The sequence below is a fragment of the Marinovum sp. genome, from assembly GCF_048263515.1.
Taxonomy (GTDB): Bacteria; Pseudomonadota; Alphaproteobacteria; order Rhodobacterales; family Rhodobacteraceae; genus Marinovum.
The window spans coordinates 1-56,573 of record NZ_JBLXEC010000014.1 but is presented as its reverse complement, the minus strand read 5'-3'; the positions used below and the strand labels follow the sequence as shown (position 1 = coordinate 56,573).

49 protein-coding genes (1 of these 49 running past the window's edge) are annotated in these 56,573 nt (G+C 66.0%); 21 read left to right on the top strand and 28 right to left on the bottom strand.

The window, feature by feature from the left end; all coding sequences use genetic code 11:
- Positions 1-200, bottom strand: the 5' end (the start) of a protein-coding gene (locus tag ACN0SE_RS13655; protein WP_417525083.1) for a TetR/AcrR family transcriptional regulator. 412 nt of this gene lie to the left of the window's left edge; 200 of the gene's 612 nt are visible here — the first part of the coding sequence; the start codon lies at positions 198-200; its stop codon lies off the left edge, out of view.
- Positions 201-327: 127 nt separating this feature from the next.
- Here ACN0SE_RS13655 and ACN0SE_RS13650 point away from each other — a divergent pair, with 127 nt between their 5' ends.
- Complete coding sequence (locus ACN0SE_RS13650) at positions 328-1,590, top strand: glycosyltransferase (protein ID WP_417525082.1); 1,263 nt, start codon at positions 328-330, stop codon at positions 1,588-1,590.
- A 468-nt stretch (positions 1,591-2,058) separates the two neighbouring features.
- On the opposite strand, the gene ACN0SE_RS13645 is transcribed toward ACN0SE_RS13650, so the two are convergent.
- From ACN0SE_RS13645 to ACN0SE_RS13635, 3 genes are all read right to left on the bottom strand, one after another.
- Positions 2,059-2,394, bottom strand: coding sequence for a DUF2794 domain-containing protein (locus tag ACN0SE_RS13645; protein ID WP_417525081.1), 336 nt, complete (start codon positions 2,392-2,394; stop codon positions 2,059-2,061).
- A gap of 82 nt (positions 2,395-2,476) precedes the next feature.
- A complete protein-coding gene (locus ACN0SE_RS13640) occupies positions 2,477-4,138 on the bottom strand; it encodes a Y-family DNA polymerase (protein WP_417525080.1) in 1,662 nt (553 codons plus the stop codon).
- Positions 4,139-4,215: 77 nt separating this feature from the next.
- Positions 4,216-4,512, bottom strand: coding sequence for an I78 family peptidase inhibitor (locus ACN0SE_RS13635; RefSeq protein ID WP_417525079.1), 297 nt, complete (start codon positions 4,510-4,512; stop codon positions 4,216-4,218).
- A gap of 183 nt (positions 4,513-4,695) precedes the next feature.
- On the opposite strand from ACN0SE_RS13635, the gene ACN0SE_RS13630 reads away from it, so the two are divergent.
- The gene (locus ACN0SE_RS13630; protein ID WP_417525078.1) at positions 4,696-5,808 is read left to right on the top strand and encodes an S-(hydroxymethyl)glutathione dehydrogenase/class III alcohol dehydrogenase; all 1,113 of its coding nucleotides are present in this window, start codon (positions 4,696-4,698) and stop codon (positions 5,806-5,808) included.
- A gap of 742 nt (positions 5,809-6,550) precedes the next feature.
- Positions 6,551-7,255: an NYN domain-containing protein gene (locus ACN0SE_RS13625; protein WP_417525077.1), complete on the top strand. Its 705-nt coding sequence runs from the start codon at positions 6,551-6,553 to the stop codon at positions 7,253-7,255.
- A 182-nt stretch (positions 7,256-7,437) separates the two neighbouring features.
- Here the strand turns inward: ACN0SE_RS13625 and ACN0SE_RS13620 are convergent, their stop codons facing one another.
- Positions 7,438-8,085, bottom strand: coding sequence for a TetR/AcrR family transcriptional regulator (locus ACN0SE_RS13620; RefSeq protein ID WP_417525076.1), 648 nt, complete (start codon positions 8,083-8,085; stop codon positions 7,438-7,440).
- 115 nt (positions 8,086-8,200) lie between these two features.
- On the opposite strand from ACN0SE_RS13620, the gene ACN0SE_RS13615 reads away from it, so the two are divergent.
- The 5 genes from ACN0SE_RS13615 (at position 8,201) to ACN0SE_RS13595 (ending at position 12,798) form a co-directional block, all read left to right on the top strand.
- Positions 8,201-9,043, top strand: a complete 843-nt coding sequence (locus tag ACN0SE_RS13615) for an isocitrate lyase/PEP mutase family protein (protein ID WP_417525075.1) — start codon at positions 8,201-8,203, stop codon at positions 9,041-9,043.
- Positions 9,044-9,125: 82 nt separating this feature from the next.
- Positions 9,126-10,100, top strand: a complete 975-nt coding sequence (gene mbfA, locus ACN0SE_RS13610) for an iron exporter MbfA (RefSeq protein WP_417525074.1) — start codon at positions 9,126-9,128, stop codon at positions 10,098-10,100.
- A gap of 406 nt (positions 10,101-10,506) precedes the next feature.
- Entirely contained in the window at positions 10,507-11,436 is a 930-nt protein-coding gene (locus ACN0SE_RS13605; protein WP_417525073.1) for an AEC family transporter, read from the top strand.
- Between the two features lie 81 nt (positions 11,437-11,517).
- On the top strand, positions 11,518-12,345 hold the full coding sequence (gene fghA / locus ACN0SE_RS13600; RefSeq protein WP_417525072.1) for an S-formylglutathione hydrolase: 828 nt from the start codon (positions 11,518-11,520) through the stop codon (positions 12,343-12,345).
- Between the two features lie 3 nt (positions 12,346-12,348).
- The gene (locus ACN0SE_RS13595) at positions 12,349-12,798 is read left to right on the top strand and encodes a YaiI/YqxD family protein (protein WP_417525071.1); all 450 of its coding nucleotides are present in this window, start codon (positions 12,349-12,351) and stop codon (positions 12,796-12,798) included.
- Between the two features lie 593 nt (positions 12,799-13,391).
- Here the strand turns inward: ACN0SE_RS13595 and pheS are convergent.
- The 6 genes from pheS to pyk form a co-directional block, all read right to left on the bottom strand.
- Positions 13,392-14,465, bottom strand: coding sequence for a phenylalanine--tRNA ligase subunit alpha (gene pheS / locus ACN0SE_RS13590; RefSeq protein ID WP_417525070.1), 1,074 nt, complete (start codon positions 14,463-14,465; stop codon positions 13,392-13,394).
- A gap of 68 nt (positions 14,466-14,533) precedes the next feature.
- Positions 14,534-15,079: a hypothetical protein gene (locus ACN0SE_RS13585; RefSeq protein WP_417525069.1), complete on the bottom strand. Its 546-nt coding sequence runs from the start codon at positions 15,077-15,079 to the stop codon at positions 14,534-14,536.
- 143 nt (positions 15,080-15,222) lie between these two features.
- On the bottom strand, positions 15,223-15,588 hold the full coding sequence (gene rplT, locus ACN0SE_RS13580) for a 50S ribosomal protein L20 (RefSeq protein WP_417525068.1): 366 nt from the start codon (positions 15,586-15,588) through the stop codon (positions 15,223-15,225).
- Positions 15,589-15,601: 13 nt separating this feature from the next.
- Positions 15,602-15,802 carry a 50S ribosomal protein L35 gene (rpmI, locus tag ACN0SE_RS13575; protein ID WP_417525067.1) on the bottom strand — a complete coding sequence of 67 codons (201 nt, stop codon included), beginning with the start codon at positions 15,800-15,802 and terminating at the stop codon, positions 15,602-15,604.
- Between the two features lie 141 nt (positions 15,803-15,943).
- A complete protein-coding gene (locus tag ACN0SE_RS13570; protein WP_417525066.1) occupies positions 15,944-16,165 on the bottom strand; it encodes a hypothetical protein in 222 nt (73 codons plus the stop codon).
- A 31-nt stretch (positions 16,166-16,196) separates the two neighbouring features.
- The gene (pyk, locus tag ACN0SE_RS13565; RefSeq protein WP_417525065.1) at positions 16,197-17,642 is read right to left on the bottom strand and encodes a pyruvate kinase; all 1,446 of its coding nucleotides are present in this window, start codon (positions 17,640-17,642) and stop codon (positions 16,197-16,199) included.
- Positions 17,643-17,796: 154 nt separating this feature from the next.
- On the opposite strand from pyk, the gene ACN0SE_RS13560 reads away from it, so the two are divergent.
- Positions 17,797-18,537: an N-formylglutamate amidohydrolase gene (locus ACN0SE_RS13560; protein ID WP_417525064.1), complete on the top strand. Its 741-nt coding sequence runs from the start codon at positions 17,797-17,799 to the stop codon at positions 18,535-18,537.
- A gap of 225 nt (positions 18,538-18,762) precedes the next feature.
- On the opposite strand, the gene ACN0SE_RS13555 is transcribed toward ACN0SE_RS13560, so the two are convergent.
- From ACN0SE_RS13555 to ACN0SE_RS13535, 5 genes are all read right to left on the bottom strand, one after another.
- The gene (locus ACN0SE_RS13555) at positions 18,763-19,362 is read right to left on the bottom strand and encodes a LolA family protein (RefSeq protein WP_417525063.1); all 600 of its coding nucleotides are present in this window, start codon (positions 19,360-19,362) and stop codon (positions 18,763-18,765) included.
- Between the two features lie 207 nt (positions 19,363-19,569).
- Positions 19,570-19,791, bottom strand: coding sequence for a hypothetical protein (locus ACN0SE_RS13550; protein ID WP_417525062.1), 222 nt, complete (start codon positions 19,789-19,791; stop codon positions 19,570-19,572).
- A 24-nt stretch (positions 19,792-19,815) separates the two neighbouring features.
- Positions 19,816-23,124, bottom strand: coding sequence for a DNA translocase FtsK 4TM domain-containing protein (locus ACN0SE_RS13545; RefSeq protein ID WP_417525061.1), 3,309 nt, complete (start codon positions 23,122-23,124; stop codon positions 19,816-19,818).
- 2 nt (positions 23,125-23,126) lie between these two features.
- Positions 23,127-24,323, bottom strand: a complete 1,197-nt coding sequence (locus ACN0SE_RS13540; RefSeq protein WP_417525060.1) for an aminotransferase class I/II-fold pyridoxal phosphate-dependent enzyme — start codon at positions 24,321-24,323, stop codon at positions 23,127-23,129.
- 346 nt (positions 24,324-24,669) lie between these two features.
- Positions 24,670-25,998 carry an amidase gene (locus ACN0SE_RS13535; RefSeq protein ID WP_417525059.1) on the bottom strand — a complete coding sequence of 443 codons (1,329 nt, stop codon included), beginning with the start codon at positions 25,996-25,998 and terminating at the stop codon, positions 24,670-24,672.
- A 76-nt stretch (positions 25,999-26,074) separates the two neighbouring features.
- On the opposite strand from ACN0SE_RS13535, the gene ACN0SE_RS13530 reads away from it, so the two are divergent.
- Entirely contained in the window at positions 26,075-27,301 is a 1,227-nt protein-coding gene (locus tag ACN0SE_RS13530; RefSeq protein WP_417525058.1) for an FAD-dependent monooxygenase, read from the top strand.
- Between the two features lie 315 nt (positions 27,302-27,616).
- Here ACN0SE_RS13530 and zapE read toward each other — a convergent pair whose 3' ends face one another.
- Positions 27,617-28,687 carry a cell division protein ZapE gene (gene zapE / locus ACN0SE_RS13525; protein WP_417525057.1) on the bottom strand — a complete coding sequence of 357 codons (1,071 nt, stop codon included), beginning with the start codon at positions 28,685-28,687 and terminating at the stop codon, positions 27,617-27,619.
- A 346-nt stretch (positions 28,688-29,033) separates the two neighbouring features.
- Between zapE and ACN0SE_RS13520 the strand changes: the two genes are divergently transcribed.
- Positions 29,034-30,272, top strand: coding sequence for an MFS transporter (locus tag ACN0SE_RS13520; protein WP_417525056.1), 1,239 nt, complete (start codon positions 29,034-29,036; stop codon positions 30,270-30,272).
- A gap of 28 nt (positions 30,273-30,300) precedes the next feature.
- Here ACN0SE_RS13520 and ACN0SE_RS13515 read toward each other — a convergent pair whose 3' ends face one another.
- The 4 genes from ACN0SE_RS13515 to ACN0SE_RS13500 form a co-directional block, all read right to left on the bottom strand.
- Positions 30,301-31,305, bottom strand: coding sequence for a hypothetical protein (locus ACN0SE_RS13515; RefSeq protein WP_417525055.1), 1,005 nt, complete (start codon positions 31,303-31,305; stop codon positions 30,301-30,303).
- A gap of 185 nt (positions 31,306-31,490) precedes the next feature.
- On the bottom strand, positions 31,491-32,405 hold the full coding sequence (locus ACN0SE_RS13510) for an ornithine cyclodeaminase family protein (protein WP_417525054.1): 915 nt from the start codon (positions 32,403-32,405) through the stop codon (positions 31,491-31,493).
- Positions 32,402-33,022, bottom strand: coding sequence for an HAD-IA family hydrolase (locus ACN0SE_RS13505; protein WP_417525053.1), 621 nt, complete (start codon positions 33,020-33,022; stop codon positions 32,402-32,404). The genes ACN0SE_RS13510 and ACN0SE_RS13505 overlap by 4 nt, the downstream gene beginning before the upstream one ends.
- Complete coding sequence (locus ACN0SE_RS13500; RefSeq protein WP_417525052.1) at positions 33,022-34,020, bottom strand: asparaginase; 999 nt, start codon at positions 34,018-34,020, stop codon at positions 33,022-33,024. Before ACN0SE_RS13500 ends, ACN0SE_RS13505 begins: the two co-directional genes overlap by 1 nt.
- 203 nt (positions 34,021-34,223) lie before the next feature.
- Between ACN0SE_RS13500 and ACN0SE_RS13495 the strand changes: the two genes are divergently transcribed.
- Both ACN0SE_RS13495 and rlmN read left to right on the top strand, forming a co-directional pair.
- Positions 34,224-34,733 (top strand): invasion associated locus B family protein, encoded by a 510-nt coding sequence (locus tag ACN0SE_RS13495; RefSeq protein ID WP_417525051.1) that lies wholly within the window; start codon positions 34,224-34,226, stop codon positions 34,731-34,733.
- A 151-nt stretch (positions 34,734-34,884) separates the two neighbouring features.
- Entirely contained in the window at positions 34,885-36,057 is a 1,173-nt protein-coding gene (gene rlmN / locus ACN0SE_RS13490) for a 23S rRNA (adenine(2503)-C(2))-methyltransferase RlmN (RefSeq protein ID WP_417525050.1), read from the top strand.
- A gap of 344 nt (positions 36,058-36,401) precedes the next feature.
- Here the strand turns inward: rlmN and ACN0SE_RS13485 are convergent, their stop codons facing one another.
- Positions 36,402-37,037, bottom strand: a complete 636-nt coding sequence (locus tag ACN0SE_RS13485; RefSeq protein ID WP_417525049.1) for a ribonuclease T2 family protein — start codon at positions 37,035-37,037, stop codon at positions 36,402-36,404.
- Positions 37,038-37,166: 129 nt separating this feature from the next.
- Here ACN0SE_RS13485 and ACN0SE_RS13480 point away from each other — a divergent pair, with 129 nt between their 5' ends.
- A complete protein-coding gene (locus ACN0SE_RS13480; protein ID WP_417525048.1) occupies positions 37,167-37,922 on the top strand; it encodes a DUF1013 domain-containing protein in 756 nt (251 codons plus the stop codon).
- 151 nt (positions 37,923-38,073) lie between these two features.
- The gene (locus ACN0SE_RS13475; protein ID WP_417525047.1) at positions 38,074-38,433 is read left to right on the top strand and encodes a hypothetical protein; all 360 of its coding nucleotides are present in this window, start codon (positions 38,074-38,076) and stop codon (positions 38,431-38,433) included.
- A 22-nt stretch (positions 38,434-38,455) separates the two neighbouring features.
- On the opposite strand, the gene ACN0SE_RS13470 is transcribed toward ACN0SE_RS13475, so the two are convergent.
- Complete coding sequence (locus ACN0SE_RS13470) at positions 38,456-39,052, bottom strand: 2-hydroxychromene-2-carboxylate isomerase (protein WP_417525046.1); 597 nt, start codon at positions 39,050-39,052, stop codon at positions 38,456-38,458.
- Positions 39,053-39,156: 104 nt separating this feature from the next.
- On the opposite strand from ACN0SE_RS13470, the gene ACN0SE_RS13465 reads away from it, so the two are divergent.
- The 4 genes from ACN0SE_RS13465 to ACN0SE_RS13450 all read left to right on the top strand — a co-directional run bounded on the left by ACN0SE_RS13465 (position 39,157) and on the right by ACN0SE_RS13450 (position 45,027).
- Complete coding sequence (locus tag ACN0SE_RS13465) at positions 39,157-40,167, top strand: ribose-phosphate pyrophosphokinase (RefSeq protein ID WP_417525045.1); 1,011 nt, start codon at positions 39,157-39,159, stop codon at positions 40,165-40,167.
- A gap of 55 nt (positions 40,168-40,222) precedes the next feature.
- Positions 40,223-41,197, top strand: a complete 975-nt coding sequence (locus ACN0SE_RS13460; protein ID WP_417525044.1) for an amidoligase family protein — start codon at positions 40,223-40,225, stop codon at positions 41,195-41,197.
- Positions 41,194-41,919, top strand: a complete 726-nt coding sequence (locus tag ACN0SE_RS13455; RefSeq protein WP_417525043.1) for a gamma-glutamyl-gamma-aminobutyrate hydrolase family protein — start codon at positions 41,194-41,196, stop codon at positions 41,917-41,919. Before ACN0SE_RS13460 ends, ACN0SE_RS13455 begins: the two co-directional genes overlap by 4 nt.
- Before the next feature lie 81 nt (positions 41,920-42,000).
- The gene (locus ACN0SE_RS13450; protein WP_417525042.1) at positions 42,001-45,027 is read left to right on the top strand and encodes a valine--tRNA ligase; all 3,027 of its coding nucleotides are present in this window, start codon (positions 42,001-42,003) and stop codon (positions 45,025-45,027) included.
- Positions 45,028-45,252: 225 nt separating this feature from the next.
- Here the strand turns inward: ACN0SE_RS13450 and ACN0SE_RS13445 are convergent, their stop codons facing one another.
- The 5 genes from ACN0SE_RS13445 to ACN0SE_RS13425 form a co-directional block, all read right to left on the bottom strand.
- Positions 45,253-46,797 (bottom strand): Ppx/GppA family phosphatase, encoded by a 1,545-nt coding sequence (locus tag ACN0SE_RS13445; RefSeq protein WP_417525041.1) that lies wholly within the window; start codon positions 46,795-46,797, stop codon positions 45,253-45,255.
- 47 nt (positions 46,798-46,844) lie between these two features.
- The gene (locus ACN0SE_RS13440; protein ID WP_417525040.1) at positions 46,845-47,300 is read right to left on the bottom strand and encodes a hypothetical protein; all 456 of its coding nucleotides are present in this window, start codon (positions 47,298-47,300) and stop codon (positions 46,845-46,847) included.
- Positions 47,297-47,593, bottom strand: a complete 297-nt coding sequence (locus ACN0SE_RS13435; RefSeq protein WP_417525039.1) for a DUF883 family protein — start codon at positions 47,591-47,593, stop codon at positions 47,297-47,299. Before ACN0SE_RS13435 ends, ACN0SE_RS13440 begins: the two co-directional genes overlap by 4 nt.
- 95 nt (positions 47,594-47,688) lie before the next feature.
- Entirely contained in the window at positions 47,689-47,862 is a 174-nt protein-coding gene (locus ACN0SE_RS13430; protein ID WP_417525038.1) for a DUF1328 domain-containing protein, read from the bottom strand.
- Positions 47,863-48,502: 640 nt separating this feature from the next.
- A complete protein-coding gene (locus tag ACN0SE_RS13425; protein ID WP_417525037.1) occupies positions 48,503-50,677 on the bottom strand; it encodes an RNA degradosome polyphosphate kinase in 2,175 nt (724 codons plus the stop codon).
- A 478-nt stretch (positions 50,678-51,155) separates the two neighbouring features.
- Here ACN0SE_RS13425 and ACN0SE_RS13420 point away from each other — a divergent pair.
- A protein-coding gene (locus tag ACN0SE_RS13420) for an IS5 family transposase (protein ID WP_417525036.1) occupies positions 51,156-51,913 on the top strand; the annotation gives its coding sequence in 2 pieces (ribosomal slippage) (positions 51,156-51,480 and positions 51,480-51,913; 759 coding nt in all).
- Between the two features lie 296 nt (positions 51,914-52,209).
- Entirely contained in the window at positions 52,210-56,178 is a 3,969-nt protein-coding gene (locus ACN0SE_RS13415; RefSeq protein WP_417525035.1) for a calcium-binding protein, read from the top strand.
- The last annotated feature ends 395 nt before the right edge of the window (positions 56,179-56,573 follow it).

The following is a 56,573-nucleotide window of genomic DNA, read 5'->3' as shown; positions in this document are numbered from 1 at the left end:
TTTGTCACTTCCTCCGCCACCAGCCCGTCAAGCACCGCGTGCTTGTTGCCGAAGTGATGGTACAGCCCGCCGCGCGAGATGCCGCAGGCGAGGCGGATATCCTCCATCTCGGTGCCGTCAAACCCGCGCTCGGCGATGAGCCTGGCGGCTTGCGCCAGAATGCGGGCGCGGCGGTCGGTCGGGGTGAGTCGTTGGCGCATGGTCGAAGTATACCGACATGTGTCGGTAATTTGAAGGCTGGCGTCGGAGCGCGGGCCTTCTGCGGGTTTGCAACGCTCGGCGATCTGCTCCTATAGTCATGACAAAAGCCCAGAGCAGTGATCCCCCGTGACCAAGTACCTTTTGATTCACCAGAATTTTCCCGGACAATACAAACACCTCGCCCCGGCGCTGGCGGCGCGTGGCGATCAGGTGGTGGCGCTGACGCCCAAGGTCGACAAGGTCACCAAGTGGAAGGGCGTCACCATCCTGCCCTACAAGTATCGGGGCAAGCCAGCGCAGGGCCTGCACCCCTGGCTGGGGGATTTCGAGACCAAGTTCATTCGCGGTCATTCCTGCTACCGCGCGGCTTTGGCGCTCAAGGCCCGGGGCTTCACCCCTGACGTCATCCTCGCCCATCACGGCTGGGGCGAGAGCCTGTTTCTCAAGGATGTCTGGCCAGAGGCGCGGCTGGGGCTCTATTGCGAGCTCTATCACACCGCCGAGTATCCCTTCGTCGGCTTCGATCCCGAATTCACCGGCACCGGACCCGAGACCGACGCCCTGCGGCTGCGGATGAAGAACCTCAACAACCGGCTGCACTTCGAGGTGGGTGATGCCGGGATCAGCCCGACGGCCTTTCAGGCCGACACCTTTCCGCAGGAGATGCGCCAGCGGATCACCGTGGTACATGACGGGATCGACACCGCCCATGTCACCGCCGACGGCACCGCCCGGCTGGCCCTGCCCGGCGGCGGCGAGTTGACCCGCGAGGATGAGGTGATCACCTTCATCAACCGCAACCTCGAGCCCTATCGCGGCTATCACATCTTCATGCGCGCCCTGCCCGACCTGCTGCGGCGGCGGCCCGAGGCGCAGGTGGTGCTGATCGGCGGCGACCAGGTGAGCTATGGCGCCAAGGCACCTGATGGCAAGAGCTGGAAGCAGGTCTTCATCGACGAGGTGCGCGGTCAGATATCCGATGCCGATTGGGCGCGGGTGCATTTCCTCGGCCGGGTGCCCTATGACGTGTTCCTGTCGTTCATGCGGGTGAGCCGGGCGCATGTCTACCTGACCTACCCCTTCGTGCTCAGCTGGTCCCTGCTCGAGGCGATGAGCGCCGGCGCCCCGATCGTCGCCAGCGATACCGAGCCGGTGCGCGAGGTGCTGAGCAATGGCGAGACCGGGCTGCTGGTGGATTTCTTCGACAAGGAAGCGCTGGTGGAGCAGGTCTGCACCCTGCTCGACGATCCCAAGCTGCGCGCGCATCTGCGGGCCAGGGCGCGGGCCAAGGTGGTGGCGGAGTATGATCTGCGCACGGTCTGCCTGCCGAAACAGCTGACTTGGGTCGATGGGCTGATGTCACTCGAGCCGCGTCCGCCGGTGGTGTGACGCCTAGATCAAGCCGGGCCAGCGGCTGCCCGCGGGATGCCGCAGCAACCTCAGTTCGGCAGCGCTTTATATCCGCCGGATCCGGAAGACCTCAGAGCGATGCGCTTTCGTCCACCAAAGCGGCAGCCCGGTGGGGCGGGCAGCCGCTGGCCCGGCGGCCTGCGGCCTTGATTCCGGGCCTCTCACCGCTTCACCGTCGCGCATGTCGGGCCAGGGGCTGCCCGCGGGGTTCCGCTACAACTTCAGTTCGGCAGCGCTTTATCCCCGCCGAATTCGGACGACTTTCGAGCGATGCGCCTACGTCAGCCAAAGCGGCAGCCCGTCACGCCAGAGGCGTGCTAAAAGCCTAGAGGCGCACCTTTGGTGCGACGGGGCGTGCAGCCGCTGGCCCGGCGGCCTGCGGCCTTGTTCCGGGCCTCTCACCGCTCTACCGTCGGGCAAGTCAGCCACTTCAAGACCAACGCCTTACTACTCCACCGCCCGGATCAGCTTGCGTTCCAGCACCCGCAGCACCGCCTGCAGATCCTGGCCGCGCTTGAGCACTTGGCCTTCCATGCCGATCACCGCATACATTCCTTGCCTGTTGCGCAGCTTCGGGCGCTTCTCGATCCGATAGAGCGGGTTCTCCGCTGTCCGGCGAAACACCGAGAACACCGCCACGTCGCGCAGATGGGAAATGCCGTAGTCGCGCCATTCGCCGGCGGCGACCATGCGGCCATAGAGCGACAGGATCACGCCCAACTCGGTGCGTTGAAAGGCCACCACTTCCGAACCGGCGCCGGGCAAGGGGGAAAAGCTGTTCATACCCCGAGAGTTGCGCGCTTTGCGGCGCAAATCAAGCGCCGGCGCACCGGCGTGCCGCAACTGTGACGCAGACGCCCGATCCTCATGCGAAACTGCCCTGGCAGAACCAGCCCGAGGACATCGCCGCGCCATGGGCATAAAACAGCCAGAGTGCGTCGCCCTCTTCGCAGGTCACCCGCCAGTAATCGCGCTGGCCAGAGCGCCAGTCGGGATCGTCGAGCCACCATTCCGGCGCGATGCGCTCGGGCCCCTGGGCCGCCGCCAGCCGCAGGTCGCGGCCGCGCCAGCGAAACCGCGCCGGCGGGCGCGGCACATCCGGGGCCTGCACCGGCTCTGGCCGCCACAGGAGCAAGGGCCGCGGCCGCGCCGGCGGTGCCCAGGCGGCAGCGGGCTCTGACCAGGCGGCGGCCAGCACCAGCTCGGTCTTTTCCGGGATGTGGCTGTCACCGGGATGGCGGCGGGTGATCGCCTCCATCCCCACCCGCGCGCCGATCCGGCCGATCAGGTCATCCAGCGCCGTGTTCGCCGCCAGCCGCGCGTTCACCGCCGCCCCGGCACCGATATGGCCGACGGGCGTGCGCTGGGACAGCGGCTCGACCTGCACCGCCTCGAGCCGCAACATGTCGATGCCGAAGCCGGCGTCGAGATCGCTCAGCTTCATCGCCAGCAGCGGCCGCAACCGCTCGGGATCATCCGAGGCCCGCGCCAGCCGCACCTCGAGCGCCTGCATGGTGTGATCGCTGCGAAAGGCCTGCAGCCGGAGCATCCGCGCCCCCTGCCCCTTGGCGCGCAACAGCTCTGAAAGCCGCGGCAACAGCCGGTCGAGCCCGGCCGCCACGTCTTCCTCGAGCCCGATCGGCTCTGGCAGGGTCATCCGCACGGCAAACCGCTGCGGCGGGGCGGCGGGTGACAGCGGTTCCGGTACTGCGCCCAGCGCCTGATCGAGCCGCAGCACCAGCCCCTTGCCGAAGCGCCGCGCCAGCGCCGCGCGCGGCTGCCCGGCCAGTTCGTCGATCCGGCGCAGGCCCAGCCGCGCCAGCTGCGCCGTGGTCTCGGGATCGAGCCGCAGCGCCGCCACCGGCAGCGCCGCCAGCGCGCTGCGGGTCTGGCCCGGCGGGGCGATGCTGCCGGTCTCGACCCTGGCCTGCCGACCGGCGGGCGCGGTGCCGCCGCGCTCCCAGTGCCGCCGCCGCGCGGCGCGCGACCGGGTGGCCCGGGCCTCCTGGTCGATGTCATCGCCGGACCGCGCCGAACCGCCGCTCTGACCGGCATAACGCGCCAGCGCCCAGGCGCCGCCGCGGCTGTCGGCCAGGCCGATGCGCGCCGTCAGCCCCATGTCGCCGGTCTCTTCGAGGATGCGCGCACAGAGCGGCGCCTCGCCGCCGAACAGATGCGTGCAGCCGGTGACATCGAGCATCAGCCCGTCCACGCCGTCTTCGGCCACCCAGGGGCTGAACTTGCCGGCCCAACGCAACAGCGCCTCGAGAAAGCCGGCCTCGGCATGGCGGTTGCGCCGCGCGGTGCGCAGATCGGCGCTGACCGCATGGGCATCGCGCAGCGGCTGGCCCTTGTAGATCCCCGCCGCCGTGGCCAGCGCCGAGACCGACGACAGCACCTGACTGTTGCCCAAATCCTCGACCACCGCAAAGGGCACCTCGTGCAGCGCAGCTTCGCCGCGCGCCTGTCGCAACAGGCGTTCAGCCCCGAGACGGGGAAACCAGAGAGAGAGCAATCGGCGGGGCATGGCAGAACAGGCAGCTTTGTTCGCTATATGTTCTCATGCCTACCACCTGCGCCCGCCGGAGTCGAGCCGCCCGCACCTCAGCCGCAGAACACCCGGGTGATCTTGCCCTTGGCATCGACCTCGATATTGGTCCGCGCGGGGATGTAATCCATCGTCCGCGCCTGCCCCGGCCCGAGAATGCGCTTGGGCGACGGCACCTCGTCGGCCGCTGCCACCGGTTCGCCGACGATCCCGGCATAGACGCCCGGCGCGCAATGCGGCGCCTCGCTGGCCCGCGGCGGCGCCTTCATCAGCCCCTGCCCCTCTGGCAGGCAGCCCGCCAGCCCCAACAGCACAACCGACAGCCCGCCGGCACGACACAAGACATCTTGCATGAAATTCCCCCACTCTACCCGCGCCACCCTACACCGGATCGCCCCTGACGCGCCGGGGAAAAGCCGCGCCCGTCTCACCCTGCCCGGCAAAACCGCCTGGCTGCTCTGCGAATCGCCGCGGCCGCCCTTGATCCCGGCAGGGCTTTGCCACAGGGTCTGGGCACACAGTCAGGGAGAGCGAAGATGCGCACCAAAGCCGCCGTGGCCCTAGAGGCCGGCAAACCGCTGGAGATCATGGAAGTGAACCTCGACGGCCCCAAGGAGGGCGAGGTTCTTGTCGAGATCAAGGCCACCGGCATCTGCCACACCGACGAATTCACCCGCTCCGGAGCCGATCCCGAAGGTCTGTTCCCGGCAATCCTCGGGCATGAAGGCGCCGGCGTGGTGGTCGAGGTCGGCCCCGGGGTCAAGGACCTCAAGGTCGGCGATCACGTGATCCCGCTTTACACCGCCGAGTGCCGCGAGTGCGAATACTGCCTGCACCCCAAGACCAACCTCTGCCAGAAGGTCCGTGCAACCCAAGGCCGCGGCGTGATGCCCGACGGCACCTCGCGGTTTTCCATGCTCGATGGCACGCCGATCCTGCATTACATGGGCTGCTCGACCTTTTCGAACTACACCGTGTTGCCCGAGATCTCGCTGGCCAAGATCCGCAAGGACGCGCCCTTCGACAAGGTCTGCTACATCGGCTGCGGCGTCACCACCGGCATCGGCGCGGTGATCTATACCGCCAAGGTCGAGATCGGCAGCCGCGCGATCGTCTTTGGCTTGGGCGGCATCGGGCTGAACGTGCTGCAGGGTCTGCGGCTGGCGGGCGCCGACCAGATCGTCGGTGTCGATCTGAATGACGACAAGAAGGAGATGGCGACGCGCTTTGGCATGACCGATTTCGTCAACCCGTCGAAGGTGGACGGGGACCTCGTGGGCCATCTGGTCGAACTGACCGGCGGCGGCGCGGATTACACATTCGACGCCACCGGCAACGTGCAGGTGATGCGCACGGCGCTGGAATCGGCGCACAAGGGCTGGGGCGAGTCGATCATCATCGGCGTGGCACCGGCGGGCGCCGAGATCTCGACCCGGCCGTTCCAGCTGGTCACCGGGCGGGTCTGGCGCGGCACCGCCTTTGGCGGGGCGCGCGGGCGGACCGATGTGCCGAAGATCGTCGACTGGTACATGGACGGCAAGATCGACATCGACCCGATGATCACCCACACGCTGTCGCTGGAAGAGATCAACAAGGGCTTCGACCTGATGCATGCCGGTGAATCGATCCGGTCGGTCGTGGTGTATTGAGCTTTCGGGCGGGCTTCAGCCCGCCCATTCTGCGCAAGCCGCGCATTCTTCGCAAGCCGCGCACCGCCGGGCCGCGGTGCGGCGAGCTGCAGAGGTTCAGCAGCGCTTTTTCCCAGCCATATCCGGAATAGACCAGAGCGACGCGCTTGGGTCAGCCAAATCGCCGTGCCGGTGGGCGGCCCGCGTGCGGAAGGCATGTCAGAGGCGCAAGCCGCGCATCGCCGGGCCGCGGTGCGGCGATCTGCAGAGGTTCGGCAGCGCTTTATCCCAGCCACATCCGGAATAGATCAGAGCGACGCGCTTGGGTCAGCCAAATCGCCGTGCCGGTGGGCGGCCCGGCGATGCGCGGCGGCCTTTGGCCGCTGTTAACGCGCTTGGGGCTTTGCTCAGAGGAATTGATTGCATCCGACCTGCCCCGTTTTTGCGCCAAGGCGCTAACCTGAGCGCGTATCGCCGGGCCGCAGTGCGGCGATACGCAGTTATTCGGCAGCGCTTTATCTCAGCAAAATCCGGAAAAGTCCTGATCAACGCGCTTGTGTCACCCAAATCGCCGTGCCGTGGAGGCAGCCCGTCATGCCGAAGGCATGCCTCTGGCATGACGCGCGGCGGCCTTTGGCCGCTGTCAACGCGCTGGTGCCATATTCACAGGCCCTGCCACCCCCGACGCGAAATCACCCGACAACCCGCCAAATCCCCACCGGATTGATTTGACGCCGCCCCCGCTTGGCCCCATGTTCCGCCCATGTCAGATAACACAAACACATCCAATCTGCTCGCCGTCCTGATCGACGCCGACAACACCTCGCCCAAGTACACCAAGGCGATCTTCGACGAGATCGCCACCTTGGGCGAAGCCAGCGTCCGGCGCTGCTACGGGGATTTCTCCTCGCAGCAGATGGCCGGCTGGAGCCGCGTCCAGGCCGAATTCGGCCTTGTCCCGCATCACCAGCCCGCCAATACCGTGGGCAAGAACGCCAGCGACATCGCCCTGGTGATCGACGCCATGGACCTGCTGCATTCGGGCCGCTTCGACGGCTTTGTCCTGGTCTCTTCGGACAGCGATTTCACCCGGCTCGCCAGCCGCATCCGCGAACAGGGCCTCGCGGTCTACGGCATGGGCCAGCGCAAGACGCCCGATGCCTTCCGCAAGGCCTGCAAACGCTTCATCTTCCTCGAAAACCTCGGCGAAGAAGAGCCGCGCGAGACCCCCTCCAGCCGGCCACTCGACGAAGCCCGCAACCTGATCTTCAAGGCGATGGAAGGCATCGAACAGGGCGACGAATGGTACACCCTGGGCCAGATCGGCCAGTTCATCATCGCCGCCAACCCGGATTTCGACACCCGCTCCTACGGCCACCGCAAGCTCAGCGACCTTGTGGCCCGGCTCAAGGTCTTCGAGACCCGCAAGGGTGCCGGCAATCAACTGATGGTGCGCCGCGTCGACTGAGGCGCGCCGCCGCGCGACGGCCATTACAGGCTCGCCGCGTCCACTGAAGGACACCGCCGTCCCGGACTTGATCCGGGACCTCTGGGCCCACAGGTTGAGGCCCCGGATCATGTCCGGGGCGCGCGGCGCGGGATGTCTTGGCCAACCGCCTGAGGCCCCGGATCACGTCCGGGGCACGCGGCTCACCCCTTGGCGCCGTAGCGTGCCATGAAGGTCTCGACCGCGCCCAGGATCACCCGGTCGATCGCTTCCGGTTCGAACTCCGTGCTGACGTTGAAGATCATCCGCGGCCAGAGATCGGCCTTGCAGAGCTCGGCGAACTGGTCGGCCGCCAGGTCGAAATCCTCGATCTCCAGCTCGCCGCGGCCCACGGCTTCCTGCAGGTAATCGCGCACCGCCGCATGCATCACCGCTGGGCCGGAGTTGTAGAACTGCCGGCCGAGGTCCGGGAACCGGTCCGCCTCGGCCACGCAGATGCGAAAGATCGACTGGCCAAATTTCGACAGGATGAAGCTCAGGAACTGCCGGCCGCAATGCTCCAGCACCTCGCGCGGCGGGGCCGAGGCGTCGATCACCGTCATCGCATGGTCCGCCTGCCGGCAGCATTCACAGGAGGCTACCTCGGAAAACAGCAACCGCTTGTCAGGGAAATAGCTGTAGAGCGTCGCCTTCGACACCCCGGCCGCCCTGGCGATGTCATCCACCGAGGCGCCCTCGAACCCATGCGCGAGAAAGACGTCGCGCGCGCCGGCCAGCACCTGATCGAATTTGCGGCCTCGGCGCACCTGCGGCGTCTCGCCACCCGCGGCCAGCCTGGCATCTGAGCTCATCTCTGCGTTCCCCATTTTCCCTTAGGTATAGACCGGGCAGTTCAGTTTCAAGCTGCGCCGCATTGGCTGTCGCGCGGTCAGCCGCCCGCTGCTAGGCTTGGCCGAGGAGGAACTCATGACAGACCAACGCGCGAAATATCAGGCCTTTGCCGCCCTGCACCAAGGTCCCGGCGCCTTTGTCATCCCCAATCCCTGGGATGCCGGATCAGCGCGCATCCTTGCGTCGCTGGGCTTTGCCGCGCTGGCCACCACCAGCGCCGGCTATGCCTTTTCCACGGGCAAGCGCGACAGCGCCGCCTGCCTGACCCGCGCCGAAATCCTCGCCAATGCGGCCGCCATCGTCGCGGCGACCGAACTGCCGGTCTCGGCCGATCTCGAGGACGGCTTCGGCGCCGCGCCTGCGGCCTGCGCCACCACCATTACCGAGGCCATCGCCACCGGCCTCGTCGGCGGCTCGATCGAGGATGCCACCGGCGATCCCGGCCAGCCAATCCACGATCTCTCCCTCGCCCGCGATCGCATCACCGCCGCCGCCGAGGCCGCGCGTGGTCAGCCCTTCCTGCTGACCGCGCGGGCCGAGAATTACCTCTGGGGTCGCCCCGACCTCGCCGACACCATCACCCGGCTGCAGGCCTTTTCCGAGGCCGGCGCGGATGTGCTCTATGCCCCCGGCCTGCCCGATCTGGATGCGATCCGGACGGTCTGCGCCGAGGTCGACAAGCCGGTCAACGTGGTCATGGGCCTCAGCGGGCCGTCTTATACCGTGAGCGAGCTGGCCGAAGCCGGGGTGCGCCGGATCAGCGTCGGCGGCAGCTTTGCCCGCGCCGCGCTGGGTGCGCTGAAACGCGCGGCGGAAGAGGTCATGACCCAAGGCACCTTCCACTACGCCGAGCAGGCGATGGCAGACGGCAGTGTTGCCGCGCTGATGGCACAGGGTCGCCCGGTCACACGCGGCTGACCGCGGCATTTCGCCGGCAGGACCCCCTTGCCAAGCCGCCCTGCCCGGATATGTTTAGAACAATTCTAAACGGGAAGACCCCATGCGATTTCTCACCCAAAGACGCCGTTTCTCAGATCTCTCCGAACAGGAGATTCTCGCCCTCGCGATCTCTTCCGAGGAAGACGACGCCCGCATCTACCGGATGTATGCCGAGCGGCTGCGCGAGGATTTCCCCGACACCGCCCGCGTCTTCGACGGCATGGCTGCCGAGGAAGACGAGCACCGACAGCAGCTGATCGACGCCCATCGCGCGCGCTTTGGCGAGGTCATTCCGCTGATCCGCCGCGAACATGTCGCGGGCTTCTATGCCCGTCGCCCGGTCTGGCTGGTCGAGAACCTCGGGCTCGAGCGCATCCGCGAAGAGGCGGCAGCGATGGAGCAGGAGGCCGAGCGTTTCTACAGCGCCGCCGCACAGCGCGCCAGCGATGCCGCCACCCGCAAACTGCTGGGCGATCTTGCCGCGGCCGAGGCCGGCCACCAGCACAGCGCCGAACGGCTGGAGCAGGAGCACCTCGACAGTGCCAGTGCCGAGAGCGAGGATGCCACCGCGCGGCGCCGCTTCGTGCTGACCTGGGTGCAGCCGGGGTTGGCCGGGCTGATGGACGGCTCGGTCTCGACCCTTGCGCCGATCTTCGCCACCGCCTTTGCCACCCAGGACACCTGGACGACCTTCCTCGTCGGTCTCGCGGCTTCGGTGGGCGCAGGGATCTCCATGGGCTTCACCGAGGCGGCCTCGGATGATGGCCAGCTCTCCGGCCGCGGCTCACCGGTCAAGCGCGGCATCGCCTCCGGCGTGATGACCACTCTGGGCGGGCTCGGCCATGCCCTGCCCTATCTGATCCCGGATTTCTGGACCGCCACCAGCGTCGCCATCCTCGTGGTCTTTGTCGAGCTCTGGGCGATCGCCTGGATTCAGAACCGCTTCATGGACACGCCCATGTTGCGGGCGACCTTCCAGGTGGTGCTTGGCGGCGCGCTGGTCTTTGCCGCCGGGGTGTTGATCGGCTCGGGGTGAGACAAGCGGCGCCCGCCTCTACGCGCGCGCCTCGCCGGGCCGCGGTACGGCGATCCGACGACAGGTCGAGAGCACTTTATCCCCGCCAAATCCGAAGAAGCGCCGAGCGACGCGCCTATGTCTACCAAATCGCCGTGCCGAGGGGCGGCCCGGCGATGCGCGGCGGACCTCTGGCCCGCTGTTAACGCGCTGGAGCGGTGAAAGAGCGGGTCGCGGCTGTCCGTGGCAGCAAGGGCGCAGGCCCCATCATTTCGCACACCGCGCCCCGGCCCCCGCGCCGGGGCCTCACCGCCAACCATCAAGCTCCAAACCGACGAGGTCCCGGGTCGAGCCCGGGACGGGCCGCCGCGGAAGCGGCGGGCCGCTTTCAAATTGACCTCGCCCGCCGACGTGATACCCCTTCCCCATGCTGGCCATCTTCCTCAAGACTCTCCCCTTTTTCGCGATCATCGCGCTCGGCTACGGCGCCGCGAGGACGCGGTTCTTTACCGAGGAAGCCAGCGCCTATCTCACCAAGTTCATCTTCTACTTCGCCCTCTCGGCGATGCTCTTCCGCTTCTCCGCCAACCTCTCGCTGGCCGAGATCTGGGACAGCCGCCTGGTGCTGGGCTACCTCGCCGGCAGCCTCGCGGTCTATCTGCTGGCCACCGCCATCGGCCTGGCGCGCGGCATCGGGCTCGAGCAGACCGCGGTCGAGGCGCAATGCGCGGTGATCGGCAACACCGGCTTTCTCGGCGTGCCGATGTTCGTGCTGCTCTTTGGCGAGGCGGCCATCGGTCCGCTGATGATGGTGCTGGCAGTCGACCTGATCTTCTTTTCCTCGCTGATCGTGATCCTGATCACCGGCGCGCGCGACGGGCGAATGTCGCTGGCGGTGCTGGGCACCGTCGGCATGGGACTTCTGAAGAACCCGATGATCGTCTCGATGGTGCTGGGGCTGGGCTGGGCCTCGCTCGGCACGCCGCTGCCGGACCCGGTGAACGAGTTCGTTGTCATCCTCGGCGGCGCCGCCACGCCCGGCGCGCTCTTTGCCATCGGCGCCTCGCTGGCCTCGAAATCGGCCGAGCGGGTCACCGTGGCGGGCTATCTCAGTGTCTGCAAGCTGGTGCTGCACCCGGCGGCGGTGGCCTTTGCGGTGCTGGTGGTCTTTCCGCTCGATCCCTTCACCGCCACCATCGTCGTGTCCGCCTCGGCGCTGCCGGTGGCGGGCAACGTCTACATCCTCGCCCAGCACTACCGCGTGGCGCCGCACCGGGTCTCGGCGGCGATCCTGTTCTCCACCGCCGCCTCGATCCTCACCCTGCCCTACGTCATCGCCTGGGTCTCCGGCGCTTGACTTGCACAGGCCGCGCACTTCTTCTGTTTGAAAATATCTCCGCCGGAGGCATGAAACTCTTCCCACGCGAAAGGCCCTGCCATGGACATCACCGCTGAAAACCGCGCCTTTGACGGCCGCCAGATTGTTGCCACCCATGCTTCCGAGATCTGTGGCTGCGACATGACCTTTGGTCTCTACCTGCCCCCCCAGGCCGAGGACGCGCCGGTGCCGCTGATCTGGTATCTCTCGGGGCTCACCTGCACGCACGAGAACGCCATGACCAAGGCCGGCGCCCAGGCCTGGTGCGCCGAACAGGGCGTCGCCATGGTCTTTCCCGACACCTCGCCACGCGGCGAAGGCGTGGCCGATGACAGCGCCTACGACCTGGGCCAGGGCGCGGGGTTCTACATCGACGCCACCCAGGACCCCTGGGCCGGCCATTACCGGATGGAGAGCTACATCACCGACGAGCTGCCGCGCCTGCTGGCCTCGAAGTTCGACGTCGACGAGGAGCGCCAGTCGATCATGGGCCATTCCATGGGCGGCCATGGCGCGCTGACGCTGGCGATGAAGACCCCCGGCCGCTACACCAGCGTCTCGGCCTTTTCGCCGATCTGCAACCCGTCGGACAGCGACTGGGGCCGCAAGCAGTTCACCGCATATCTCGGCGAGGATGCCGACTGGGAGGCGCATGACGCCGCGCGCCTGATGCGCCAGGACGGCATCGACGCGCCGGTGCTTATCGACACCGGCACCGCCGACCAGTTCGGCGACCTGCTGAAGACCGAGGCCCTGGCCCAGGCGATGGCCGAGAAGCGCGTGCCGCATACACTGCGGATGCAGAAGGGCTATGACCACAGCTATTTCTTTGTGTCGAGCTTCATGGAAGAGCATGTCGCCTTCCACGCCGACGCGCTCTGGGCCTGAGCCTTGGCGATCTACGTCGACGCCGATGCCTGCCCGGTGAAAGCCGAGGTGGAAAAGGTCGCCACCCGGCACCGGATGCAGATGTACCTTGTGTCGAACGGCGGGCTGCGGTTGTCGCAGAACCCGCTGGTCGAGGTGGTGATCGTGCCGGACGGGCCTGACGTGGCCGACATGTGGATCGCCGACCGCGCCGGTCCCGGCGACGTGGTGGTGACCGGCGACATTCCCCTGGCGGCGAAATGCGTCGAGGCCGGCGCCCAGGTGCTGCGCCACAACGGCGAGGCCTTTACCCCGGCCAACATCGGTCAGCAACTGGCGATGCGCGACCTGATGACCGACCTACGCGCCGCCGATCCGTTTCGCCAGGGCGGCGGCCGCGCGTTCTCCAAGGCCGACAGGTCGCGGTTCCTCGACAGCCTGGAGCGGGCCGTCCGGGCAAGCCAGCGGTCGTAAGGTATGGGACGTTAAGTGGGCAGTCTGCCCACCTTCCTCCCCCCGCGCGCGCCTACGCCCGACATAAGCCGCGCATCGTCGGGCCGCGGCGCGGCGATCAACCCTGGTTCTGCAGCGCTTTTTCTCAGCCACTTCCGCAAAAGACCTTTTCGACGCGCTCACGTACACCAATCGCCGCGCCGAGGGGCGGCCTAGCGATGCGCGGCGGCTTTCGGCCGCTGTTAACGCGCAGGGTTCTGGAACGAGACGGTCGCGCAATTGGCGAAGTGGTCGAGGCAAGCCGCGCATTGTCGGGCCGCGGTGCGGCGATCAACCCTGGTTCTGCAGCGCTTTATCCCGGCCACTTCCGCAAAAGTCCTGATCGACGCGCTCACGCCAACCAAATCGCCGTGCCGGGGGGCGGCCCGGCGATGCGCGGCGGCTTTCAGCCGCTGTTAACGCGCAGGGTTCCGGAATGGCTGAGCACGCAAGGTCAGCAACGATCCCCGCGCCGAACGACCTTCAGCAGAGGCCAAAGCGCGAGAGCCTCACCCAAGGGCGCACCCCGCCCCGGACCTGATCCGGGGCCTCCCCCTCAGCCAAAAGCCAAGCGTTCAGCCGCTCAGCCCGCCATGCAGGTTCGGCTGCTGCAAAGCGCCGAAGCCGTAGTGGCGCAGCCAGCGCAGGTCGCTGTCGAAGAAAGCGCGCAGGTCGGGGATGCCGTATTTCAGCATGGCTATCCGGTCGATCCCGATGCCGAAGGCGAAGCCCTGCCACTGGTCGGGATCGATGCCGCCGGCCTGCAACACCTTGGGGTGCACCATGCCGGAGCCGAGGATCTCGAGCCAGTCGTCGCCCTCGCCCACCTTCAGCTGACCGCCCTCCCAGGAGCAGCGGATGTCAACCTCGGCTGAGGGCTCGGTGAAGGGGAAATGCGAGGCGCGGAAGCGCAGTTCCACCCCTTCGACCTCGAAGAAGGCCCGCAGGAATTCCTCCAGCGTCCACTTCAGCTGCGCCATCGAGATGTCGCGGTCGATCGCCAGGCCTTCGACCTGGTGGAACATCGGCGTGTGGGTCTGGTCATAGTCGGCGCGGTACACCCGGCCCGGAGCGATGATGCGAATGGGCGCGCCCTGCTTCTCCATCGAGCGGATCTGCACCGGCGAGGTATGGGTGCGCAGCACATGCGGCGGGCGATTGTCGCCCTCGGCCCGGTGCATGTAGAAGGTGTCCATCTCGGCCCGCGCCGGGTGGTGCGAGGGGATGTTCAGCGCATCGAAGTTGTACCAGTCGCTGTCGATCTGCGGGCCTTCCGCCACCGAGAACCCCATCTCGCCAAAGATCGCCGTCACCTCTTCGCGGACCTGGCTGATCGGGTGGATGCTGCCCTGGCGACGGCCATTGGCCGGCAGCGTCACGTCGAGCCATTCACCGCGCAGCCGCTCTTCGAGCGCCGCATCGGCGAGCGAGGCCTTGCGCGCCGACAGCGCCGAGTTGATCTCGTCCTTAAGCGCGTTCAGCTTCGGGCCCATGACCTGGCGCTCTTCCGGGGTCATCTTGCCCAGTTCGCGCATTTTCAGGCTGATTTCGCCCTTCTTGCCGACGGCCTGCACCCGCAGCGTTTCGATCGCGGCTTCGTCGCCCGCATCGGCGATCAGCTGAATGTACTTGTCGCGCAGGTCGTCCATCTTCGGGCCCTCGAGGTCAGTGTCGGCGTTCCGCCTCACCTACCCCCATGAACCCAGCTGTGCAAGGCTCAGTCGAGCCGCAGCATGTCGCGCAGCGCCGCCCGGTCGTAGACGTAGAACTCGGCGCTGATCCGGTCGCGGTCATTGTCAATGCCGTCGCGGTGGCCGTCGATGCCGCCGAGGATGGTGCCGACCTTGATCACCTTGCCGCGCTCGGCGACATAGTCCAGCTCCCAGGCGGTGCCACCCTGGCTTCCATCGCGGCACTCGAAGCGGTCGGCAGCCGAGATATGCTTGCGTCCGTTTTCCCGCCCGACCCCCATGGTGCCGGTGCCTTGGCAGACGCCATGCTTGTCGGTGCGCAGCACGATCTGATAGCGCGTCCGGCTGAGAAACCGGATGTAGCCCCACATCTTCAGCGGCTTGTAGTCGAAGTGATGGCAGGTGAAGAGATCGGGCTCGCGTTCGAACCGGGTGCGCGCCACCGCGACCTCGAAGGCCCGGCAATCGCGCCAGCCGCGCTCCAGCAGGCTCTCGGGCCGCGCCTGCGACAGCGCCTGCGTGGCGAGGAGACCGGCACAACCGGCCAGGGTAAAAGCTGCAAGTATCCGCATGAGAGACCTCCGCGTCAGCGCCCATCATAGCGCAAGACGGCGCTTCGGCCTATTGCGCCCTTCCTCACCCTGCCCGGCGCACATGCAAAAGGGGCTGCCCGGTCTCCCGGACAGCCCCTCGAATGTCTGCAGCTTGCTGCGGCTTATGCCGGCAGGGCGCCTTTGGCCTGAGCGGCAATGGCGTTGAACGCCTCGGGCTCGTGCACGGCCAGATCGGCCAGAACCTTGCGGTCGACTTCGATGCCGGCCAGGGTCAGGCCGTTGATGAAGCGCGAATAGGTCAGCGTTTCGTCATAGGCGCGGACAGCGGCGTTGATCCGCTGGATCCACAGGGCGCGGAACGAACGCTTGCGCGCCTTGCGGTCGCGCGTGGCGTATTGGTTGGCCTTGTCGACGGCCTGGCGTGCCACCTTGAAGGTGTTCTTGCGACGGCCGTAATAGCCTTTCGCTGCCTTGGTGACTTTCTTGTGACGGGCGTGGGTAACGGTCCCACCTTTAACGCGTGCCATGTGTCAGGTCTCCTCAGCGTGCGTAGGGCATCATCGGCTTGATGATCTGCTCATCAGCCTTCGACAGAACGGTCGTACCGCGCGCATCACGGATGAACTTGGTGCTGCGTTTGATCATGCCGTGGCGCTTGCCCGCCTGGCCGGCTTTGATCTTGCCTTTCGCCGTCACTTTGAACCGCTTCTTGCAGCTCGACTTTGTCTTCATCTTGGGCATTTCGGTCTCCTTCAAATCGGAACTATGCGCACGACTCGGCATGCCACTCAGGCCGGCCGCGCGATGGAATGCGCCGTATAGGCCGGCTGCCCGGGAATGCCAAGAGAAAATGCGCCTGAAATGGCGCGGATCAGGGCAGGATCAGATGAAGCGGCCCATGACGTTGTAGAAGACCTCGGGCAGCTCATCCATGCTGTAGCCGCCGGGATGGCTGGTGACCGCAAAGACGATCAATCCGCCGCCGATCAGAATGGCAATGGCCGCGGCCCTGGGGGCGCGGCCATCACTGAGAGCCGAAACGATGGACGGGAGCGCCAGAACCGACACGATAATCCCGATGACCAGAGCCAGGTCCGTATCCATGACGTCTCCCCTGAATTACCTTGGGGAAAGGTTACTCCGGATCGGTGCTGTAAATCAAACGTTCATCACAGGGCGCAACACGCAGAATGTTGGTTGTTCCCGGCACGTTGAAGGGCACACCGGCGGTGACGACGATCTGGTCGCCCTCGTTGGCGATGCCGCTGGCGCGGGCGGCGCGGGCGGCGTTGACCACGGCCTGTTTGAAGCGCTCGAGATCGCCGGTCACCACGCAGTAGCAGCCCCAGGTCAGCGCCATCATCCGCGCGGTGCCAAGCCGGTTGGTCATGGCGATGATCGGCACGCGGGGCCGTTCACGCGCCACCAGCGAGGCAGTTGTGCCCGACGAGGTGAAGCAGCAGATCGCCTTGATTTCGGTGGTCTCGGCAATCTCGCGCGCGGCGGCGACGATGCCGTCGGCGACCGAGTGGCGCTCGGCCTTGCGGCTGGCTTCGATGATGTCGGTGTAGTTCGGGTCGTTCTCGACCTCGATGGCCACGTTGTTCATCGTGGTCACGGCTTCGACCGGGTAGTCACCGGCGGCGCTTTCAGCGCTCAGCATGATGGCGTCGGCGCCCTCGTAGATGGCGTTCGACACGTCGGAGACCTCGGCGCGGGTCGGCATCGGGCTCTCGATCATGCTTTCCAGCATCTGGGTTGCGACGATCACCGGCTTGGCGGCGGCGCGGCACTTGCGCACGAGGCGCTTCTGGATCGGCGGCACGTTCTGCACCGGCAGTTCGACGCCAAGGTCGCCACGGGCGACCATGATGCCGTCAGAGGCATCGAGGATCTCGTCGAAGTTGGTGACAGCAGCAGGCTTTTCGATCTTGGACAGCACCGCGGCGCGGCCGTTGATCAGCTCGCGCGCTTCCCAGACGTCCTTGGGGCGCTGCACGAAGCTCAGCGCCATCCAGTCGACGCCCAGCTCGGCCACGAATTCCAGGTCCTTGCGGTCCTTTTCCGACAGCGCCGCCAGCGGCAGCACCACGTCGGGGACGTTCACGCCCTTGCGGTCGGAAATGACGCCGCCGGTGATGACCTTGCAGTTGGCAAAGTCGGCACCGCAGTTTTCCACCCGCAGGCGGATCTTGCCGTCGTTGACGAGCAGGTGCGCGCCCGGCTCGAGCGCGGCAAAGATTTCCTTGTGCGGCAGGCAGACCCGGTTGATGTCGCCCGGCGCCTTGTCGAGGTCGAGCCGGAAGGAGGCGCCCTCTTGCAGGTCCTGCGGACCGTCGCCGAAGGTGCCGACGCGCAGTTTCGGACCTTGAAGGTCGGCCAGGATGGCGATCGGGCTGTCACAGTCCTTTTCGACCTGGCGGATGATGGCGTGGCGTTCGGCGATCTCTTCATGCGAGCCGTGGCTCATGTTGAGCCGGAACACGTCCGCACCGGCTTCGTGCAGCTTGCGGATCATGTTGTAGTCGTTCGATGCCGGTCCGAGTGTGGCAACGATTTTAACTTTGCGGTCGCGTTTCATGGCGCGTAAGGCCCTTTCGGATATGGCAGACACATCGCGCAAGACCGGCGATGTTATCGCTAACAAATTTCACCCGTTCTATGCACCAATTCGACCTCGCAGGCAAGTCGGAGGCGCGGTACATATTCCCCCGGCCACATTACGAAGGGATGACATGAGCTTCCACCCCTATTGGACAGAAGGCGCAGATCGGCCCGGGCGCTGGCTGGTCACCTGCGATCATGCGACGAATACGGTTCCCAAAGCGGTTAATGGCGGCGATCTGGGGCTCGCGCCCGCTGACATGCGCCGGCACATCGCCTTTGACCCGGGGGCTCTGGGGGTCACGCGGCATTTGGGCGCGCTGCTGGATTCACCGGCGCTTTTCGCCAATTTCTCGCGGCTGGTGATCGATCCGAATCGCGGAGAGGACGATCCGACGCTGCTGATGAAGCTCTATGACGGCACGATCATTCCCGCCAATCGCCACGCCGATGCGGCGGAATGCGAGCGCCGGCTGAACGCCTATCACCGGCCCTATCACGCGGAATACTACCGGCTGGCCGCGCGCCGGCCCGACACGGTGGTCTGCGCGGTGCATTCCTTCACCCCGCAGCTTCAGGCCCGCCCGCCCCGGCCCTGGCATATCGGGATCCTCTATGCCCATGACGACCGCCTGGCGCTGCCCCTGATCGCGCGGCTCAAGCGCGAGCCTGACCTCGTGGTCGACGGCAACGTGCCCTACTCCGGCCATCTGCCGGGGGACAGCATCGAGCGGCATGCGTTGTCGATGGGACTGCCCAACATCCTGATAGAGATCCGCAACGACCTGATCGCCGAAGAGTCTACCCAGCGCGCCTGGGCCGAACGCCTGGCGCCGATCCTGAGCGAGGTTCTGGCGCAGACGGGGTTGTGATGGCTTTGCTCCCAGCGCGTTGACAGCGGCCAGAGGCCGCCGCGCATCGCCGGGCCGCCCCCCCGGCACGGCGATTTGGCTGACCAAAGCGCGCTGATCTGATCTTTTCCGGATTTGGCTGGGAAAAAGTGTTGCAGAACCGAGGAAGGCTCGCCGCACCGCGGCCCGACGCTGCGCGGCTCGCGTGAAAAACAAAGGGGCGGTTTGCAGACCGCCCCGCCAAGCTTACCTCAGATTCTCGATCGCCCTGACGATGGAGAAGATGTTGTGCGGCAGCTTCGCCGACTTGTCCAATTCGCCCAGGATCACCGTGGTCTCGCTGCCGCTGTCATCGCGGATCACCCATTGCCGCAGCTCCACCGGGTTGCCGGTGAACACCAGGTCGATGGTGCCGATCTCGGGCCGCTTGGGGTCGCGGGCGCGGACGATGGTCGAGGTGCCGTCATAGGTATGCGAGGTCACCATGCCCGACCGCGTCAGATCGACCGATTTCGCCAGAATGATGCTGAGCGGCGTGTCGCCCAGCGGATAGCGCTCGGGCGAACTGCCGACCTTCTTGTCGAAGATCGCCACCTCGCCGCCAGAGGCCAGCACCAGCGCCTTGGCCGGCGGGTTGTAGTCGAAGCGCGCCATGCCGGGGCGACGGATGGAGATCGTCCCGGTCGAGATCGAGCCGTCGTCGTTTATCTGGGTAAAGGAGCCCTTGGCCTGTTGCAGCTGGTTGAGATAGCCCGAAAGCTGCCCGAGCGACAGTTTCTCGGCCGCCGCAGGCAGCGCCGCCAGAGACACGCCGAGGGCGAGGATGAGGGTCTTGAAAGAACGCATGTGATTAGGTCTCTCTCGTTTATGCTGCCGTCAGTTTCGGCGATGTCGCATTGTTATGCGATATCACACCGGTTTCTGAGGCTGGATGTAGGGCCGCTTGCTGCACAGGGCAAACGCCGGGTGCAGATTGCCGCTCATAACTTCGTGTGCCCGGCGGAGCGTGGCGCGGCGAGTCTGGGGCCGGCGCACAGCCCCGCGCCCCCGGCGTCACCTGCCCTTGCGATTGATCAGCCGTGCCACGACCAGCAAAGCCGCTCCCGGCAGCAGGGGCACGATAAAGTTCAGCCCCATCAGCGGATCATCCGCCAAGTGGGCGTGGCCGCCGCCGATCAGAAAGATGAACAGGAACGCCCCGGAGGCCAGCGCGCCCAGAATCACCAGGACGATCCCGAGGCCGACAAGCGTGTGCTGCGCAAACTTGCGGTTCATCCCCGAAGCCGCCCCGCCACGTGATCAGCCCTGCTCGGGCACGAGGATCTCGCGTTTGCCGACGTGGTTCGAGGCGCTGACGACCCCCTCGTCCTCCATCTGCTCCACAAGGCGCGCGGCCTTGTTGTAGCCGATGGCCAGCTTGCGCTGGATGTAGGAGGTCGAGCACTTGCGGTCCTTGATGACAATCGCCACCGCCTGGTCGTAGAGCGCATCCTCGCCGTTGGTGTTGCCACCGGTGTTGAGGCCCAGCACCGCGTCGATGTTTTCGGCCTTGTCGTCATCGGGGCCCTGCACCACGCCGGAGACATAGGCCGGCGGCCCGAAGGCCTTGAGGTGGTTGACGATCTCCTCGACCTCTTCATCCGAGCAGAACGGACCGTGGCAGCGGGTGATCTTGGCGCCACCGGCCATGTAGAGCATGTCGCCCATGCCCAGCAGCTGCTCGGCACCCTGTTCACCGAGGATAGTGCGGCTGTCGATCTTGGACGTCACCTGGAAGGAAATGCGGGTCGGGAAGTTGGCCTTGATCGTGCCGGTGATGACATCGACCGAAGGCCGCTGTGTCGCCATGATCAGGTGGATGCCCGAGGCCCGGGCCATCTGTGCCAGGCGCTGGATGCAGGCCTCGATCTCCTTGCCGGCGACCATCATCAGGTCGGCCATCTCGTCGACGATGACGACGATAAAGGGCATCTTTTCGGGCGCGAATTCCTCGGTCTCGAAGATCGGCTCGCCGGTGTCGTCGTCAAACCCGGTCTGCACCGTGCGCTCGAACATCTCGTTCTTCTTCAGCGCGTCGGCCACGCGGGAATTGTAGCCGTCGATGTTGCGCACGCCCATCTTGGACATCTTGCGATAGCGCTCTTCCATCTCGCCCACGACCCATTTCAGCGCCACCACGGCCTTCTTGGGATCGGTCACCACCGGCGACAGCAGATGCGGAATGCCGTCATAGACCGAGAGTTCCAGCATCTTGGGGTCGATCATCACCAGCCGAAGGTCGTCCGGCGTCAGCTTGTAGAGCAGCGACAGGATCATCGTGTTGATCGCCACGGATTTACCGGAACCCGTCGTCCCCGCGATCAGCAGGTGAGGCATCTTGGCGAGGTTGGCGACGATCGGATCGCCGCCGATGTCCTTGCCCAGCGCCAGCGGCAGGGTGCGGTTGCCGTCGCCATAGTCGCGGCCCGAGAGGATCTCGCGGAAGGACACCATCTCGCGCTTCTCGTTGGGCAGTTCGATGCCGATCACCGAACGGCCCGGCACGGTCGAGACCCGCGCCGACAGCGCCGACATCGAGCGGGCGATATCGTCGGCAAGGCCGATCACGCGGCTGGCCTTGAGGCCCGGCGCGGGCTCAAGCTCGTACATTGTGACCACCGGACCGGGGCGGACCGAGACGATCTCGCCCTTCACGCCATAGTCGTCGAGCACCGATTCCAGCATGCGGGCGTTTTCTTCCAGCGCTTCGTCGGACAGCACGTGGCGTTCGATATTGGCCGGATCGGCCAGCAGCGCCAGCGGCGGCAGCTCGTATTCGGCATCCGCTGGGTCAAAGCCCAGCTCGGGCTGCGCCTCGGCACGGGCGCGTTTCGACATCGGCGCGGGTTTACGCACGGACTGCTGCACCACCTTCTTGGGCTCGGCCGGGGTGACCCGGGGTGCGGGCATGACGGGGGCCGGTTCGGTCACCGCCCATTCGTCCTCTTCCGGGGTGACAAAGCCGGAGCTGTCCTCGAGGAAGATATTGCGCGGCTCATCGTCGTCATAATGGGCCTCGGGCGTGAATTGAGCACCCCCCTGCACGGCAGGGGAGGGGGCCGCGCGAGCCGCAGCGGGTGCCGGAGCCTGCGGCGCGGCCGAGCGCTGCATCGCCGGCGCTTGCGGCGCGGCGGGCTGCTGCATCATCGGCGCTTGCGCTGCGGCGGGAGCCTGCGGCGCGGCGGGCTGGTGCTGTGTCTGAGCCTGCGGCGCGCTGCGCACGGCGGCCGGCGCCGGGGCGCGGCTGGCAACCGGCGAAACGGTCGGCGCAGGCGCTGCGCCCTGCGTCGGCACCGCCTGGGTCACGCGCGGCGCGACCGGGGTCGTGCGCGCGGGCGCGGGCGGCGCGGTCAGGGGCGGCTCGGCCGGCATGGCGGCGGCGGGCGCGGTCAGCGGCGGCTCGGCAAGCATGTCGGCGGCCGGCGCGGCAAGGCGCGGCTCGCCGGCGCTCAGCGGCGGCGTGGGGCGGAAGATCAGCGGATCGGGGCCACGGCCGCGGCCCTTGGTCAGCGGCGCCACGGTCTCGACCTGGATCGCCGGGTTGCGCCGCACCCGGTCCTTGATGACCGAGGTGATCTTGGCCTTGATCCGATCCTCGCCGGGCATGTCGGGCTCGATCAGCGGGCCGTCATTCTCGACCAGTTCGGGGAACGGCATCTCGTCCGGCGGGGTCTCGTCCGGCGGGGTCTCGGCACGGCGGATGAGCGAGGGCATGCGCGCCAGCAGGCCCGGCTTTTCCGGCTGGCTGTGGGCCGGCACTTCCTCGGGCACCGGCGGCACATAGGCGCGCGAGGCGGCGGCCTCGGCCTCGGCGGCCTGAAGTGCGGCCCATTCCTCGGCCTGACGCTGCTCTTCGGCGCGCTGCGCCCGGCGCTCGGCCTGACGGGCCTGCAATGTCTGCGCCGCGCTCACCGCGCCATGGGCGCCGCTGCCCAAGAGCTTGAGCAGGGTGGCATAGGCCATGATCACGCCGACCAGCAGGAAGCGACCGATGCTCTTGAGTTCCGGCAGGGTAAAGCCCAGCACGAAAGCGCCGACGGCGAGGATCGCCAGACCCATGACCAGCGAGGCCATCTTGACCACAAAGGACGAGCCCACCGGCATGGCGGTGAGTACCGAGCCAAGGACCGTGTCGCCGAACAAACCGCCAAGGCCGAAGGCATGGGTCCATTCCGGCCCCGGCACCAGCGTCGCTGCGTAGACTGCGGCCAGCGCAATGGCGATCGGGACAAAGACCGCCCGGCCCGCCGCGCGGTCGGAGCCCAGGTGCAGGGCAAAGCGCAGCCCCCAGGCAAGGAAGGCCACGGCGACGCCCCAGCTGCCCCAGCCGACGATCATGAACAAAGGTGCGGCAATCGAGGCACCGGCGCGGCCCATCCAGTTCTGCACCGGCGCATCGGTGGCTGACATCCAGGACGGGTCTTCAGGCGTGTAGGAATAGATCATCGCCGCCGCGGCCAGACCGACAAGGATCAGCGCGATGCCGAAAAGCTCCTTGCCGCGTTTTTCAACCGCAGCCTGCGTGTTGCTGTCAAGTAGCGGATCGCGTCCCCGTGCCTGAAAAGCCATTGTCACCTCACCTCGTACAGACAGTCGCGCAGGCGCGTGAGCCCGCGGCGCATGTCGTCTATTGGGGCCACCATGGCGACCCTGATGTATCCCTGTCCCGGGTTGTCCCCGGCCACGTCGCGCGACAGATAGGCGCCGGGCAGCACCCTGACGGCGGTCTCCTGCCAGGCCTTCAAAGCCGCGGTCTCGCCATCCGCCACCGGCAGCCAGAGGAAAAAGCCCGCCTCGGGGCCGGCATAGCCCGGCACGTCGGCAAAGACCTCGTCTGCCACGGTGTATTTCGCCTGATAGAGCGCGCGGTTCTCTTCCACATGCGCCTCGTCGGCCCAGACCTTTTCACTGACCTTCTGCAGCGGCAGCGGCAGCGGCGCGCCGGAATAGGCACGAAGCTGCTTGATTCGCGCGATGCTCTGCGGTCCGCCGGCAATGAAGCCCGAGCGCAGCCCCGGCAGGTTCGAGCGCTTGCTGAGCGAATTGATCAGCACCACCCGCTCGGGGTCGGCGCCCAGTTCGGCGGCGATCTCCAGCGCGCCGGTCGGCGGCGCGTCCCGGTAAATCTCGGAATAGCATTCGTCGGCGACGATGCGGAAATCGTATTTCTCGGCCAGCCGGATCAGCTCGCGCCAGTAGTCGGCGCTGGCAATCGCGCCCTGCGGATTGGCCGGCGAACAAATATAGGCCATGGCGGTGCGGTTCAGCACCTCCTCGGGCAGCCCGGCGCAATCCGGCAGATGGCCGGTCGCCTCGGTCGCCGGCACGAACACCGGTTCGGCCGCCACCGAGATCGCGGCGATCATGTAGACCTGGTAGAACGGGTTCGGCGTCAGGATCACCGGGCGCTGGCCGGCCTTCTGCTCAGGGCAGAGCGCCATGGCGGCGTTGTAGAGCCCTTCGCGAGAGCCGTTGAGCGGCATGATCTGGGTCTCGGCATCGAGCGTCACGCCGTAGCGCCGCTTTGCCCAGTCGGCAATCGCCACGCGCAGCTCCGGCGTGCCCTCGTTCGGCGGATATTTCCCGAAGCCCGCGACATTTTCGGCCAGAACCGCGCCCACGAAGTCCGGAAAGGCGTGCCGCGGCTCGCCGATGGTCATGTGCAGCACATCGGCCGCATGCGCCGGCGCCGGTGCATGCGGGTCAAGAAGCGCCCGCAGACGCGGGAACGCATAGGCCGGAAGGTTCGAAAACCGTTCGGGGAACATGGTGTTACTGCTTTTCTGCCTCGGATGACGGGGTCGTTTTCGCCCCGTTTGAGCCCGAGAATACGGCAGAGCCCCGCCCTCGTCCAGAAAAAGACACGATCCGGTAAGGGTTTGTGGCTTTTGGGCAAGCCCTTGTTTTTTGCAGGGCGGTGGCGCGCCGCGCAGGGTGGGCCGTTCTGCCCGCCTTCCGCTTGGTCAAGCCGTGTGCTTGCAATGGCAAGGGCGGCTGTGAGCGGAACGGCCCACCCTACGGTTCCACCGGGCACAACGCGCGCCGCGCCATCGCCAGACCGCGGGATGGCGATGGCGCGGCGGCCTGCGGCCTTGATTCCGCGCCTCCGCGCCGTCACCCCAAGGCCCGCTCCGCCGCAACCCCCAGCCGCAGCAACCTCTCCTCGGCCCAGGGCGGCGCCAGCATCTGCAGCCCGCAGGACGGCACTCCGGTCGGGAGGCTCAGCCCGCAGCCGCCCATCAGGTTGCCGATCCGGGTGTTGCGCAGAGTCAGCAGGTTCTCGGTGACGTAATAGTCGGGATCGCTCAGCAGCCGCTCGTGATCCGGCGGCAGGTTGGCCGCCGTCGGCGTCAGGACCGCGTCATAACCCGCCACCGCCTTGAAATAGGCCGCCTGACAGCGCCGCAGGATGTTCCATGCAACGATCAGCTCGCTGGCCCTGGCCTCGGCCCCGCTGCGGAACCGTTCGAGGATCGGCGCGAACATCTTTTCGGGCGCGGCCTCGATCACCTCGCCCCAGGTGCCATAGGCCTCCGGCGTATAGAGGATTCCCGACAGCGCCATCGCCTCGGTCACCTCGGGCACCTCGATCGGCTCGACCAGCGCGCCGGCAGCGCGCAACCGCTCGACCGCGCTCAAGAAGGCCGCTCGGGGCGCCTCGCGCACGCCCTCCATCGCCACGGTCTTCAAGACCGCAAAGCGCCGGCCCTTGAGGCTGGCGCCGCGCAGATCCGCCGGCCGGCGGCCCTCCAGCGCGGCCAGCAGCAGCGCCGCATCTTCGACCGTGCGCGCCAGCGGCCCGACGGTGTCGAAGGCCGGCGCCAGCGGCACCACGCCCTCGGTCGAAACCCGCCCATGGGTGGTCTTGAGCCCGACCAGATCGTTCCAGGCCGCCGGGATGCGCACCGACCCGCCGGTGTCCGAGCCGATCGCCCCCGCCGCCAACCCGTAGGCCAGCGAGGTGGCCGCGCCGGAGGACGACCCGCCCGGCACCGCCCCCTCACCGTTCACACAAGGCGGCGTCGCGGTCTTCGGGTTCAGCCCCAGGCCCGAAAAGGCAAATTCGCTCATATGAGTCTTGCCGAGGCAGACCAGCCCGGCGGCGCCGGCATTGCGCAAGACCTCGGCATCGCGCGCCGGCACCCGGCCCTCGAGCAACGCGGTGCCCGCTTCGGTGGCGACACCGGCAGTGTCGAAGAGGTCCTTCCACGACACCGGCACCCCGTCGAGCAGCGACAGCCGCTGACCGGCGCGCGCCCGTGCGGCCGCAGCCGCGGCCTCGGCGCGCGCCCGCGCCTCGGTCAGCCTGGCATAGGTGCTGGCGCCGTGTTCATGGCCGGCGATAGCCGTGAGGTAGGTCTCGGTCAGGGCCTCCGGGTCGATCTCTCCGGTGCCGATCCCCTGCCCCAGCTCCGCCGCCGTCATCCATAGCCAGTCCTGCATGTCGCGCCTCCTTTTTGCGGACGGTAGCGGCACCGAAGCACATGGACAATCCCGCCGCGCGGGTCATATTCGCGGCATGACCTATGACAGCGATATCCTGATCGTCGGCGGCGGGCTCAACGGCCCGCTGCTGGCGCTGGCCGCGGCCCAGGCCGGGTTTTCAGCAACGGTGATCGACGCCGCCGAGACCTCTGCCCACCGCGCCGACAATTTCGACGGCCGCTCCTATGCTCTGGCGCTGGCCTCGCAGCAGATGCTGGCGGCGCTGGGGCTCTGGGACAGGCTGGCATCCGAGGCGCAGCCGATGCTCGACATCAAGGTCTCTGACGGCCGCGCCGGCGACGGGCCGGCGCCGTTCTTTCTGCATTTCGATCACCACGAGATCGAGGAAGGCCCGATGGGCTTCATGGTCGAGGACCGGCACCTGCGCCGCACCCTGCTCGACACCATGGAGGCCGAGCCAGCGATCACCCATCTGCCCGGCGAGACCGTGACCGCCCAGACCACCGACGCCCAGCGCGCCAGCGTCACCCTTGCCTCGGGGCGCACGCTGACCGGCCGGCTGCTGATCGGCTGCGACGGCCGCGGCTCGGGCACCGCCAGCCGCGCCGGCATCTCCAGGACCGAGCGCGACTACGGCCAGACCGCGCTGGTCTGCGCCATCGCGCATGAGCGCCCGCATGGCGGCTGCGCGCAGCAGTTCTTCATGCCCTCGGGCCCGCTGGCGATCCTGCCGCTGACCGGCAACCGCAGCTCGATCGTCTGGAGCGAGAGCCATGCCCAGGCGGCGGCGATCCATGCGCTGTCGGACGAGGATTACCTTTCGGTGCTGCGTCCGCGCTTCGGCGATTTCCTGGGCGAGATCAGCATCGCCGGCGCGCGCTTCACCTATCCGCTGAGCCTGTCACTCGCCAACAGCCTGACCGCGCCGCGCCTGGCACTGGTGGGCGATGCGGCCCATGGCGTGCACCCGATTGCGGGCCAAGGGCTCAACGCCGGCTTCCGCGACATTGCCGCGCTCACCGAGGTGCTGACCGATGCCGCCCGGCGCGGCGAGGACATCGCGAGCCCGCTGGTGCTCGACCGCTACGCCGCGTGGCGCCGCTTTGACATTGCCACGCTGGCGACGGCGACGGACCTGTTCAACCGGCTGTTCTCCAACGACAACCCGCTGCTGCGCGCCGGGCGTGACATCGGCATGGGCGTGGTCAACGCCGTCCCGGCCCTGCGCCGCAGCTTCATCCGCGAGGCGGCGGGGCTGAGCGGGGATGTGCCGCGGTTGATGCAAGGCAAGCGGCTTTGAGCGGGCGGTGAGCGATCGCGCCCTGGCCTTGCGTCGGGGCCTCGTGGGGCAAGCGACAAGCGTTAGGCTTGATGTCGACCGGGAGGTCCCGGCGCAAGGCCGGGACGTGGGGGGCTTGAATTTGGGACTGAGCGCTGAGACCCCGACGGCGCACCGCCCACGATCCAACTGACAGGCCGATCATCGTCCATGAGGTCCCGGCGCGAAGGCCGGGACAGTGGCAACTTCTGACGTACCTTCCGACGCCGCCCCGGACCCGATCCGGGGCCTCCCGCCGGACGGAGGCCCTCCGTCACAAAACCCGAGACGCGGGCCTCAGTCCTCACGCCCCCAAGCCGCATCCTGCATCTCCCGCAGGCGCGAGGCGGTGCGCTCGAATTCAAACGCGCCGGAGCCTTCGACGTAGAGCATCTCCGGCTCGGCCGCCGCGCTGGCCACCAGCTTGACGCGGGCCTCGTAGAGCGCATCCACCAGAGTCACGAAGCGCTTGGCCTCGTTGAAGTTGGAGCGGCCGAGCTGCGGGATGTTCTCGAGGATCAGCACCCGCGCGGCCTCGGCCAGGGCGAGGTAATCGGCGGGGCCCAGCGGCCGCCCGCAGAGGTCGTAGAAACTGGCCCGCGCCACACCGTTGTGAAAGGCCGGGATCTCGACCTCGCGCTTGTTGACCACCAGCGTCAGCGGCGCGCCCTGCCCGCCGGTCAGATGCTCCCAGACCTGCTCGATTTCCTGTCGGGAATGGTCGTTCGCGGGGGTGAAGTAGACCTGCGCGCCGGAGAGCCGGTCCTGGCGGTAATCGCGCGGGCTCATCAGTTCCCAAACCACGAGGTTCTGCTTGATGATCTCGATGAAGGGCAGGAAGAGCTGCCGGTTCAGCCCGTCCTTGTAGAGATCGTCCGGCACCCGGTTCGAGGTGGTCACCACCACCACGCCGGCCTCGAACAGGAACTCGAAGAGCCGCCCCACCACCATGGCATCGGTGATATCGGTGATCTGCATCTCGTCGAAGGCCAGGCAGCGCAGCCCCTCGGCCACCTTCTTTGCCACCGGCGCCAGTGCGTCCTTGGCGCCGGACTGCCGGGCGGAATGCATGCCCTTGTGCACCTCTTGCATGAAGGCGTGAAAATGCACCCGCCGCACTGCAATGTCCTGGGATGTCAGGGTTTCGGCAAAGAGGTCCATCAGCATCGACTTGCCGCGCCCCACCCCGCCCCAGAGGTAGAGCCCCTTGGGCGGCTCTGGCGCCTTGCGGAACAGCCCGCGCCTGACCGGCTGCGCCAGCGCCGCGCGGATGCGTTCGAACTCGGGCAGCACGGCCTCTTGAGCGTCGTCCGCCTCGAGCGTGCCTGCGGCCACGCGGGCGGCGTAAATGTCCTGCATCGTCTTCATGCGCTGCACATAGCGCGCCGTGGCGACCTTGCCCAGAGGCGGATGGTCGGGAGGGGCCGGCGGCGTGGGGTGTGGGGTTTGACCTGCGCGCACCGGGCCAACCTGGACGGTCGACTGCCGCGCACCGCCCAAAGCCAAACGGTCGACCTGCGCGCACCGCCGTCCCGGACTTGATCCGGGACCTCATGGCCCGAACGGTGAGGCCCCGGATCACGTCCGGGGCGGCGATCCCCAACCAAACAGCCGAGGCCCATTCCACCCGCGAATCGTATCCATCACAATTGCTGAATTGACGCCGCGCACTCATCAAGTAATGTCGCCCTCGTTTTCCACGAGGGAGGCCGCCATGCAGGCCCGCACACCGCTGTTCACCCCGGTTCTGATCGTCGGCTGTTTCATCATGCTGCTGAGCTTTGCAGTACGCGCGAGCTTTGGCGTCTTTCAGATCCCGATCGCCGAGGAGTTCGGCTGGCTCCGGGCCGAGTTCTCGCTTGCCATCGCCATCCAGAACCTCGCCTGGGGCATCGGCCAGCCGCTGTTCGGCCTCTTGGGCGAGCGGCTGGGCGACCGGGTGGCAATCGTGGTCGGCGGGGTGATGTATGCGGCGGGGCTGGTGCTGTCGTCCTTTGCGGTGACGCCCGAGGCGCACCAGCTGCTCGAAATCCTCGTGGGCTTCGGTATTGCCGGCACCGGCTTTGGCGTGATCCTTGCCGTGGTGGGCCGCGCCAGTTCGGACGAGAACCGCTCGATGAGTCTCGCCATTGCCACCGCCGCCGGCAGCGCCGGCCAGGTCTTTGGCGCGCCGGTGGCGGAATACCTGCTCGGGCTGATGGCCTGGCAGAGCGTTTTTCTGGTCTTTGCAGTGGTGATCCTCGGCTCGCTGCTGTCGCTGCCGCTGATGCGCGCGCCGCAGAGCGCCAGCAAGGCCGAGCTGGAGGAAAGCATGGGCGTGATCCTCGGCCGGGCCTTCCGCGATCCCTCCTACACGCTGATCTTTCTGGGGTTCTTCTCCTGCGGCTACCAGCTGGCCTTTGTCACCGCGCATTTCCCGGCGCTGGTGACCGAGATGTGCGGGCCGATCCAGCCCGGCGGGGTTTTGCATTCGCTGGGCATCACCACCACCTCGGCATTGGGGGCCTGGGCGATTTCGCTGATCGGGCTGGCCAATATCGCCGGCACCCTGACCGCCGGCTATCTCGGCAAGCGTTATTCAAGGAAATACCTGCTGGCCGGCATCTACGCCGGGCGGACCATCGTGGCGGCGATGTTCATCCTGTTCCCGATCACCCCGGAAACGGTGCTGCTGTTCTCGGTCACCATGGGCGCGCTGTGGCTGGCCACGGTGCCGCTGACCTCGGGGCTGATCGCGCATCTCTACGGGCTGCGCTACATGGGCACGCTCTATGGCATCGTCTTCTTCAGCCACCAGTTGGGCAGCTTCCTAGGCGTCTGGCTGGGCGGGCGGATGTACGACCTTTACGGCGACTACACCCTGGTCTGGTGGATCGGCGTCGGCGTCGGCGCCTTCTCGGCCATCGTGCACCTGCCGGTGAAGGAGCACCGCCCCCTGCCCGTCGCCGCCTGACAGGCAAGGGTCGCGCGGCCGGGCTGGCTCACATGGTGAGCTCGTTCCACTCGCTCGCCGCGCCCTCCATCGGGCCCACGGTCATGTCGGCGTAGTCCGGGATGATCGTGCTGTCCTTGACGTTGCGCTTTTCCTCGACGAAGAGCTCGACCCCGGCCTCTGGCACGCCATAATCGGTGTGGAAGACGAAGTAGTCGTCGGGCGTGCCTTCCTGCTCGATCTCCAGCAGCATGTAGCGATTGCCCGCGGCGTCGCTGACCCAATAGAAACACTCGGCATAAAGCTGGGCGCCATTGCCGACCTCGGTGCCGTTGGTATCGACCACGGTGCCGGTCTGGCCGGTCTCGTCGTCGGCGTATTCGCTGGTCAGGTTGTCGCCGGACAGGCTGGTGTCGTCGTCCGACACCGTGATCGTGAGCGTCGGCGCGTCGGGCATCACGAAGGAGTGGCCGACAAACAGGTTCTTGTAGCCGTCCATCGTCAGATCGAATTCGTTGAAGGCGGTAAAGCTGTACTCGGTGAAGGGATCGGGGTCCGGCTCCGGTTCGGGCTCGGGCTCTGGCTCGGGGTCCGGCGTGACGCCCCCGGCGGTCAGGTCGGCGTAATCCGGCAGGATGGTGCTTTCCTTGACGTTGTGCTTCGATTCCACCGTCAGGTACGTGCCCGCCGCCGGCACGCCATAGTCGGCGTGAAAGGCAAAGGCATCGCCGCTGGCACCTTCCTGTTCGATCTCGATCAGGCAGTAGAGTGTGCCGGCGGAATCGCTGACCCAGAAATAGGCCTCGCCGTAGATCTGCCCGCCGTTGCCCTGCTCCACGCCGTCTGCATCGGTGATCGTGGCGGTCTGGCCGGTGGTGTCATCCGCCTGCTCGCTGGTCAGATTGTCACCTGACAAGCTGCCGTCATCGTCGGTGACGGTGATCGTCAGCGTCGGCGCGTCGGGCATGAGGAGCGTATCGCCGACAAAGAAGTTCGAGGATCCGTTCAAGGTAAGGTCGGTTTCCGCCAGGGCGGTAAATGAAAATGTCGGCATGGTCACATCTCCTGAATGCAATATGCCCGGGCCGGCAATACCTTTCGGTCCGGTGACCAAATGTGACTCCAAGCCGGTCGCCGGGCAAGCGATTCATCGTCGGCCGAGCCGGTTTCGGGGTGGCTTCGGCGCCGGATTGCGCATTTTTGGGCTGACGCAGGGTCTCCCAAAGTCGGAGCGCCCGCTCAGCCCGTCTGGAAGCAGTCGAGGATGTGGCGGCTGGTCATCAGGTCGAGATGCGCGCCGCCGCCGTTCTTGAAGACGGTGATCTCGTCGGCGCTCTGCCGCGTCATCGCCTCGGGATCGTAGAAATCCGCCAGCAGATCTGCGCGTTTGATCGCGCCGGAGGCCAGCGGAATGGCGATCTCGCCGATATGGCCGATGGTCGTGTCGAAACTGTCGACAAAGACCCGGCCGCGCTGCAGGGCCACATCGTCGACCTCGCGCATGTCGGCGCGGTAGGCGCCGATCAGGTTGAGGTGCTGGCCCGGTTGCAGCCAGTCGCCGCGGATCACCGGCTCGGTCGCCATGGTGGCGCTGACGATGATGTCGGCCGCCCGTACCGCCGCTTCGAGATCCTCGGCCACCGTCATGCCGGGGCAGTGCCCGGCCAGCGCCTCGGCCTTGGCGCGAGTGCGGTTCCAGACGGTAAAGCGCGCCTCGGGAAACCCGGCGCCGAAGGCCTCGTACAGTGACCTCGCCACCGTCCCTGCCCCGACGATCAGCACCCCGCGCGCATCGCGGCGCGCCAGCCGCAGCGCGCCCAGCAGGGAATCGCCGGCCGTCTTCCACTTGGTCACCAGATGGAAATCGACCATCGCGCTCAGAATGCCGGTGCGGTCGTCAAAGAGGCTCACCGCGCCGTTGATCGTCGGCAGGCCCTCTGGGGCGTTGCCCGGGTGGATCGTCGCGGTCTTGACCAGCGAGCCCAGCCCGTCGATCCAGGCCGCGCGGCTGAGCAGCGTATCGCCGCCGCGCCGCAGGAAGGTGTCGCCGATCTCGGCCTTGGGCAGCTGATGCCCCGCCGCCAGCGCCTCGGTCAGCCGCAGCCAGTCGAGCCGCGCCTCGCCGTCTTCATAGGTGATGAAAGGAACGCTCATTCCGCCTCCTCCGGATCCAGCAGCCCTTCGGCCACCAGCCGATCGGCCCAGCCGTCGGGACCGTCGAACAGATGCACCTGCCAGCCACGCGACTGCGCCATGGCAATATTGTCGGCCCGGTCATCGGCAAAGAGCAGCCCCGATGGCGCCACGCCGCAGGTGCTCTCGAGCAGCTCGTAGATCCGCGGCTCGGGCTTGATCGCGCCGATATGGCCCGAGATGTAGCGCTGGTCGAACTCGGTCAGGAAGGGATAATGCGCGCAGGCGATGTCGAATGTCGCCCGGCCGAAGTTCGACAGCGCAAAGACCGGCACGCCGCGCGCCCGCAGCGCGCGCAGCAGCCGCACTGACCGGTCGATGGCGGGGCTCGCCATCTCGATCCAGTTGTCGTGCCAGCAGCGCACCTCTTCGGCCCACTCGGGATGCGCCTCGGCCATCCCGGCCACCGCCTTGGCGAAATCATGGCCGCGGTCGACATCGTCGTTCATCGCCAGAAGCGGCACGTCCTCGAACAGCCGCCGCCGGCGCTCTTCGCCGAAGCGCCCCTCGAAGAAGCGCTCGGGATTCCATTCGATCAGCACATTGCCGATATCGTAGACAACTGCCTCGACCGCCATCACAGGCCCTCCACGGTGGTGATCAGCCCGGCCTCGAGGCCCCGGCGGCTCTTGATGACATGATCGACCCGGCGCAGCGCGGCGGGGTGGCGGGCGTCGAGCACGCCGAGACGGATCAGCAGCCGCGCCATCAGCGCCTCGCTGGCACGGGTGGCGCCATCGGCGATCTTGACCGCGATCCCCAGGCCCTGCGCCGGCAGGATCGCGGTAAAGACACCGTCGGCGCCGGTCTTGACCACTACGCCGTCCATCGCCCGCATCAGCTCGGTACAGGCCCGGCCTTCGCCGGCGACCAGATCAGGGTGCTGGCGCATCGACTCGACAAGCCGCACAGCCGCAGTGCTGGCGCTGTCGTTGCGCTGACCGGCGCTGGCAAACCACGCCATGGCACGGGCCACGCCCTTGAGAGAGCTGGCGAAATTCGGCGCCGAACAGCCGTCGATGCCGTAGCCCGGGCTGGTTTCGCCGGTGGTCTCTTCATAGGCGGAGAGCACCGCACGCTGTACCGGATGATCCGGCAGGATATACTCGGGCCCGCCGCCCAAGTGCTTGTTGAGCGTCAGGAAGCCGCAGTGCTTGCCGGAGCAGTTGTTGTGCAGCTGGCAGGGGCTGGTGTCGCCCTTGGTCAGCGCGGTCTGCGCCGCCCGGTCGCTGGGCCACTGCGGCCCGCAGCGCAGGTCCGCCTCGCCCAGCCCCAGGCTTTCGAGCCAGGCGGCGGCCAGATCGGTGTGCCGCGCCGCGCCCTCGTGGCTGGCGCAAGACAGCGCCAGTTGCCGGTTGTCCAGGTCCTTGCCGGCGCCGCTGGTCATGAGCGGCAGCGCCTGGATCATCTTAATCGCCGAGCGCGGCAGGATCACGACATCGGGATCGCCCCAGGACTCGACAATTTGCCCTTCGGCATTGCAGATGACCGCATGACCACGGTGCAGGCTTTCGACAAAGGGACCGCGCCGGATTTCGACAAGAGGCACAGCACCGGCATGGGGATCGGAGGTCATCAAACACCGTTCAATTATTGGCGATTTTCTGCCAACGGGCCTTTCGCCCGTCGCACCTTTGACGCTAATATGCTTTTGTCGAGAAGGAAACGGCCGCGTGGCAAACCCAGACCTGAAAAAGGCGGGCAGCGCGGCCTTGTTATTGTAGTTGAGGCTAGGACAGCTTGGAGGCTGGACATATGATTCTTCCCTTTGCCCGCAGCATGGCCGCAGTGCTCGCACTTGCGGCGGCCACGGCCGTTGCCGCGCAGCAGGAAAGCACCAATCGCGTCGCGGCCCAGACCGATTGGAGCGTCTTCACCGAAGACGACCCCAAGGAATGCTGGGCGGTGACCCGGCCGAAAGAGACGGTGAACACCCGCGACGGCCGCGTCGTGGCGGTGCGCCGGGGCGACATCCTGCTGTTTGCCTTCTTCCGCCCCGAGGCCGGGGTGAACAAGCCGCAGATCACCTTTACCGGCGGCTATCCCTTTGCCAGCGGCTCGACCGTCAATGTCGACGTCAATGGCACCGAGTTCGAGATGTTCACCGAAGGCGAATGGGCCTGGGCGGCCTCTCCTGCGGATGACGCCAAGATCGTGGCGGCGATGAAACGCGGCTCTTCCGCGGTGCTGACCGCCCGTTCGGCGCGCGGCACGATCACCAAGGACACGTTCTCGCTCCTGGGCTTCACCGCGATGATCGAGGATGCGGAGAACCGCTGCGCCGGCTGAGCCGGGCTGATCTCTGCCCGGCTTTCGGGCTGGCAAATAAACTGAAGAGGCCGCCGCTATGGCAGCTTGTCGCGAATCGGGCGGGAATCCTTTTGATTCCGCGCCCGAATCCTATATGTGGGGCACTTCTTTCGGAAAATGAGCCGCTGACATGACCGCGCCGATCACCCAGGATGTGCTGACCATCCCCCGCAAACTGCCCGAGGGCGGCAAGACCAACCTTGTTGGTCTGACCCGCGATGCCATGCGCGAGGCGCTCCTGGCCATCGGCACGCCCGAGAAGCAGGCAAAGATGCGCGTCGGCCAGATCTGGCAGTGGATCTACCAGTGGGGGGTGCGCGATTTCGACGTGATGACCAACCTCTCCAAGGCCTATCGCGCCGAGCTGGCTGAGCATTTCACCATCGAGATCCCCGAGGTCGTGTCCAAGAACGTCAGCGCCGATGGCACCCGGAAATACCTGGTGCGGATCGCCGGCGGCCATGAGGTCGAGGTGGTCTATATCCCCGAGGCCGATCGCGGCACGCTGTGCATCTCGTCCCAGGTGGGCTGCACGCTGACCTGTTCCTTCTGCCACACCGGCACCCAGAAGCTGGTGCGCAACCTGACCGCCGGCGAGATCGTCGGACAGGTCATGTTGGCGCGCGACGATCTGGGCGAATGGCCGGAAAAAGGCGCGCCCAAGAACGAGACGCGGCTGCTGTCGAACATCGTGCTGATGGGCATGGGCGAGCCGCTCTACAATTTCGAGAATGTGCGCGACGCGATGAAGATCGCCATGGATGCCGAGGGCATCCAGCTGTCGCGCCGCCGGATCACGCTGTCGACCTCTGGCGTTGTGCCCGAGATCGCGCGCACGGCGGAAGAGATCGGCTGCCTGCTGGCGGTCAGCTTCCACGCCACCACCGACGAGGTGCGCAACAAGCTGGTGCCGATCAACAAACGCTGGAACATCGAGGAACTGCTGGGCGCGTTGCGCGAGTATCCGCGGATTTCCAACTCCGAGCGGATCACCTTTGAATACGTAATGCTCAAGGGGGTGAACGACAGTGACGCGGACGCCCGCCGTCTGGTCAAGCTGATCCAGGGCATCCCGGCCAAGATCAACCTGATCCCGTTCAACGAATGGCCCGGCTCGCCCTACGAGCGGTCGGATTGGGAGCGGATCGAGAAGTTCGCCGATATCGTGCACAAGGCGGGCTATGCCTCGCCGATCCGCACTCCGCGGGGCGAAGACATCATGGCGGCCTGTGGCCAGCTGAAGTCTGCCACCGAACGGGCGCGCAAGTCGCGCAAGGACATCGAGGCGGAAGCCGGGCTCTGAGCGGGGCGCCGTCCCGGACTTGATCCGGGACCTCTTTTCCCGCTGTTGGCAAGAGGCCCCGGGTCGAGCCCGGGGCGCGTTGGTCCGGGTGGCGTCGGGAGCGCATTTGCAGCCGGCGTATCGCCCAAGGCATCAAGGACAGCCACAAGCCCGAGCCGTGCATCGTCGGGCCGCGGTGCGGCGATCTCCCCTCCGTTCAGCAGCGCTTTATCCCCACCAAATCCGAAGATGACCTGATCGACGCACTTGTGTCAGCCAAATCGCCGTCCCGGGGGGCGGCCCGGCGATGCGCGGCGGCCTTTGGCCGCTGTTAACGCGCTGAGTGATCTGCCCCGAAGCACGGATTACCGCACCGGCGTGAACAGGGCATCCTTCATCGTGCAATCCCGGATCACGTCCCGCCCACAAGGCACCGGCTCCAGGTCGAGCGACAGGCAGATCCGCGCCTCCTGGATATGGCCATCGCGGCAGGTGATGGTGATCATGTCGCGCTCGAGCTTCGGGTTCTCCTTGAGAAACGCCTCTTCCACCACCGCCGCCGGCAGCTTCACCGCCTTGTCCAGCTTGCGAAACACCTGCGGCCGCTCCACCGCGTCGTAAGCCGCCCGCGACGCCGCGAAATAGCGCTCGGCAGACAGCCCCGAACAGGTGCCGTGCTTCTTCCACTGGTGCCAGGCCAGACCGGCGGTGCCCATGATGTCTGCCATGTCTCGGGTCATCGCCCGCGACGGCGCGCGTTCCACCGTCGGGCAATAAGACGGCCAGCCCTGGTGGTACTGCGGCCAGAGCCCGTGCAGCGTCCAGCCGAAGTCGTGCCGATCCTCGCATTGCTCGGATCCTTTGGCATCGCCCTCGATCTCGCACCAGTTGGGCGACCAGCTGAGCGCCAGCACCCAGTAGTCGAACTCACCGGCCTTTTCACCGTCTCCCCAGGCCGCCAGAGGCAGGCAGAGCGCCACACAGAGGGCAATCACACGCATTTTTACTTCCCATTCACCGTTTCCGGGACTATAAGCCTCCGAAGTTCCCCGACAATGGAAACCGTTCCGGCTCAGACCGGGACAGCCGATCCAGGCGACGGGAGAGTTTTGTTCAAAGGAGACCGCCGCATGGCCAAACTGCTGCACCCCAAGGCAACCGCCGTCTGGCTGGTGGACAACACCACGCTGACCTTCAAGCAGATTGCCGATTTCACCGGCATGCACGAGCTCGAGGTCCAGGGCATCGCCGACGGCGATGTGGCCGCGGGTGTCAAGGGCTTCGACCCGATTGCCAACAACCAGCTGACCCAGGATGACATCGACAAGGCCGAGGCCAATCCGCTGGCAAGGCTGAAGCTGAAATTCAACCCCGCCGCGCATGACGAAGACAAGCGCCGGGGCCCGCGCTACACGCCGCTGTCCAAGCGTCAGGACCGTCCGAACTCGATCCTCTGGCTGGTCAAGTTCCACCCCGAGCTGGCCGACAGCCAGATCGCCAAGCTGGTGGGCACCACCAAGCCGACGATCCAGTCGATCCGCGAGCGCACCCACTGGAACATCGCCAACATGCAGCCGATCGACCCGGTGGCGCTGGGGCTCTGCAAGCAGTCCGAACTGGACGCCGCCGTGCAGAAGGCCGCCGCCAAGAAGGCCGCCGCGGGGGAAGCCATGTCGGATGACGAGCGTCGCAAGCTGCTCTCGACCGAGCAGAGCCTCGACATGCCGGCCGAGCCGCGCATTCCCACCGCCATCGAAGGGCTCGAGACCTTCTCGCTGTCAGACAGCGACGATGATGACGAAGAAGAGGATACCCGCGACATCCACGACGCCGACAGCTTCTTCAACCTGCCCGGCTCGACCGATGACGAGGACGAACAGCCCTGATCGCGGCTTGCATCGCTGAATAATCTGAACCCGGCCCCCTGTGGCCGGGTTTTTCATGTGCGCCGACGCGAAATGGCAGGGAACCTGCGGCCGCCTCGCGCGGTTGGCTTCACGAACAGGTCATCACTCGGACAAAACAGGGAGCAGCCCCATGTGCCTCATCACTGCCTTCGAATCCCAGGTTCGCGCCACTCCGGCCCCGGAAGACGTGACAGCGCCGCAGATCAGCGTCGCCCGCGGCGAAGCCGGTCAGGTGCTGGTCGATGTCACCGGGTCCAGCTTTCACGCAGCCTCGGACCATGCGATCGCGGTGATCGACGCCTGTGCCGCCACCGAGATCGAGGATGACGAGGGCCGCGCCCGCAGCAGCTATGCCCACGGCATGGTGATCCGTGACGAAGCCGGCGCGCCCGCGGGCTATCGCTGCATCTTCCAGCTCGAACCGCTGGCCGAGACGTTCACCCCACGCCCGGCACAGCACTGCGTGCCGCTTCAGGCCGCGCTGCGCTGACAAAGCCCCCGGGCAGGCCCCCTCAGAGCTTGCCCGCCAGGTGCAGGTCCAGGTCTTCGAGCCGATCCTGCCCCCAGAACCTCTGCTCGCCCACCACGTAGAAGGGCGAGCCGAAGACCCCGGCCTCGATCGCCTCTTCGAGGTTGCGGGAATAGGTTTCCGCCCCGGCCAGCAGTCCACTGTCGGCAAGCGACGGATCGAAACCGGCCTTTTCCAGCAGATCACGGATCACCTCATCCTGGGCGATATCCCGGTCCTCGGCCCAGACCGCACGCGGAAAGCTGTGCGCCAGCGCGCCGAGATCGCCACCGCCGGCACTCTGCGCGGCAATCAGGGCATAAGATGACGGCGCCATGTTCGTCGGGAAATGCGCGGGCTTGAGGTTCAGCTTCATCTCCAGCCGTTTTGCCCGCCGTTCGAGGTCCTGCAGGCGATAGACCTGCCGGTTCGGGTGGCGGTCCTTGGGCGGCGTGCCGCCGGTGCGGGCGAAACAGGCCATGATGTCGAAGGGCTTGTAGGTGATGGTGGCGCCGTGACGGGCGGCGATTTCCTCGAGCCCGGTGCCTGCAAGGTAGGTGAAGGGCGAAATCGTTGCGAAGTAGTAGTCAATTTGTGTCATGACGTCCTGTCCCTTTGACAGTTGGGTTTTGCGGACCGTAACCGCGTGCTAAGCGAAGTCAACGTCACGAATCCTTTACTTTTTATGCCCGGGATCTCACTCACATGCCCCAGCTCGTCGAACCGAAACTCATGTCCGGCAATGCCAACCTGCCCTTGGCGAAGTCGATTGCTCGCCGGATGTCCATGCACCGCGGCATCAATGTCGACCTCGTGAACGCCCGGATCGAGCGGTTCAACGACCAGGAAATCTACGTCGAGGTCTATGAGAACGTCCGCGGCGAGGACATGTTCATCATCCAGCCGACATCGAACCCGGCCAACGACAACCTGATGGAACTGCTGATCATTGCCGACGCGCTCAAGCGGTCTTCGGCGCAGCGCATCACCGCGGTGATCCCCTATTTCGGCTATGCCCGTCAGGACCGCCGCTCGCGCGCGCGGACCCCGATCAGTGCCAAGCTGGTGGCCAACATGATCGTCGAAGCCGGCATCGAGCGGGTCCTGACCATGGATCTGCACGCCGCGCAGATCCAGGGCTTCTTCGACATCCCCGTCGACAACCTCTATGCCAGCCCGGTCTTTGCGCTCGACATCAAGAACCAGTTCAAGGGCAAGCTTGACGACATCATGGTGGTCTCGCCCGATGTCGGCGGCGTGGCCCGGGCCCGCGAGCTGGCCAAGCGGATCAACGCGCCGCTGTCGATCGTCGACAAGCGCCGCGAAAAGGCCGGTGAAGTGGCCGAGATGACAGTGATCGGTGACGTGAAAGGCAAGAAGTGCATCATCGTCGATGACATCTGCGACACCGCCGGCACGCTCTGCAAGGCGGCCGAAGTGCTGGTCGCCGCCGGCGCCACCGAGGTACATTCCTACATCTCGCACGGCGTGCTGTCCGGCCCCGCGGTCGAACGCATCAGCAAGTCGGTGATGAAATCGCTGGTGATCACCGATTCCATCGAGGCCACCGAAGCGGTGAAGAAGACCAAGAACATCCGCATCGTGCCGACCGCGCCGATCTTTGCCCAAGCGATCCTCAACATCTGGAACGGCACCTCGGTCTCGTCGCTCTTTGATCATGAGACGCTCGAGCCGATCTACGAAGGCATTCTCTGAGCCTGACAGGCGGGAGGTCATTTCCTTTTTGCGCAGGGGCACTAGTGTTCCTGCCATGGATGACCTGACCCCCGCCTTTTCCCCCCTGCCCCGCGCCACCGCCGCCGACGGCACGCCCCGCCGCGTCGGTCTCGAGGTCGAGCTTGGCGGCCTGCCAGAGGCGCAGGTGGCCGAGATCGCGCAGCAGACCCTTGGCGGCACGCTGACTTCGGGAGATGACCCGACCTGGCGGCTTGAGGGCAGCGCCGTCGGCGGGCTCGACATCTACCTCGATACTTCGCTGCGCAAATCCGAGAAAAGCGCGCTGCGCGATGCCGCCCTGACGCTCGGGCGCGACATCATCCCGGTCGAGATCGTCACCGATCCGCTCGACCTTGATGGCATGGAACGGTTCAACGCGCTCCTGCCCCATCTCCGCGATGGCGGTGCGCGCGGCAGCAGCGCCGGGCTGGTGCTGGGGTTCGGCGTGCATTTCAACATCCAGGTCGCGTCTGACCGGATGGCCGACATCCGCGGCCCGCTGACAGCCTATGCGCTGCTCGAGGACTGGCTGCGCGCCGCGATGCCGATCGACGAGACCCGCCGCATCCTGCCCTTTACCGCCCCCTATCCCACCACATTCGTGCGTGAACTGCTGGAACTGCCACCGGACGCGCCGCTGTCGGCGCTGATCGACCTCTACATCCACCACAACCCGAGCCGGAACCGCGGGCTCGACATGTTTCCGCTGTTCGAACATCTCGACCCCGATCGGATGGCGCGGGTTCATACCGAGCTGACCTCGGCGCGCCCGACCTTCCACTTCCGCCTGCCCGATTGCCGCATCGACGAGCCGGGCTGGTCGCTGGTGTCGGAATGGCGGCGCTGGCTGCTGGTCGAACAGGTGGCCGAGGATGCGCGGCTGCTGGATGCCATGGGACGGCTCTGGCAGGCAGCACATGGCCCGGTCACCTTGTCGCGCCACACTTGGGCGCAGCGCTGCGGTGACCTGCTGCTGGGCGCCGGGCTGGCCCGGGACCCGCTGGCATGAGCCGTCCGCTGATCGGCGTCACCACCTCGCGTCGCTCGGGCTGGCGGATCTTTCCGCTGGTGGCGCTCAACGTCTGGCTGGCGGGCGGCCGGGCACAGCGCTGGGTGGCGGGGCGCGATGCGCATATCGACCAGGTCGACGGCATCATCATCGGCGGTGGCGACGACATTTCGCCCGACCTCTATGGCGGCCGTCTGGTCACCTCGGCCCGCCTCGACCCGGACCGCGACGCGCTGGAACGGCGGCTGGTGCGCGAGGCCTTCGACTATCACAAGCCGGTGCTGGGCATCTGCCGCGGCTCGCAGATGCTGAATGTCGCGCTTGGCGGCACGCTGCACCAGGATGCCTATGGCGTCTACACCGCCTCGCGCCGGGTCTACACCATCCTGCCGCGCAAGACCGTGCGCATCTGTCCGCAGACCCGACTGGCTGGCGTCTCCGGGCAGAAACCCATGCAGATCAACGCCTTGCACTCACAGGCGGTGGACAGGCTGGGCGACGGGCTCAAGGTCGCCGCGCGCGATCTCGGCGGCATGGTGCAGGCCATCGAGCGGGTCAGCGACCCCTTTGCGCTTGGCGTGCAATGGCACCCCGAACACCTGTTCTACGCCCGCCGGCAACGGGCGATCTTTCGCGCCCTTGTCACCGCCGCCCGCGCCCGTCAGGACCACCGCAGCCAGATCGAGGAGGTCCGGCGCGAGGTCGAGATGGTCACCGAATAGAGCACAGCGCATAGCCGCTTCACCTTCGCGCCCACATTCGCTAGACCGGGCCGGACCCAATACGACAGCGGAAAGAGCCCCATGGCACTGGACAAGACATTCGACGCGCAATCCGCCGAGCAGCGGATTTACGAGGCTTGGGAAAAGATCGGCGCCTTCCGCGCCGGGGCGAATGCCAGAGATGGCGCCTCGACCTATGCGATCATGATCCCGCCGCCCAATGTCACCGGCGTGCTGCACATGGGCCATGCCTTCAACAACACCCTGCAGGACATCCTGATCCGCTGGAAACGCATGCAGGGCTTTGACACGCTCTGGCAGCCCGGCACCGACCACGCCGGCATCGCCACCCAGATGGTGGTGGAGCGCAAGCTGGCCGAGGAAGGCAAGCCGCCGCGCCGCGACTGGGACCGCGAGGATTTCACCGCCGAGATCTGGAAGTGGAAGAAGACCTCCGGCAACACCATCTTCCAGCAGCTCAAGCGCCTCGGCGCTTCCTGCGACTGGGACCGCGCGGCCTTTACCATGTCGGGCGCGCCGAATGCGCCTGCCGGCGAGGAAGGCAACTTCCACGACGCGGTGATCAAGGTCTTTGTCGACATGTACGAAAAGGGCCTGATCTACCGCGGCAAGCGGCTGGTCAACTGGGACCCGCATTTCGAAACCGCGATCTCCGACCTCGAGGTCGAGAACATCGAGACCCCCGGCCACATGTGGCACTTCAAGTACCCGCTGGCCGGTGGCGAGACCTATGAATACGTCGAGAAGGACGAAGACGGCAACGTCACCCTGCGCGAGACCCGCGACTATATCTCGATCGCCACCACCCGCCCCGAGACCATGCTGGGCGACGGTGCCGTGGCGGTGCATCCCTCTGACGAACGCTATGCGCCGATCGTCGGCAAGCTCTGCGAAATCCCGGTCGGCCCCAAGGAGCACCGCCGGTTGATCCCCATCATCACCGACGAATACCCCGATCCCGATTTCGGCTCCGGCGCGGTCAAGATCACCGGCGCGCATGACTTCAACGACTACCAGGTGGCCAAGCGCGGCGGCATCCCGATGTACCGCCTGATGGACACCCGCGGCTGCATGCGCGACGATGGCGACCCCTATGAGGACGCCTCGGCCATCGCCGTCGAGGTCGCCACCGGCGAGCGCACCCTGACCGAGGCCGAGGCCGACGCCATCAACCTTGTGCCCGACGCGTTGCGCGGCCTCGACCGGTTCGAGGCGCGCAAGCTCGTGGTGCAGCAGATCACCGACGAGGGGCTCGCGGTGATGGTCCCCGCGCCGCCGAACGAGGACGGCGAGGTCTGTTTCGACGGCGGCATGATGCCCTACGTCGAGAACAAGCCGATCATGCAGCCCTTCGGCGACCGCTCCAAGGTGGTGATCGAGCCGATGCTGACCGACCAGTGGTTCGTCGACACCGCCAAGATCGTCGGTCCCGCGCTCGACGCCGTGCGCGACGGCACCGTGCGCATCCTGCCCGAAAGCGGCGAGAAGACCTATTACAACTGGCTGGAAAACATCGAGCCCTGGTGCATCTCGCGCCAGCTCTGGTGGGGCCACCAGATCCCGGTCTGGCACACGCCGGGCCTGGGTGGTGAATGGCGCTCGTTCTGCGCCGCCACCGAGGAAGAGGCGCTGGCACAGATGCACGCCACCTTCGGTGACGATGCCGAGTTCCTGCTGGTCGAGGACGAGAAGGCCGCCATCGAACTGCTGGCCGAGACCATCCGCACCGATCCCGACATCACCGGCGTCGACCAGCGCCACCGGCCGCAGGCGATCCCGGTGTTCCGCGATCCCGATGTGCTCGACACCTGGTTCTCGTCCGGTCTCTGGCCGATCGGCACGCTCGGTTGGCCCGAGGACACCGAGGCCCTGCGCAAGTATTTCCCGACCTCGACGCTGATCACCGGCCAGGACATCATCTTCTTCTGGGTCGCCCGGATGATGATGATGCAGCTCGCGGTGGTCGATCAGATCCCCTTCGACACCGTCTACCTGCACGGCCTCGTGCGCGACGCCAAGGGCAAGAAGATGTCGAAGAGCACCGGCAACGTCGTCGACCCGCTCGAGATCGTCGAGGAATACGGCGCCGACGCCCTGCGCTTTACCAATGCGGCGATGGCCTCGCTCGGCGGGGTGCTCAAGCTCGACATGCAACGGATCGCGGGCTACCGCAACTTCGGCACCAAGCTCTGGAACGCCGCCCGCTTTGCCGAGATGAACGGCGCCACCGGCTCGGACGGCACGATCCCGGTGGCGACCTACCCGGTCAACACCTGGATCATCGGCGAAACCGCCCGGGTGCGCGAGGTGGTCGACCAGGCCCTCACCGATTTCCGCTTCAACGACGCCGCCCAGGCGCTTTATGCCTTTGTCTGGGGCAAGGTCTGCGACTGGTATGTGGAGTTCTCCAAGCCGCTTCTGCTCGATGGTGACGACGCGACCAAGGCCGAGACGCAAAAGGTCATGGGCTGGGTCATCGACCAATGCCTGATCCTGCTGCACCCGATCATGCCCTTCATCACCGAAGAGCTCTGGGGCACCCTGGCCCCGCGCGCCAGGATGCTGGTGCACGCCGACTGGCCTGTCTATGGCAGCGAGCTGATCGATGCCGAGGCCGACCGCGAGATGAACTGGGTGATCGAGGTGATCGAGACCACCCGCTCGGTCCGCGCCCAGATGCATGTGCCGGCAGGCCTGCATGTGCCGATGCTGGTCACGCAGATGGAGCCCGCCGCCCGCGCCGCCTGGGACCGCAACGAGACGCTGATCAAGCGGCTGGCGCGGATCGACAGCCTGACCGCGGTCGAGAGCTTCCCCAAGGGCTGCGCCACCCTGCCGGTCAGCGGCGCCACCTTCGGCCTGCCTCTGGCCGAGATCATCGACGTCGAGGCGGAAAAGGCCCGGCTGGAAAAGACCCTCGGCAAGCTCGCCAAGGAACTCGGCGGGCTGCGCGGCCGGCTGAACAACCCGAAGTTCGCCGAGAGCGCCCCGGAAGAGGTGGTCGAGGAAACCCGCGCCAACCTCGCCGCGCGCGAAGAGGAAGAGGCCAAGCTGAAAGACGCCCTCACCCGCCTCGCCGAACTTTAGACGGCACCGCCGCGCGGCACCGTCGCGCGGCGTATTTCAGAAAGAGAAGAAGAGGCGGGTTGCGCCTGGCCTGCCCGCCTCCGCTCTCGCGCAGCGCCTTGCTGCTTCCTCTTGCTCGAAATACCCTCGGGGAGTGTGAGGGGCTGGCCCCTCACTCCCACACCTGTCACAGGCGGCGACATCCGGAAACAAAGCCGCCCCGGGCCCCGATCCGGGGCCTCCCCGTCAGCCCACCAGCTTGACGTCGACGGTGGCGTCCAGCGAGCTGGCCAGCGACAGGAACCGCGCCTCGGCCACCTCGCCATACAGCGGCCAGGCTCCGTCGGACAGCCGCAGGCTCAGCACCTTCTTCTTCGGCCGCCAGCCCAGCTCGCCGATATGGCCGCCCTCCGACATCCAGAGCATGGCGCCGAAGCGCATCGCCTTGCCGAGGATCTCGGCCTCGCGCAGCTCCTTCTCGTCGAGGATCGGCAGTAGTTCGTCGAAGCGGGTGCCCGTGCGCTTGTTCTTGTAGCGGTGCAAAAGCGCCAGCCCGAGAAACACCCGCTCCCAATGCGCCAGCCCGCCCAGGTTGGCGCGGGTGGCATTGTCGAAACAGGTTTCGGCGCGGTAATCCGGATGCGCCCGCCAGCTCACGTCGTGCAGCAGGCAGGCCGCCTGCACCAGCCGCAGCTTGGCCGGGCGGGCATTGGCAAAGAGCGGCAGGATGAATTCATAGAGATCGCGGCCAAAGCCCGGCAGGCGGGCGTCCTTGGCCTCGGCAAACAGGCAGGCCTCGATCAGCGGGTCGCGGTCGCGCAGCTGCTGCGGCATCTGCTCGTAGAGCAGCCCCTCGCGAATGCCGTAGCTCGAGATCGCGATGTCCTTGGGGCGGAAGGTCTGCACCAGCCGCTTGAGCACCTCGATGGCGTAGGGCACCAGCGCCATCCGCGAGGCCGACAGGCTGCAGCGGCTGCGCAGCTCGTCGAGGTCCCAGCCCTCAATGTATTTCGCCGTCTCGCGCACCGCGCTGGTGGTCATGCGGTATTCATGCAGCACGTGCAGCGGATAGCCGCGGCGGTCCATGTCGATCCGGGCGATTGCCCGCCAGGAGCCGCCGACCAGGAACAGCCGGTTCGACTGCGGCCCCATCTCCTGTTGCAGCCGGTCGATCACCGCCTTGATATGCGCCTTGCGCCCCTTGGCGCCGCCCTCGATGTCGCGAAGCTTGAGCGGCCCCAGCGGCGAGGTCACGCATTTGCCGACCTGGCCGTCGTTGATCTCGGCCAGTTCCATCGACGAGCCGCCGATGTCGCAGATCAGCCCGTAGGAGCCGGGCCAGCCCAGGAGCACACCCTGCGCCGAGAGCCGGGCCTCTTCCTCGCCGTCGATGACGTGGATTTGCAAGCCGGTCTCGCGCAGCACCTGGTGGCAGAAGTCGGCACCGTCGGCGGCATCGCGCACTGCGGCGGTGGCCACGGCGGTCAGCGGCGGCAGGTCCATGCCGCGGGCCAGATACTGGAAGCGGCGCAGCGCCGAGAGCGCGCGGCGGCGGCCTTCGGGATTGAGCACACCCGACTCGGCCATGCCCGCGCCAAGGCCGCACATGATCTTCTCGTTGTAGAAATACGCCGGCGAGCGCGCCGCGCCGTCAAAGACCACCAGCCGGACCGAGTTCGACCCGATGTCGACCACGCCCACCCGTGCCAGCCGGCGGGCGCTGGGATCGTCGAACAGGGCGCGACCGAAAGGCCCGTGATCCTGAGCCGCACCTTCGCGAATTACGTCCATGATAGTCCCCGGCGTTTTCCCCATATGGACCGGCAAGTCCGGCGCGGTCAACGCCGCGGCGGGGTTTTATCCGTCGCTCTACCGGTCAGAAATCCCGTCAGAAAACCTGACGCTGCGGCAACCGGAACGCTGCGGCCTGCGCCTTTGCCCGGCGGTGGCGTGCCGGGCGGCACCGCGGTGCCCGGCGGTGGCGTGGCCGTGACCGGCACCACCGGCCTGCGGCGCGGCCGGCGACGCCGGCGCAGCGCGACAAATGCCGCCAGGATGATCACCAGCGCCAGGGTCAGCGTCATGCCGGCGACGGCAAAGGCCGCCCCCGGTCCGCCGAGGCTCGGCTCGAGGGCGAGAAACAGCCCCAAGCAGCCGAACATCAGGGTCAGACCGAAAAAGGTCATCACCAGCACCCAGGCCGCCAGCCCCAGCGCGGCCAGCCTTGCGACCCGCCGCGACTTGAGCGCCAGAAAATCGGTGACCAGCGTCGTGAGCCCGCCCGTCAGGCTCATTTGCGGCCCAAAAGCCCCGACAGGATCACGCCCGCCGCAAAGGCCAGCCCGACGGTGGCCAGCGGGTTGGAGCGGATGTGATCCTCGGTCATCTGCCGCATCCGCGCCCCTTCGTTGCGCGCCTGGTCATACAGCGCACGGGCCTCGGCCGAGAGATGCTCGAGCCCGGTGCCCGCCCGCGCGACGCCGGTTTGCACCTGCTCGCGCACGGTGCCGCCGGCCATGGTGGCGAGGGTCTCGATATCGCGGCGCGCGACTTCGAGCTGTTGTTCGAGTTCTTCCTTGGTGGCCATGTCTTTCTCCGCTGCGTGGGGTGCGCGCCTTGATCGGCGACTGCACGGGGATGGTGGGTGGTGCTCCGGAGCGCCGGGGCGGCGTCCGGTCAGGGTTAAACAGGCGGCTTGCCGCGAACGACGCGCATCACCAGGGCAATGATAAACAGAACGATTAGGACAAAGAAGATGATCTGTGCGGTAGCGGTCGGAATCAACGCCACATTGGCGATGCCCAGCAGCCCGACGGCCATGGCAACAACAAGGAATGTCAGGGCCCAGCCAAGCATCGGGGTCTCCGCGTCTCGCACATCTCGCATACACACTGCCATCCTGGCGCGCGCTCACAGTTCCGCACCTAGGGCATTGAGGCTAACGGTCAAGGGGGCCGCCGCGCATCGACGGGCCGCGGAGCGGCGATGCACGGCGGCCTGCGACCGCTGTTGACGCGCTAGGGGCATCATTCACGAGCCAGGGCGCCATCGGTCACGGGGCCGGTGCGCGTCGGCGGGCCGCGGTGCGGCGTTCCTCCCTCAGGTCTACAGCGCTTTATCCTAGCCAAATCCGCAGAAGACCGGAGCGGCGCGCCTAGGTCAGACAGATCGCCGTGCCGAGGCGACGGCCCGTCATGCCGAAGGCATGCCTCTGGCATGATGCGCGGCGGCTTTCAGCCGCTGTTGACGCGCAGGGGAGCATCATTCACAAGCCATGGTAGCGCCGATCAAGGGGCCGCCGCGCGTCGGCGGGCCGCGGTGCGGCGATCCTCCCTCAGGTCGGCAGCACTTTATCCTGGCCAAATCCGAAGAAGACCGGAGCGGCGCGCCTGTGTCAGACAAATCGCCGTGCCGGGGGGCGGCCCGGCGATGCGCGGCGGCTTGCAGCCGCTGTTAACGCGCGGGGGGCGTCGCACAGAGGCGCGGCAAAGCCTGCTCAATCCTCGGTATGCGTCAACGTCGGTACATCCGCCGCCCCGGCCGATCCCCGGCCGGACAGCGACGGGTTCTCCATGAAGAACCGGTGGCAGTTGAAGGCAAACGCCCCCTCCGACACCTTCGGCCGGTGGAACGTCCCGTCAGGCCGCATCACCCAGCTCTGTGCCACATCGGCGAGGTTGGCGGCCATGATCTGCTCGGTGATCTGCGCCTTGACCGTGGGGTTCCTGGCCTCGACCAATGCCTCGATCCGCCGGTTCAGGTTGCGCCCCATCCAGTCGGCCGAGGAAAAGAACACCCGGCTCCGCTCTGACGGCAAGCCGCCACCATTGCCGAAACAGACGATCCGCGAATGTTCGAGAAACCGTCCGACGATGGATTTCACCCGGATGTTCTCGCTCAGCCCCTTCACCCCGGGGCGCAGCCCGCAGATGCCGCGGATCACCAGCGAGATCTTCACTCCGGCCTGGCTCGCGGCATAAAGCGCGTCAATGATGTCAGGCTCGATCACCGAGTTCAGCTTGGCCCAGATCGCCGCCGGCCGGCCCTCGCGGGCATGCGCCGCCTCGGCCTCGATCATCGCCAGCAGGTCGGTCTTCATGTCATGCGGCGAGATCGAGATATTGCGCAGATCGAGCGGCCGCGCATAACCCGAGACATAGTTGAACACCCGCGTGGCATCGAGGCCAAGGTCGGTGTCGCAGGTGAAAAAGCTGAGATCGGTGTAGATGCGCGCGGTGATCGGATGGTAATTGCCGGTGCCGTAATGGGTGTAGGTCACCAGGTCCTTGCCCTCGCGCCGCACCACGGTCGAGATCTTGGCATGGGTCTTCCATTCCAGAAAGCCATAGACCACATGCGCGCCCGAGCGTTCCAGCCGCCGCGACTGGCGGATGTTGGCAGCCTCGTCGAAGCGCGCCTTGAGCTCGACCAGCGCGGTCACCGACTTGCCATCCTCGGCCGCCTCGCAGAGCGCGCTGACGATCGGAGAGTTCTTCGAGGTCCGGTAGAGTGTCTGCTTGATCGCCACCACGTCCGGGTCGCGCGCAGCCTGTTGCAGGAAGCGCACCACCATATCGAAGGTCTCGTAAGGGTGGTGCAGCAGCATGTCCTTTTGGCGGATCGCGGCGAACATGTCGCCGTCATGGTCCTGCACCCGCTCTGGCACCCGCGGCGTGAAGGACGGCCAGAGCAGGTCCGGCCGGCTGTCGAGCACCAGCTCGTTGAGGTCGGCCACGCCCAGCATGCCGTCGAGCTCGATGATCTCGTCGTCGCGCACATGCAGCTCGCGTTTGACCACGTCGAGCAGCCGCGGCGGCGCGCCGCGCGACACCGTCAGCCGCACCACCTCGCCGCGCCGGCGGCGCTTGAGCGCCACCTCGAATTCGCGCACCAAATCCTCGGCCTCGTCCTCGACCTCGAGATCGCTGTCGCGCAGGACGCGGAATAGAAAGTGCGCCTTGAGCCGGTAGCCGGGGAACAGGCTCTCGGTGTGCAGCAGCAAGAGTTGCTCCAAGGGCAGGAAGCGCCGCGTGCCTTCCGGCGACGGCAGGCTGACAAATCGGTCGGTCTGGTGCGGGATCGGCAGCAGCGCCTTGAGTACCCGTCCGTCCGATTGCCGCTCGAGCTCGAGCGCGAGGCTGTAGCCGGTGTTCGGAATGAAGGGAAAGGGATGCGCCGGGTCGATCGCCAGCGGCGAGAGGATCGGAAAGACCTGCCTCAGAAAGACCGTATCGAGGTGCTGCTTGTCCGAGAATTTGAGATCGACGCGGTCGACGATCTCGATGCCCTGTCCCTCCATCTCGCGGCGCAGCGCCGCCCAGGTCTCCTGCTGTGCGGCCATCAGCCGGCGGGCATCCTCGCGGATCAGCACCAGCTGTTCAGCCGGGGTCAGCCCGTCGTGCGAGGGCGTGGTGTGGCCCTCCTTTTCCAGCTCGCGCAGGCCGGCGACGCGGACGGTGAAGAACTCGTCGAGGTTGGCCGCCGAGATCGACAGGAAGCGCAGCCGTTCCAGGAGCGGCACACGCGGATTGCCGGCCTCTTCCAGCACCCGCCAGTTGAAGCCGAGCCAGCTCATCTCGCGGTTGACGAAACGCCCCGGGCCCTCCTGGGCCTCGCGCGGCAGACTGACGGGCTCGGGGAAATCGGAATTGAGAAAATCGGCTTGGGTCATGGGGCGATAATCGGGCAGTTTGCGCGGAACTTCCATCCTTATCTCAACACCTTGTGGCGTCTTGGGGTCGGTTTCGCCTGGGGCTGCCGGAGAAACGCTCGTCCAAAGCGCAAGCCGCGCAATGTCGGGCCGCGGTGCAGCGACCCGGCCTCAGTTCGGCAGTGCTTTATCTTTGCCAAGTCCGAGGGAGATCAGATCGACGCGCTTGTGTCGGCCAAATCGCCGCGCCGTGGAGGCGGCCCGGCGACGCGCGGCGGCCTTTGGCCGCTGTTAACGCGCTGGGGGGCTGAACCCCGTGACACCGGGTACAAGCCGCGCATTGTCGGGCCGCGGTGCGGCGATGCTCGGGTTGTTCGGTAGTGCTTAACCTTTGCCAAATCCGCAGAAGACCAGAGCGACGCGCTCACGCCAACTAGGCTCAGGATGCATTGATTTCTATGGCGCAGCGTGATTCACGGTTCCGAAAAGGAGCGGTGACATGAGCGATCTCTTCTGGCTGACCGACGCGCAGATGGCACGTTTGACCCCCTTCTTTCCGAAGTCACATGGGAAGCCCCGGGTTGACGACAAGCGGGTGCTGAGCGGGATTATCTTCATCAACCGCAATGGCTTGCGCTGGCGAGATGCGCCGAAAGAGTATGGCCCTCACAAAACGCTTTATAGCCGATGGAAGCGTTGGAGCGAAAAGGGCATCTTCGCGCGGATGATGGCCGGGCTGGCGGCGGAACACGGCGAAGAGAAGACCGTGATGATCGACGCGACATACCTCAAGGCCCATCGAACGGCGACCAGCATGGTCGCCAAAAAGGGGGGCGTGGTCGTCTGATCGGTCGAACCAAAGGCGGCATGAACACCAAGCTGCACGCCATCTGCGACAGTCAGGGGCGGCCGATCGATCTGTTCGTTACCGCCGGACAGGTGAGCGATTACATCGGCGCACGAGCCCTGCTGAGCGGCCTGCCAAACGTCAAATGGCTGTTAGGCGACCGCGGCTATGATGCTGACTGGTTCAGAGAAGCGTTGCAGGGCAAGGGGATACGCGCCTGTATCCCAGGCCGAAAGAAGCGCAAGACACCGGTCAAATACGACAAGCGCAGATACAAGCGGCGCAACCGCATCGAGATCATGTTCGGCAGGCTCAAGGACTGGAGGCGCGTCGCGACCAGTTATGACCGCTGCCCCAAGGTGTTCCTCTCTGCCATCGCACTCGCGGCTCTCGTCATCTATTGGTTATGAATCCTGACCCTACGAGAAGAGCAACCAGACAACCGATTTTTCGGCGCCTGCCGATCGGCAACTCAATGCAGCCCGGCCTGCAGCAGACGCCCGGCGTGATCCGTGATACCTGCGCAAATTATCTGCGGTCTTGCGTTTTCCCATTGAAAGGGCTTGTAAATTTCTGTGGTCCACGAAAAACCATTTTCTGATGCCATGCTTGGTCGCCGGTTTTGTGAAAACGAAGATGTTGTCACAAATTCCTGTGGGCAAGCCGGCCAATTTCATGCTGGCGAAAATTGTCTGGAGGTTCAAAAATGACATCAGAGATCAGGCTGGAAGACGATTACGTGGTCGTCAGTGAGCCCGGTGAAGGCTTGAACTACTGGATCGATTATGAGCACGGCTACGTGACTGCCGACGCTGGGCACTTCCTTGCGAACGACGTGGGGCTGGGCGCAGGGGTGGTTATCGAGGACATCACCCTTTCGAATATCACGTTCGACGGGATTGAGCCAACGTGGGCGTGGAATGAGGATCGGCGGTACGGCACCCCCAGTCAAAATATGGGGGACTACTACTTCTATGAATATGATTCCGCTTGGTTCTACGGTCGAGACAATGACGGCCTGGATTGGTTTTATCTTGACCTGTGGGAAGGCGAGTCTGGGAGCATCTCGAGCGAGGGTCACCTCCTCAATTACTACAGCTCGTTCTACCATTCTTTATCCGTGTCGGGAGGCATTGTCGACGAATTCACGTTCGCCACGACAGTCGAATTCGACTACACGGTCACGGTAGACGGGCAGGCTCATACGGCGCATGCCATTTATGTCTACGATCTGGGGACCTTCGAGGGCGTGGCCGAGCGCGAGATTTCGGTGCGGGTCGATGCCGACGAGATCGGGCCGACCAGCGCCATCTACGAGGCCTACCAGGACCACCCGGACCTCCAGATCTGGATCTCCGGCGGACCGGGCGTTGAATTCGAATATGACCCAGAGACGGGCCAGAGGCAGATCGTGCCGGGCCAGTTTGACGACCTGGCGCCTGGCGAGACCCGCGAGCTGACGATCACGTACTACATATCGGACGGTGTCAGGTCTGACACCCGAGAGGCGACCTACACCGTCGTGGGCGTGGCCCCTGACGTGGTCGTTGATGAGACCGGAACCGCCATCGGCACCGATTTCGACGAGACCCTGCTGGGCTCTGTCGGGGATGACGTCATGGACGGCGCCGGAGGTGACGATCTCTTCGAGGCCAGCGCCGGCAATGACACCCTGGTGGGCGGCAGCGGCGACGACACTTACATGCTGGCGCCGGGTTCTGGTGTCGATCGCATCGTCGATGATGGAGGCGTGATCGATCTTTTCGCAGACATTCCCGACGACATGATTTCCATGATCCTCTACGAGGTGAACGGTGTCCCGGAACTGCATATCTCGCTTCTGGATGAAGATGGACAGGAGACCGGTGACAAGCTCATCATCGAGAACTATGGCGCCAATATCACCTCCGGCGGCAATATCACCTCCGGCGGCAATTGGGATCTTCCGGAAAACCACGGCCCGGGTGGCGGCTCAAGCATCCTTGTTCGGCCGGACCTGGATCTTGGCGGAGACGGCGGAGACGGCGACGGACCACGTGAAATCGTCATCAGACCCCGACCCGAGGCAACGGCCGACGTCCAGATCCTGGAATTCGACGCGGATGATCTGCGCTTGATGCGCGACGCGGACAATCCCTCGGACCTGATCGTCTTCTTTCGCGACGAGCCGAACATCTCTCTGAGGATCGACGATCATTTCGACGGCGAAGGTTTCACTGTCCCCGCGGTGCGCGGCATCGTCTTTCACGAGGCCGATCCCATGGACCTCACCGGTAACCTCACGCTTGAGGGGACCAGCGCCGACGAGATCATCCGGGCTTCAGGCCATGTTGATACCCTTGTGGGTGCCGGCGGCGACGATGTCTTCGCGGGATCGGTCACGGAACTGTGGCATGACAGCATCCAGGATGCCTCCTACGGCGACCAGGTCTTCGTGACCGGCGCATTCTTCGAGCAGGACGATGTTTCCGTTTCTGCCGAAGGCCTGGTGCAGATCGATATCGACGACCAGCTTGCAGGCAGCGAACTTGAGTTCCAACTCGAGGGATGGTCCCAGCAGCCTTTGAGCTACGCTGTCACCCAGGATGAGACCGGTACGCGCATCGACTTTACCGCGCCGCCCTCTTTCGAGACGGCCAACATCTGTGTGATCGGCGGCGCTCGGATCGATCTGAGCCGACTTTTCTTCCTGGAAGATGACGACCAGGACGTCACCCGGGTGGATGTTCAATTTGTCTTCGTGGGCACCGACGAGGCAGGTGAAAACGTCGAGGTCAGTCTTCCCGATCAGATTTCACTGACCTACGAAGAGTTTCAGAACTACGACTTCCGCAACGTCGGAACCTGGTTCGAACCCGCCCAGCTGGTTGGGTTTGCCGATCTTGATTACCCGGAACAGTCCTTCAACGGATATCTTCAGATCTCCGCTCGCGCGACCGATGCCTTCGGCAATGAATCGGACTGGGCCCATGCGTTCGTTGCCACGGATGAATATGTGCAACGCACCGAACCTGAGCGTCTCGAGGACCTCGATCTGGGGTCCTTCATTTGGTCGAAGGTCATGGATGGCGCGTCAGCCTCCATCGACTGGGCCTCGCATATCGAGAGGCAGCAGAACATCAAGATCGTCGGTAAGGTATTCGACAGCATCAGCGCTTTTGGAGATGCCATCTTCCTCTTTGTCGCTGCAGACAAGCTTGGTGATGACCGCCCCCACATGACAGACCGCGAATACTTCTCGAAGTACACCGCGCTTATCGGCAACAGTGTTCTCGATATCATGTCGGCAGGCGCCGCGGCCTTTGCAATTCCGACCCTGGGCGCCTCCCTCGCGGGTTCGGTTGCGATCTACATAATCAAGGACATCTTGGAAGCCACTGCTTTCCTGGAGCAGGTGGCGAACGCACTATACGAGGGGTACTTCGACGAGGATGGCGAGGGCATCAACCTCCAGGAGTTCGTGAACGAGATCCTTCAGGATGAGGACCTCAGCGCAGGGCTTGCTGCGGACTATTCCTCCAAGGTCGCCGTCATGACCGAGCATGGTGGCTACGAGCCGAACCACGTGGCCGTCGATGCCCAGGGGGTACGGGATTGGAGCGCAGAAGACATCGCGCGCCTGCAGGGTGCCGATCGGCTGTCCGTGGTCAATGACGGAACGATCTCCCTGGAGGAAACACCCGAGGGCATGGTCCTCCATTTCGAAACAGAGGATGGCCCGCAGAGCATTGCTGTCGCCGAGGGTCTGGACGTCACGCTGTATGACAGCGAGGAAGCGTTCTTCACCGCGGAGCTGGCAAACCAAAGCGCTCGGGACTTCTTCGAGAACTGGGTTCGTGACCAAAGCGCCGCTGTCGACCTCCAGGCGTCCGAGAACGACGATATCCTGATTGGCTCCGAGGGCGAGGACGTCTTCTCGGTGGCAGGCGGATTCGACGAGGTCTATGGCGCCGGCGGCGCGGACACGATCCTTGTCGATGCGGCAACCACCTCGGAGACTGACAGCTTCCGGTTCGTCGAATTCAGTGTCGATGAAGGCGATGCGATCACCTTCACTGGTTTTGACCGGGATCGGGAAATCTCCAGCCTTGAGGAGCTCCAGGAATGGGTCGACGCGGGCTACGCGACAGTCGAGGAATGGGATGATGAAAGCGGCGATCTGAGCGTCACGTTCGAAGGCCTCGACGGCGACCTTCTCTCGCTCGACAATGTCATCGAGGGCGGCAACGGCTCCAACGTCACCGACGGCGGGGCAGGGAACGACACCATTACCACGGGCAACGGCAACGACACGATCCTCGGTGGTGCCGGCGCTGACGTCATTGCGGCGGAGAACGGCAAAGACGAGATCCGCGGTGGCTCTGGCGATGACACGATCGATGGTGGTGCCGGCAAGGACACCATCGACGGTGGAGAGGGCGACGACCTTCTCTCCGGGGGCAATGGCAAGGACGTCTTCGTCTTCCTGAACAACTCGGGGAATGACGTGATCACCGATTTCCGCACGTCGAACGAGGTGATCGATCTGAGCGCCACCGGGGCGGAATTTGATGACCTCCTGATCGAGCAGGTTAATGGCGGTGCTTTGATCTCCGGCTTCGATGATGAAGGAAGCTCGATCCTGCTGTCGCGGGTTTCGGCAGGCAGTGTCGATGCGGACCACTTCCTTTTCTGAGCTCTGAAACGGCCGGAGAGGCCGGGTCCTGGAGGCCGTGGGCGTTGTCCGCGACGCGCCCAAGTCCTTTTACAGGTTCCATGATCCTTCGCCGAACTGGCTGACCAACAGGCGCCTGAGTGATCTGCTCGAGGAGTACGATCGCCGGCTTATCTCCCTCGGGGCTCATCACGTCGCGCTCCATGCACCTTGCGGGGCGCCCGGTCATGAGGACAGGGCCGTTGCCTCCTACGGGCCCCTGAACTACTGGCGCTACGCGCTCGCCGATGGGCGCAGCGACGAGGATTTGTCTTCCGATGGCCGGATAGTGATTGGAAGGATGTGATCCCCGGAAACGCCCCCGATCTCGGTTAGAGTTTTCCGCATCGAATCCCCGGCTGGGACAGGAGCGGAAA

Excerpts from the sequence above, each read along its gene's own strand:
- ACN0SE_RS13550 (WP_417525062.1), bottom strand. The coding sequence starts at position 19,791 with ATGAACCGCAAGTTTGCGCAGCACACGCTTGTCGGCCTCGGGATCGTC.
- ACN0SE_RS13430 (WP_417525038.1), bottom strand. The coding sequence starts at position 47,862 with ATGCTTGGCTGGGCCCTGACATTCCTTGTTGTTGCCATGGCCGTCGGG.
- ACN0SE_RS13515 (WP_417525055.1), bottom strand. The coding sequence starts at position 31,305 with ATGCCGACATTTTCATTTACCGCCCTGGCGGAAACCGACCTTACCTTG.
- ACN0SE_RS13480 (WP_417525048.1), top strand. The coding sequence starts at position 37,167 with ATGGCCAAACTGCTGCACCCCAAGGCAACCGCCGTCTGGCTGGTGGAC.
- rplT (WP_417525068.1), bottom strand. The coding sequence starts at position 15,588 with ATGGCACGCGTTAAAGGTGGGACCGTTACCCACGCCCGTCACAAGAAA.
- ACN0SE_RS13470 (WP_417525046.1), bottom strand. The coding sequence starts at position 39,052 with ATGACACAAATTGACTACTACTTCGCAACGATTTCGCCCTTCACCTAC.
- ACN0SE_RS13635 (WP_417525079.1), bottom strand. The coding sequence starts at position 4,512 with ATGCAAGATGTCTTGTGTCGTGCCGGCGGGCTGTCGGTTGTGCTGTTG.
- mbfA (WP_417525074.1), top strand. The coding sequence starts at position 9,126 with ATGCGATTTCTCACCCAAAGACGCCGTTTCTCAGATCTCTCCGAACAG.
- ACN0SE_RS13475 (WP_417525047.1), top strand. The coding sequence starts at position 38,074 with ATGTGCCTCATCACTGCCTTCGAATCCCAGGTTCGCGCCACTCCGGCC.
- ACN0SE_RS13460 (WP_417525044.1), top strand. The coding sequence starts at position 40,223 with ATGGATGACCTGACCCCCGCCTTTTCCCCCCTGCCCCGCGCCACCGCC.
- zapE (WP_417525057.1), bottom strand. The coding sequence starts at position 28,687 with ATGAAGACGATGCAGGACATTTACGCCGCCCGCGTGGCCGCAGGCACG.
- ACN0SE_RS13450 (WP_417525042.1), top strand. The coding sequence starts at position 42,001 with ATGGCACTGGACAAGACATTCGACGCGCAATCCGCCGAGCAGCGGATT.
- ACN0SE_RS13630 (WP_417525078.1), top strand. The coding sequence starts at position 4,696 with ATGCGCACCAAAGCCGCCGTGGCCCTAGAGGCCGGCAAACCGCTGGAG.
- ACN0SE_RS13520 (WP_417525056.1), top strand. The coding sequence starts at position 29,034 with ATGCAGGCCCGCACACCGCTGTTCACCCCGGTTCTGATCGTCGGCTGT.
- ACN0SE_RS13615 (WP_417525075.1), top strand. The coding sequence starts at position 8,201 with ATGACAGACCAACGCGCGAAATATCAGGCCTTTGCCGCCCTGCACCAA.
- ACN0SE_RS13505 (WP_417525053.1), bottom strand. The coding sequence starts at position 33,022 with ATGGCGGTCGAGGCAGTTGTCTACGATATCGGCAATGTGCTGATCGAA.
- ACN0SE_RS13435 (WP_417525039.1), bottom strand. The coding sequence starts at position 47,593 with ATGGCCACCAAGGAAGAACTCGAACAACAGCTCGAAGTCGCGCGCCGC.
- ACN0SE_RS13555 (WP_417525063.1), bottom strand. The coding sequence starts at position 19,362 with ATGCGTTCTTTCAAGACCCTCATCCTCGCCCTCGGCGTGTCTCTGGCG.
- ACN0SE_RS13640 (WP_417525080.1), bottom strand. The coding sequence starts at position 4,138 with ATGCCCCGCCGATTGCTCTCTCTCTGGTTTCCCCGTCTCGGGGCTGAA.
- ACN0SE_RS13440 (WP_417525040.1), bottom strand. The coding sequence starts at position 47,300 with ATGAGCCTGACGGGCGGGCTCACGACGCTGGTCACCGATTTTCTGGCG.
- ACN0SE_RS13645 (WP_417525081.1), bottom strand. The coding sequence starts at position 2,394 with ATGAACAGCTTTTCCCCCTTGCCCGGCGCCGGTTCGGAAGTGGTGGCC.
- ACN0SE_RS13625 (WP_417525077.1), top strand. The coding sequence starts at position 6,551 with ATGTCAGATAACACAAACACATCCAATCTGCTCGCCGTCCTGATCGAC.
- ACN0SE_RS13545 (WP_417525061.1), bottom strand. The coding sequence starts at position 23,124 with ATGGCTTTTCAGGCACGGGGACGCGATCCGCTACTTGACAGCAACACG.
- ACN0SE_RS13585 (WP_417525069.1), bottom strand. The coding sequence starts at position 15,079 with ATGCGGATACTTGCAGCTTTTACCCTGGCCGGTTGTGCCGGTCTCCTC.
- fghA (WP_417525072.1), top strand. The coding sequence starts at position 11,518 with ATGGACATCACCGCTGAAAACCGCGCCTTTGACGGCCGCCAGATTGTT.
- ACN0SE_RS13620 (WP_417525076.1), bottom strand. The coding sequence starts at position 8,085 with ATGAGCTCAGATGCCAGGCTGGCCGCGGGTGGCGAGACGCCGCAGGTG.
- ACN0SE_RS13540 (WP_417525060.1), bottom strand. The coding sequence starts at position 24,323 with ATGTTCCCCGAACGGTTTTCGAACCTTCCGGCCTATGCGTTCCCGCGT.
- pheS (WP_417525070.1), bottom strand. The coding sequence starts at position 14,465 with ATGGACGACCTGCGCGACAAGTACATTCAGCTGATCGCCGATGCGGGC.
- rlmN (WP_417525050.1), top strand. The coding sequence starts at position 34,885 with ATGACCGCGCCGATCACCCAGGATGTGCTGACCATCCCCCGCAAACTG.
- ACN0SE_RS13535 (WP_417525059.1), bottom strand. The coding sequence starts at position 25,998 with ATGCAGGACTGGCTATGGATGACGGCGGCGGAGCTGGGGCAGGGGATC.
- ACN0SE_RS13455 (WP_417525043.1), top strand. The coding sequence starts at position 41,194 with ATGAGCCGTCCGCTGATCGGCGTCACCACCTCGCGTCGCTCGGGCTGG.
- ACN0SE_RS13510 (WP_417525054.1), bottom strand. The coding sequence starts at position 32,405 with ATGAGCGTTCCTTTCATCACCTATGAAGACGGCGAGGCGCGGCTCGAC.
- ACN0SE_RS13425 (WP_417525037.1), bottom strand. The coding sequence starts at position 50,677 with ATGACCCAAGCCGATTTTCTCAATTCCGATTTCCCCGAGCCCGTCAGT.
- ACN0SE_RS13415 (WP_417525035.1), top strand. The coding sequence starts at position 52,210 with ATGACATCAGAGATCAGGCTGGAAGACGATTACGTGGTCGTCAGTGAG.
- ACN0SE_RS13495 (WP_417525051.1), top strand. The coding sequence starts at position 34,224 with ATGGCCGCAGTGCTCGCACTTGCGGCGGCCACGGCCGTTGCCGCGCAG.
- rpmI (WP_417525067.1), bottom strand. The coding sequence starts at position 15,802 with ATGCCCAAGATGAAGACAAAGTCGAGCTGCAAGAAGCGGTTCAAAGTG.
- ACN0SE_RS13465 (WP_417525045.1), top strand. The coding sequence starts at position 39,157 with ATGCCCCAGCTCGTCGAACCGAAACTCATGTCCGGCAATGCCAACCTG.
- ACN0SE_RS13485 (WP_417525049.1), bottom strand. The coding sequence starts at position 37,037 with ATGCGTGTGATTGCCCTCTGTGTGGCGCTCTGCCTGCCTCTGGCGGCC.
- ACN0SE_RS13445 (WP_417525041.1), bottom strand. The coding sequence starts at position 46,797 with ATGGACGTAATTCGCGAAGGTGCGGCTCAGGATCACGGGCCTTTCGGT.
- ACN0SE_RS13500 (WP_417525052.1), bottom strand. The coding sequence starts at position 34,020 with ATGACCTCCGATCCCCATGCCGGTGCTGTGCCTCTTGTCGAAATCCGG.
- ACN0SE_RS13560 (WP_417525064.1), top strand. The coding sequence starts at position 17,797 with ATGAGCTTCCACCCCTATTGGACAGAAGGCGCAGATCGGCCCGGGCGC.
- ACN0SE_RS13605 (WP_417525073.1), top strand. The coding sequence starts at position 10,507 with ATGCTGGCCATCTTCCTCAAGACTCTCCCCTTTTTCGCGATCATCGCG.
- ACN0SE_RS13570 (WP_417525066.1), bottom strand. The coding sequence starts at position 16,165 with ATGGATACGGACCTGGCTCTGGTCATCGGGATTATCGTGTCGGTTCTG.
- pyk (WP_417525065.1), bottom strand. The coding sequence starts at position 17,642 with ATGAAACGCGACCGCAAAGTTAAAATCGTTGCCACACTCGGACCGGCA.
- ACN0SE_RS13530 (WP_417525058.1), top strand. The coding sequence starts at position 26,075 with ATGACCTATGACAGCGATATCCTGATCGTCGGCGGCGGGCTCAACGGC.